The 57,152-nt window shown below is 71.2% G+C and carries 46 protein-coding genes and 5 pseudogenes; 29 read left to right on the top strand and 22 right to left on the bottom strand.

What is annotated here, in order from left to right; all coding sequences use genetic code 11:
• Positions 1-80 precede the first annotated feature (80 nt).
• Complete coding sequence (locus ABT063_RS34815) at positions 81-1,481, bottom strand: cytochrome P450 (protein ID WP_351064031.1); 1,401 nt, start codon at positions 1,479-1,481, stop codon at positions 81-83.
• Between the two features lie 513 nt (positions 1,482-1,994).
• On the opposite strand from ABT063_RS34815, the gene ABT063_RS34810 reads away from it, so the two are divergent.
• The 6 genes and pseudogenes from ABT063_RS34810 to ABT063_RS34785 all read left to right on the top strand — a co-directional run bounded on the left by ABT063_RS34810 (position 1,995) and on the right by ABT063_RS34785 (position 10,020).
• Positions 1,995-2,216 (top strand): hypothetical protein, encoded by a 222-nt coding sequence (locus ABT063_RS34810; RefSeq protein ID WP_502990939.1) that lies wholly within the window; start codon positions 1,995-1,997, stop codon positions 2,214-2,216.
• Between the two features lie 583 nt (positions 2,217-2,799).
• Positions 2,800-3,222 (top strand): hypothetical protein, encoded by a 423-nt coding sequence (locus tag ABT063_RS34805; protein ID WP_351064027.1) that lies wholly within the window; start codon positions 2,800-2,802, stop codon positions 3,220-3,222.
• A complete protein-coding gene (locus ABT063_RS34800; protein ID WP_351064025.1) occupies positions 3,212-3,868 on the top strand; it encodes a hypothetical protein in 657 nt (218 codons plus the stop codon). The genes ABT063_RS34805 and ABT063_RS34800 overlap by 11 nt, the downstream gene beginning before the upstream one ends.
• Positions 3,869-3,870: 2 nt before the next feature.
• Positions 3,871-8,633: pseudogene (locus ABT063_RS34795) on the top strand (putative T7SS-secreted protein).
• Positions 8,634-8,640: 7 nt separating this feature from the next.
• The gene (locus ABT063_RS34790; protein WP_351064023.1) at positions 8,641-9,396 is read left to right on the top strand and encodes a hypothetical protein; all 756 of its coding nucleotides are present in this window, start codon (positions 8,641-8,643) and stop codon (positions 9,394-9,396) included.
• Between the two features lie 54 nt (positions 9,397-9,450).
• A complete protein-coding gene (locus ABT063_RS34785) occupies positions 9,451-10,020 on the top strand; it encodes a hypothetical protein (RefSeq protein WP_351064021.1) in 570 nt (189 codons plus the stop codon).
• Positions 10,021-10,069: 49 nt separating this feature from the next.
• Here ABT063_RS34785 and ABT063_RS34780 read toward each other — a convergent pair whose 3' ends face one another.
• Positions 10,070-10,492, bottom strand: coding sequence for a YjbQ family protein (locus ABT063_RS34780; protein WP_351064020.1), 423 nt, complete (start codon positions 10,490-10,492; stop codon positions 10,070-10,072).
• Positions 10,493-10,615: 123 nt separating this feature from the next.
• On the opposite strand from ABT063_RS34780, the gene ABT063_RS34775 reads away from it, so the two are divergent.
• The 5 genes and pseudogenes from ABT063_RS34775 (at position 10,616) to ABT063_RS34755 (ending at position 13,880) form a co-directional block, all read left to right on the top strand.
• Entirely contained in the window at positions 10,616-10,699 is an 84-nt protein-coding gene (locus tag ABT063_RS34775; RefSeq protein ID WP_313884353.1) for a putative leader peptide, read from the top strand.
• A gap of 129 nt (positions 10,700-10,828) precedes the next feature.
• Positions 10,829-11,710, top strand: coding sequence for an ABC transporter permease (locus ABT063_RS34770; protein WP_351064019.1), 882 nt, complete (start codon positions 10,829-10,831; stop codon positions 11,708-11,710).
• Positions 11,683-12,087, top strand: a pseudogene (locus ABT063_RS34765) (ATP-binding cassette domain-containing protein); the annotation flags it as partial. The gene ABT063_RS34770 and the pseudogene ABT063_RS34765, both read left to right, overlap by 28 nt.
• A pseudogene (locus tag ABT063_RS34760) lies at positions 12,054-12,770 on the top strand (LLM class flavin-dependent oxidoreductase); the annotation flags it as partial. The pseudogenes ABT063_RS34765 and ABT063_RS34760, both read left to right, overlap by 34 nt.
• A gap of 42 nt (positions 12,771-12,812) precedes the next feature.
• Positions 12,813-13,880, top strand: coding sequence for an NAD(P)-binding domain-containing protein (locus ABT063_RS34755; RefSeq protein ID WP_351064017.1), 1,068 nt, complete (start codon positions 12,813-12,815; stop codon positions 13,878-13,880).
• A gap of 60 nt (positions 13,881-13,940) precedes the next feature.
• On the opposite strand, the gene mltG is transcribed toward ABT063_RS34755, so the two are convergent.
• Positions 13,941-14,792, bottom strand: a complete 852-nt coding sequence (gene mltG, locus ABT063_RS34750) for an endolytic transglycosylase MltG (RefSeq protein ID WP_351064015.1) — start codon at positions 14,790-14,792, stop codon at positions 13,941-13,943.
• A 43-nt stretch (positions 14,793-14,835) separates the two neighbouring features.
• Positions 14,836-16,647 carry an ABC transporter ATP-binding protein gene (locus tag ABT063_RS34745; RefSeq protein WP_351064014.1) on the bottom strand — a complete coding sequence of 604 codons (1,812 nt, stop codon included), beginning with the start codon at positions 16,645-16,647 and terminating at the stop codon, positions 14,836-14,838.
• Between the two features lie 93 nt (positions 16,648-16,740).
• Here ABT063_RS34745 and ABT063_RS34740 point away from each other — a divergent pair, with 93 nt between their 5' ends.
• On the top strand, positions 16,741-17,190 hold the full coding sequence (locus ABT063_RS34740; protein WP_351064012.1) for a MarR family winged helix-turn-helix transcriptional regulator: 450 nt from the start codon (positions 16,741-16,743) through the stop codon (positions 17,188-17,190).
• A gap of 75 nt (positions 17,191-17,265) precedes the next feature.
• On the opposite strand, the gene ABT063_RS34735 is transcribed toward ABT063_RS34740, so the two are convergent.
• The 3 genes and pseudogenes from ABT063_RS34735 to ABT063_RS34725 all read right to left on the bottom strand — a co-directional run bounded on the left by ABT063_RS34735 (position 17,266) and on the right by ABT063_RS34725 (position 21,227).
• The gene (locus ABT063_RS34735) at positions 17,266-18,687 is read right to left on the bottom strand and encodes a cation:dicarboxylate symporter family transporter (RefSeq protein WP_351064011.1); all 1,422 of its coding nucleotides are present in this window, start codon (positions 18,685-18,687) and stop codon (positions 17,266-17,268) included.
• Between the two features lie 170 nt (positions 18,688-18,857).
• A complete protein-coding gene (locus tag ABT063_RS34730; protein ID WP_351064009.1) occupies positions 18,858-20,477 on the bottom strand; it encodes a peptide-N4-asparagine amidase in 1,620 nt (539 codons plus the stop codon).
• A 48-nt stretch (positions 20,478-20,525) separates the two neighbouring features.
• Positions 20,526-21,227 (bottom strand): annotated as a pseudogene (locus ABT063_RS34725) (L,D-transpeptidase family protein).
• A gap of 169 nt (positions 21,228-21,396) precedes the next feature.
• Here ABT063_RS34725 and ABT063_RS34720 point away from each other — a divergent pair.
• The 4 genes from ABT063_RS34720 (at position 21,397) to ABT063_RS34705 (ending at position 26,648) form a co-directional block, all read left to right on the top strand.
• Positions 21,397-23,193, top strand: coding sequence for an ABC transporter transmembrane domain-containing protein (locus ABT063_RS34720; RefSeq protein WP_351064007.1), 1,797 nt, complete (start codon positions 21,397-21,399; stop codon positions 23,191-23,193).
• Positions 23,190-24,971 (top strand): ABC transporter ATP-binding protein, encoded by a 1,782-nt coding sequence (locus tag ABT063_RS34715; RefSeq protein ID WP_351064005.1) that lies wholly within the window; start codon positions 23,190-23,192, stop codon positions 24,969-24,971. Before ABT063_RS34720 ends, ABT063_RS34715 begins: the two co-directional genes overlap by 4 nt.
• An 882-nt stretch (positions 24,972-25,853) precedes the next feature.
• Positions 25,854-26,324, top strand: a complete 471-nt coding sequence (locus tag ABT063_RS34710; protein WP_351064004.1) for a DUF5709 domain-containing protein — start codon at positions 25,854-25,856, stop codon at positions 26,322-26,324.
• 54 nt (positions 26,325-26,378) lie between these two features.
• Positions 26,379-26,648 carry a type B 50S ribosomal protein L31 gene (locus ABT063_RS34705; RefSeq protein ID WP_351064003.1) on the top strand — a complete coding sequence of 90 codons (270 nt, stop codon included), beginning with the start codon at positions 26,379-26,381 and terminating at the stop codon, positions 26,646-26,648.
• Positions 26,649-26,767: 119 nt separating this feature from the next.
• Here ABT063_RS34705 and ABT063_RS34700 read toward each other — a convergent pair whose 3' ends face one another.
• Positions 26,768-27,562 carry a metal-dependent hydrolase gene (locus ABT063_RS34700; protein WP_351064002.1) on the bottom strand — a complete coding sequence of 265 codons (795 nt, stop codon included), beginning with the start codon at positions 27,560-27,562 and terminating at the stop codon, positions 26,768-26,770.
• A 145-nt stretch (positions 27,563-27,707) separates the two neighbouring features.
• Here ABT063_RS34700 and ABT063_RS34695 point away from each other — a divergent pair, with 145 nt between their 5' ends.
• Positions 27,708-30,221, top strand: a complete 2,514-nt coding sequence (locus ABT063_RS34695) for a DEAD/DEAH box helicase (RefSeq protein ID WP_351064001.1) — start codon at positions 27,708-27,710, stop codon at positions 30,219-30,221.
• A gap of 19 nt (positions 30,222-30,240) precedes the next feature.
• Positions 30,241-31,113 carry an acyl-CoA thioesterase gene (locus ABT063_RS34690; protein ID WP_351063999.1) on the top strand — a complete coding sequence of 291 codons (873 nt, stop codon included), beginning with the start codon at positions 30,241-30,243 and terminating at the stop codon, positions 31,111-31,113.
• On the opposite strand, the gene ABT063_RS34685 is transcribed toward ABT063_RS34690, so the two are convergent.
• From ABT063_RS34685 to ABT063_RS34675, 3 genes are all read right to left on the bottom strand, one after another.
• On the bottom strand, positions 31,097-31,318 hold the full coding sequence (locus ABT063_RS34685; RefSeq protein WP_351063998.1) for a lactonase family protein: 222 nt from the start codon (positions 31,316-31,318) through the stop codon (positions 31,097-31,099). The genes ABT063_RS34690 and ABT063_RS34685 overlap by 17 nt on opposite strands.
• Positions 31,319-31,368: 50 nt before the next feature.
• Positions 31,369-32,286: a DUF6397 family protein gene (locus ABT063_RS34680; RefSeq protein WP_351063997.1), complete on the bottom strand. Its 918-nt coding sequence runs from the start codon at positions 32,284-32,286 to the stop codon at positions 31,369-31,371.
• A 126-nt stretch (positions 32,287-32,412) separates the two neighbouring features.
• Positions 32,413-32,826 (bottom strand): roadblock/LC7 domain-containing protein, encoded by a 414-nt coding sequence (locus tag ABT063_RS34675; RefSeq protein WP_351063996.1) that lies wholly within the window; start codon positions 32,824-32,826, stop codon positions 32,413-32,415.
• A 94-nt stretch (positions 32,827-32,920) separates the two neighbouring features.
• Here ABT063_RS34675 and ABT063_RS34670 point away from each other — a divergent pair, with 94 nt between their 5' ends.
• Positions 32,921-33,349 carry a PPOX class F420-dependent oxidoreductase gene (locus ABT063_RS34670; RefSeq protein ID WP_351063995.1) on the top strand — a complete coding sequence of 143 codons (429 nt, stop codon included), beginning with the start codon at positions 32,921-32,923 and terminating at the stop codon, positions 33,347-33,349.
• Between the two features lie 30 nt (positions 33,350-33,379).
• Here ABT063_RS34670 and ABT063_RS34665 read toward each other — a convergent pair whose 3' ends face one another.
• The 5 genes from ABT063_RS34665 to ABT063_RS34645 all read right to left on the bottom strand — a co-directional run bounded on the left by ABT063_RS34665 (position 33,380) and on the right by ABT063_RS34645 (position 38,264).
• Positions 33,380-33,985: a GTP-binding protein gene (locus tag ABT063_RS34665; protein ID WP_351063993.1), complete on the bottom strand. Its 606-nt coding sequence runs from the start codon at positions 33,983-33,985 to the stop codon at positions 33,380-33,382.
• Positions 33,986-34,034: 49 nt separating this feature from the next.
• Positions 34,035-34,448, bottom strand: coding sequence for a DUF742 domain-containing protein (locus ABT063_RS34660; RefSeq protein WP_351063991.1), 414 nt, complete (start codon positions 34,446-34,448; stop codon positions 34,035-34,037).
• 22 nt (positions 34,449-34,470) lie between these two features.
• A complete protein-coding gene (locus ABT063_RS34655) occupies positions 34,471-34,908 on the bottom strand; it encodes a roadblock/LC7 domain-containing protein (RefSeq protein WP_351063989.1) in 438 nt (145 codons plus the stop codon).
• On the bottom strand, positions 34,905-37,427 hold the full coding sequence (locus tag ABT063_RS34650) for a sensor histidine kinase (protein WP_351063987.1): 2,523 nt from the start codon (positions 37,425-37,427) through the stop codon (positions 34,905-34,907). The genes ABT063_RS34655 and ABT063_RS34650 overlap by 4 nt, the downstream gene beginning before the upstream one ends.
• 63 nt (positions 37,428-37,490) lie before the next feature.
• Complete coding sequence (locus ABT063_RS34645) at positions 37,491-38,264, bottom strand: MHYT domain-containing protein (RefSeq protein ID WP_095749795.1); 774 nt, start codon at positions 38,262-38,264, stop codon at positions 37,491-37,493.
• A 152-nt stretch (positions 38,265-38,416) separates the two neighbouring features.
• On the opposite strand from ABT063_RS34645, the gene ABT063_RS34640 reads away from it, so the two are divergent.
• On the top strand, positions 38,417-39,016 hold the full coding sequence (locus ABT063_RS34640; RefSeq protein ID WP_351063985.1) for a class I SAM-dependent methyltransferase: 600 nt from the start codon (positions 38,417-38,419) through the stop codon (positions 39,014-39,016).
• Between the two features lie 115 nt (positions 39,017-39,131).
• Here ABT063_RS34640 and ABT063_RS34635 read toward each other — a convergent pair whose 3' ends face one another.
• The gene (locus ABT063_RS34635) at positions 39,132-40,016 is read right to left on the bottom strand and encodes an oxygenase MpaB family protein (RefSeq protein WP_351063984.1); all 885 of its coding nucleotides are present in this window, start codon (positions 40,014-40,016) and stop codon (positions 39,132-39,134) included.
• A 100-nt stretch (positions 40,017-40,116) separates the two neighbouring features.
• Here ABT063_RS34635 and ABT063_RS34630 point away from each other — a divergent pair, with 100 nt between their 5' ends.
• Together ABT063_RS34630 and ABT063_RS34625 are read left to right on the top strand one after the other, a co-directional pair.
• Complete coding sequence (locus ABT063_RS34630; RefSeq protein WP_351063983.1) at positions 40,117-40,413, top strand: hypothetical protein; 297 nt, start codon at positions 40,117-40,119, stop codon at positions 40,411-40,413.
• A 134-nt stretch (positions 40,414-40,547) separates the two neighbouring features.
• Positions 40,548-41,453 carry a hypothetical protein gene (locus ABT063_RS34625; protein ID WP_351063981.1) on the top strand — a complete coding sequence of 302 codons (906 nt, stop codon included), beginning with the start codon at positions 40,548-40,550 and terminating at the stop codon, positions 41,451-41,453.
• A gap of 330 nt (positions 41,454-41,783) precedes the next feature.
• On the opposite strand, the gene ABT063_RS34620 is transcribed toward ABT063_RS34625, so the two are convergent.
• A complete protein-coding gene (locus tag ABT063_RS34620) occupies positions 41,784-41,966 on the bottom strand; it encodes a tail-anchor membrane protein (protein ID WP_119105388.1) in 183 nt (60 codons plus the stop codon).
• Between the two features lie 115 nt (positions 41,967-42,081).
• Positions 42,082-43,137: an acyl-CoA desaturase gene (locus ABT063_RS34615; RefSeq protein WP_351063979.1), complete on the bottom strand. Its 1,056-nt coding sequence runs from the start codon at positions 43,135-43,137 to the stop codon at positions 42,082-42,084.
• Positions 43,138-43,386: 249 nt separating this feature from the next.
• Here ABT063_RS34615 and ABT063_RS34610 point away from each other — a divergent pair, with 249 nt between their 5' ends.
• The 3 genes from ABT063_RS34610 to ABT063_RS34600 all read left to right on the top strand — a co-directional run bounded on the left by ABT063_RS34610 (position 43,387) and on the right by ABT063_RS34600 (position 49,012).
• Positions 43,387-46,251 (top strand): SCO1167/SCO6262 family helicase, encoded by a 2,865-nt coding sequence (locus ABT063_RS34610; RefSeq protein ID WP_351063977.1) that lies wholly within the window; start codon positions 43,387-43,389, stop codon positions 46,249-46,251.
• A complete protein-coding gene (locus tag ABT063_RS34605; protein WP_351063975.1) occupies positions 46,248-47,525 on the top strand; it encodes an SWIM zinc finger family protein in 1,278 nt (425 codons plus the stop codon). The genes ABT063_RS34610 and ABT063_RS34605 overlap by 4 nt, the downstream gene beginning before the upstream one ends.
• A gap of 146 nt (positions 47,526-47,671) precedes the next feature.
• Positions 47,672-49,012 carry an esterase-like activity of phytase family protein gene (locus ABT063_RS34600; protein WP_351063973.1) on the top strand — a complete coding sequence of 447 codons (1,341 nt, stop codon included), beginning with the start codon at positions 47,672-47,674 and terminating at the stop codon, positions 49,010-49,012.
• A gap of 27 nt (positions 49,013-49,039) precedes the next feature.
• Here ABT063_RS34600 and ABT063_RS34595 read toward each other — a convergent pair whose 3' ends face one another.
• Both ABT063_RS34595 and xylA read right to left on the bottom strand, forming a co-directional pair.
• Positions 49,040-49,483, bottom strand: a complete 444-nt coding sequence (locus ABT063_RS34595) for a hypothetical protein (protein ID WP_351063972.1) — start codon at positions 49,481-49,483, stop codon at positions 49,040-49,042.
• Between the two features lie 196 nt (positions 49,484-49,679).
• Positions 49,680-50,846, bottom strand: coding sequence for a xylose isomerase (gene xylA, locus ABT063_RS34590; protein ID WP_351063971.1), 1,167 nt, complete (start codon positions 50,844-50,846; stop codon positions 49,680-49,682).
• 156 nt (positions 50,847-51,002) lie between these two features.
• Between xylA and xylB the strand changes: the two genes are divergently transcribed.
• From xylB to ABT063_RS34570, 4 genes and pseudogenes are all read left to right on the top strand, one after another.
• A complete protein-coding gene (gene xylB / locus ABT063_RS34585) occupies positions 51,003-52,448 on the top strand; it encodes a xylulokinase (RefSeq protein WP_351063970.1) in 1,446 nt (481 codons plus the stop codon).
• Positions 52,449-52,504: 56 nt separating this feature from the next.
• Complete coding sequence (locus tag ABT063_RS34580) at positions 52,505-53,713, top strand: ROK family protein (RefSeq protein ID WP_351063968.1); 1,209 nt, start codon at positions 52,505-52,507, stop codon at positions 53,711-53,713.
• 715 nt (positions 53,714-54,428) lie between these two features.
• A complete protein-coding gene (locus ABT063_RS34575) occupies positions 54,429-55,028 on the top strand; it encodes an N-acetylmuramoyl-L-alanine amidase (RefSeq protein WP_351063967.1) in 600 nt (199 codons plus the stop codon).
• Positions 55,029-55,135: 107 nt separating this feature from the next.
• Positions 55,136-56,086, top strand: a pseudogene (locus tag ABT063_RS34570) (winged helix-turn-helix domain-containing protein); the annotation flags it as partial.
• A 72-nt stretch (positions 56,087-56,158) separates the two neighbouring features.
• Here ABT063_RS34570 and ABT063_RS34565 read toward each other — a convergent pair.
• Positions 56,159-57,031, bottom strand: a complete 873-nt coding sequence (locus tag ABT063_RS34565; protein WP_351063966.1) for an IS3 family transposase — start codon at positions 57,029-57,031, stop codon at positions 56,159-56,161.
• Positions 57,032-57,152: the final 121 nt, after the last annotated feature.

Below are 57,152 nucleotides of genomic sequence, written 5' to 3'. Positions count from 1 at the left end.
GTTCATCACGGAACGCCGCCGCGTCGAAGCCGACCGGAGGAGAATGTTCGTCGGCATCCTCCGCGCCGACCAACCGCACGTCAGCGGCCGGCGCGGATCAGCCCCGTCAGATAGCGCCACAGCGATGAGCGCTGCCGGACGGACGGGTCCGGCAGCACCGTCCCGGCCGGCTCCGATGCCGGGTCGTGCGCCGACGGTCGCTCGGGCACCGAGGCGAGTTCGTACCGTACGGGCAGCGAGCGCAGGCCCCGCATGAAGGGCGAGGAGCGCCACGGCAGTTGGTCGACGGGGAGCGCGAGGTCCAGATGGGAGAACCGCTCGAACAGGCGGCCCACACCCACCGCCGCGACCGTCGACGCGAGCTCGCGCGCCGGGCACTGGCGGGGCCCCGCGCCCCAGGCCAGGTGCGCCCGGGTGCTGACCGTGGTGCTCGACGCCACGTTGTCGGCGAAGAGCGGGTCGGCGTGCGCCGCGGCGGAGGAGACCCACACCGGGTCGCCCGCCCGGATCGTGTAGTTCCCGAGCGGGGTGTCCTTGGCCGCGAAGCGCGGTACGAAGTTCACCAGCGGCGGCTTTCGCATGACCACCCGGTTCATGGTCTCCCTGACCATCCCCGCGGACAGGCTGGCACGCGCGCCGCCGTCACCCGAGATGACCTCGACCACCGTGTTGGATATGAGGATGCCGACGTGGTCGGACGTCATGCCCAGCAGCATGAACAGCTCACGGGCCAGCTCCTCGAGGGAGAGTTCGGGGTGCGCGGCCAGCAGGTACGAGGGAAAGTCGTCCCCCGGCGTCTTGAGCTTCATCGCCGCCAGGTCCGCCAGTGTGGCCAGCAGCCGCTCCAGGGCGGGCTCCGCGTCCGGACCCGCGTCCAGCACCCGCCACATGTCCATCAGCGCGTCGTCGCCCTGTGAACCGGGGAAGCCGAGCAGATGGCTGGCCACCATCAGCGGCAGCGGCCGGGAGAACTGAGCGGACAGGTCCGCCAGGCCCGTACCGCCGGCCTGCCCCACCAAGGTGATCAGTTCGTCGGCGTAGGCGGTGACGGCCGTCTTCAGCCTCTTCGCCTGGGGGTGGCGCGGGTCCTGGAACGGCTTGAGGGCCACGTCCCACGCCGTCCGCAACGACCGGTATCCGGGACCGCCCTGGATCAGCACATGGTTGACCTCCAGGGACGGCCCGAGCGGCCAGTCGGCCGGCACACGGCCCTCCGAGCGGGCCCGCCAGTTCTCCAGCCCCTTCGGCCACCCGTCGTCGTCCTGGAGCACCTGGAGCGCCTCCCGGTAGCCCAGGACCAGCCAGGCCGGTACGCCCAGCAGGTCGACCGGCGCGACCGGGCCGTGCCGCTGCCTCAGCCGCTCGTAGACGAGCGAAGGACGCGTCTCGTAGTCCCGGGTCAGCAGCGGTTCAGGAGCCATCGCCTCCAACCGGGTGTCGTCCAGGTCCACGGATCCGCCGTCGCCCCACTGGGATTCCATCGTCTTGCCGCCCCTCCCGACACTCCCCGCACCGACGTACCAGTCGGTAACTGGAAACGGTGGGGACCCTACCCCAGGCCGCGTCCCCGGGCGAAGACGGGTGCACCAGGCCGCCCGGGCGCGCGATCACATGCGTCGCCGCGGGCACGGGGGGCGCGGGCGTGGCGTCCGTCACGGTGTCGAGCATTCCGGGTCGTCGACGATCACCACGTTTGCCGGAATGATCACAATGTCGTTCCGGTCCTCCGCCTGCTCGAACCGTGTGGCGACGTAGCCCCGCTCGCCGTCCCCGACACACGTCGCGGCGAGATTTCCGAAGCCGTCCGGGAAGTTGTGGACCTCGGCCGCCGTGTCCTCGCCCCGCTCGTCGTCGCGACTCCTGCGAACACCCCACAGGAAGACAGCGCGGCGGCCTCGTCCGGTTCCGCCGGAGGCCTCCTGGCATGGGTTCGATCATGGCAAGTGGCAGCAACCCGCCCGTCACGCCGGTCCGGCAGGCGCATACTGGTGACAATGAGAAAGTCACCCATGCCCAAGCGCCATCTGCCGACCAGCCCCTTCCAGGCCCCGGTCGCGCCAACTCCCAAGCATTTCACCGTAGGAAGCCGTGTCACACACGATGTGTACGGCCTCGGCCGGGTGACCGGCGTCGAGGAGGGGATCGCGGTTCTCGTCGATTTCGGTTCGGTACAGACACGGATCCTGAGTCCGTACAGCAAGCTGACCAATCTCTGAGATCTGCTGCGCCTGCGCCGGTCGAGGCGCAGCAGGCGGTCGCCCGCTTCCGGCATCGGAAGCGGTTCGTCCGCACCCCGCTCTGCTTGGCATGCCCACAATGAAGGCGAGACGTCTCATCAACACGACCCCGCTGTTCTCCGACCCGGAGCCGGCCCCCCTCCGGGCCACGACGGAATCACCGCCTCCGCAAAGGAATCCCTTCCAGGCCCCGGCCCTGAAGGAGGACACCTCCCAGGCCCCCGCCGCCTCGACCGCGGCCACGCCCCCCGGCACCCGGAAGCAACCACGCGGCCCCCGCAGTTCGTAGCTGTCCGCGAATCACCTGCCCGCAAGGAAGCACAAGCGGACCTTTCGGTCGGGATTGTCATGATTCGCAACCACCAACCTCCGCTGGGACAACCCTCAGCACAGCCGTGAGCACGCTCGGCCGGAGGGCCTCGGACCAATCCTGCGGACGAGGCGCGGCTTACGGTCCCCTCCGCCCCCCGACTTACCACGAAGATCTCCACGAGAACCGACCCTGTCTGCCACGCGTCCTGATCTACGGTGCCATCGGTGACCTGTGATGAGGGAGCGGCCCGTGGAGCAGGCAAGGACAGCGCTCGCCGAGCGAATTGCCGAGCGGAGAAGGGGCATCGGTGACCCTCGTGCGCTGGTCGGTGAGATGCGGCGCTCGGTCCTTCTGGTGCCGGTGGCCGGCGGAGGTCTCTGGTCGGCGCGGTCGGGCGGGGTGCGGTGGATCTGCGGGTTCACCGACGAGGCCGCGCTGGCCCGGTTCGCCCTGCGTCACTCATCCGGTGATCAGCCCATGGACTACGCGGCGCTGCTGGGCGCCCGCATCGTCGACGAGGTCGTGCCGTCCCTGGACGAGCCCGCCGGTCTCGCCGTCGACATCGCCACCGAGGACGGGTCGATGTTCTTCCCGCCGGTCGTCGGCGTCGTTCCGGACGGCGTCGCCGTCGACTCCGGCGAACCACAGGAGGGGCGCGGCCGTGGGCGGTGACGGGGCTGACCTGCAGTTCGACAAGGCGTCTGTCGCGAAGTTCACGCAGGGCGTGGGCGCGACCATCGACCAGCTCGGTGAACTCGGCGGCGCCACCGGTTCGGTGATGGGCAAGGGCTTCTCGGAGCTGTCGATGACCGGGATGGAGGCCGGGCACCACGGCCTCTCGGTCGACTTCGAGGACTTCTGCGAGCGCTGGGAGTGGGGTGTGCGAGCCCTGGTGAGCGACGCCAGCGCGCTCGCGAACCGCCTCGGCCTGGCGGCGGGCACCCAGTGGGAGCACGACCAGTACGTCGAGGGCTCACTGAAGGTGGGCGTCAACTCCGTGATGGGCGGCAACCCGCACGCCACCGAGGAGGAGATCACCCAGCAGGACTGGGGCGAGGTGTTCACGCCGGACGCCCTGAACCCCGACTGGAGCGCCGAGTCGTTCGATCAGGCCGGTCAGGAGATGGAGCAGACGTGGAAGGACACCGGCCGCACCGTCCTCACCGAGGGCCAGGGAGGAGAGCGGTCGGAGGTACTCAAAGACACGCTCGGCATCTCGGACGACCAGTGGAACCAGGCGCTGGACGACACCTTCGGCCCGTCGCCGGAGGAGCGCGCCCAGCAGGCGCGGCAGCAGGGTGAGTCCGGGGGGAACTGACGGTGGGTATCGGCGACTTCGTCAGTGACATCACGCCCGACTCGGTCGAGAACGCGGTCGAGGACGGCGTCGAGTGGGCCGGAAACCGGGTCGAGGACGCCGGGAACTGGACCGCCGACCGGCTGGACGACGTCGGCTGGGAGTCCGGTGCGGACTGGGTGCGCGAGCAGTCCCGTTCGGTCGCCAACCGGATGGGCGCCGAGGTCGACGAGATGGACCTCGGGCAGACCGAGGACAAGACCAAGCTGATCTACGGCAGCCCCGCCGAGCTCGACGCCACCGCCAAGAAACTCCGGGCCTTCCAGACGGCCTTCGACGACACCGGCGACGGACTCAAAGGCCTCGACTCCTCCCGGCTCAAGGGCGAGACGGCCGACGCGCTGCGCACCGCGGTGAGCACCCAGCCGCCCAAGTGGTACGCCGCCGCCGATGCCTGCGCGAAGGCGCTCGGCGCGCTCGACGCGTTCGCCGACACCGTCACCTGGGCGCAGGGGCAGGCGCAGACGGCGATCGACAAGTGGAAGGAGGGTGTCAAGGCGTCCGAGGACGCCGCCGACGCCCACCGCAAGAAGGTCGACGACTACAACTCCGCCGTCGACCGCTACAACGCCCAGCCCGCCGACAAGCGCAACCCGTCCTCGCTCCCTCCCAGGCCCGCGGCGACGTTCGACGACCCCGGCAAGAAGCTGATGCAGGAGGCCCAGGACATCCTCGCCGAGGCCCGCAAGCAGCGGAACTCGGCGGCGGAGACCGCGCGCACGGCGGTCCGCGCAGCCCGCGACATGGCCCCGGAGAAGCCGTCGTACGCCGACCAGTTGAGCGACGGGCTCCAGGAAGCGCAGATCATGGGCGACCACGTCGGCGGCGGCATCATCAAGGGCACGGCGGGGATCCTCAACTTCGTCCGCAGTGTCAACCCCATGGACCCGTACAACCTCACGCACCCGGCCGAGTACGCCACGTCCCTGAACAGCCTGGCCGCGGGGCTGGTGGTCGCCGCCAACGACCCCGTCGGCACCGGCACCCAGATGGTCAAGGACTTCATGAAGGACCCGGCCGAGGGCCTCGGCCGGCTGATTCCGGACCTCGCGCTGACCGCCGCCACCGGTGGCGGCGGCGCCGCGGTCAAGGGCGTACGCATCGCCGAGGACGCCGCCGACGCCGCACGGGCGCGCAAGCTGATCGACGACGACCCGGACGGCACCCACAACACCCCTGACGGCGACCGCAACCAGGGCGGCGACCCGGTGGACCTCGCCACGGGCCGGATGTACCTGCCCCAGACCGACCTCGAGATGCCCGGCATCCTGCCGTTGGTCTTCACCCGCCGCACCGAGTCCGGTTGCACGGTCGGCCGCTTCCTCGGACCCGCCTGGACCTCCACCGTCGACGAGCGTCTGCAGATCGACGCCATCGGTGTCGTCCACGTCACCGCCGAAGGGCTCCTGATCCCGTACCCGCACCCGGTCCCGGGTGCGCCCACCACGCCGGACTCGGGCAGGTCCCGCACCCTGCTGGCCCGCGACGCCGACGGCGACTACACGGTCACCGACCCCGACAGCGGACTCACCTTCCACTTCACCGCCCCGTCCGGCAGCGAACCGGGAGGCGACGGTACGGCCTGGCTGTCGGGCATCACCGAACGCAACGGCCACACGATCACCGTCGACCGCGGCGAGGACGGCCTGCCGCTGGCCCTCGTCCACTCGGCGGGCCACCAGGTGAACCTGTCCGTCACCGACGGCCTGGTCACCGCCCTGTCCCTGGCCGGGGCGGGCGAGGGCGGCGCGGATCTGCCCCTGATGAGCTACGGCTACCAGGACGGCGACCTCACCACGGTCACCAAGCCGTCAGGCGCCGGCACCACCTTCCTCTACGACGACCGCCGCCGCGTCATCGCCTGGATCGACTCCAACGGAAGCCGCTACGACTACGTCTACGACGACCGCGACCGCGTCGTGGCGGAGGGCGGCGAGGCCGGCCACGTCCAGATCACCCTGGCCTACACCGAACCCGACCCCGAGACGGGCCACCGCACCACCACGCTCACCACCGCCGACGGGCACGCGACCCGCCACGTGTTCGGCCCCGGCTGCCGTCTCCTGGCCGTCACCGACCCGCTCGGCCGCACCACCCGGTTCACCTACGACGCGCGCGGCAGCCTCCTGACCCGCACCGACCCGTTGGGCCTCACCACCGCGTTCTCCTACGACGAGGACGGTCGGGCCGTCTCCGCCATCCGCCCCGACGGAAGCGAACTGCGTACCGTGCGCGGCCCGTTCGGCCTGCCGGTGGAGGTCGTCGGGCCGGACGGCGCCCGCATGGTCCATGAGTTCGACGAACGCGGCAACCGCACGGCGGTCACCGACCAGGCCGGCTCCACCACCCGCTACACCTACGATCACGCAGGCCGGCTCACCTCGGTCACCGACGTCCTCGGGGCCACGACACGCGTGGTGTGCGACGCGGCAGGGCTGCCCGTGGAGGTGACCGACCCGGCCGGCGCCATCACCCGCACGGAGCGGGACGCCCTCGGCAGGCCGGTCCGCATCACCGATCCGGTGGGCGGCGTCACCTGCCTGGAGTGGCACGCCACGGGCAGCTCGCCCGGCGCACCGGTCCCGACGGCGCCACGGAGTCATGGACCTACGACGGCGAGGGCAACTGCCTCACCCACACCGACCCGGCCGGTGGCGTCTCCCGCTTCGAGTACACCCACTTCGACCTGCCGGTCGCCCGCACGCGGCCCGACGGCGCCCGCTACGAGTTCGAGCACGACGCCGAGCTGCGTCTCACCCGCGTCACCAACCCGCAAGGGATGACCTGGACCTACGAGTACGACGCCGCCGGCGACGTCGCCTCCGAGACCGACTTCGACGGCCGCACCCTCACCTACCGGGTGGACGCCGCGGGCCGGCTCGCCGCCCGTGTCGACACGCTCGGCGGGACCATCTCGTTCGAGCGTGACCAGCTCGGCCAGGCGGTCCGCAAGGACGTCGACGGCCGTGTGACGACCTACGTCTACGACAGGGCAGGACGCCTGCTGGAGGCGGCCGGACCGGACAGCGAACTCCGCTACCAGTACGACCGACGGGGGAACGTCAAGACGGAACTGGTGGACGGCCGTCCCGTCTCCTACTCCTACGACGCCCTGGGCCGCCGCAGGAAGCGCACCACGCCCACCGGTCATGTCACCTCCTACGCCTACGGTGCCGACGGACGACCCCAGCGCCTGACCAGCGGCGGTCACCGGATCGACTTCACCCACGACGCCGCCGGCCGCGAGCTCGCCCGCGTCTTCGGCGACGCGATCACCATGTCCTCCGCCTGGGACGAGGCCGGACGGCTCTCCACGCAGCACATCACCGCCGGAGCACGCGCCGTCAACAGCCGCGCCTACACCTACCGCGCGGACGGACACCTGATCTCGGTCGCGGACCGGCTGTCGGGCACCCGCGCCTTCGATCTCGACCGGGCGGGCCGCGTCACCGCCGTCCACGCCCAGGGCTGGACGGAGCGCTACGCCTACGACGACGCCGGCAACCAGACCTCCGCGTCCTGGCCGTCCCGCCACCCCGGCAGCGAGGCCACCGGACCGCGCGCCTACACCGGCACCACCATCACCCGGGCCGGAGACGTCCGCTTCGAACACGACGCCCTCGGCCGGGTCGTCCTGCGCCAGAAGACCCGCCTCTCCCGCAAGCCCGACACCTGGCGCTACGAGTGGGACACGGAGAACCGCCTCACCTCCGTCACCACCCCCGACGGGACACGGTGGAGGTACCGCTACGACCCCCTGGGCCGCCGCAGCGCGAAACAGCGCCTGGCGGCCGACGGCGAGAGCGTGGTGGAGGAGATCCGCTTCACCTGGGACGGCCTCACTCTGTGCGAACAGACCAGCCACCGGCCGGACGTCCCGAACACGGTCGCCCTCACCTGGGACCACCGGGATGTCGTCCCCCTGGCCCAGACCGAGCGCATCCTCACGGCCGACGACCGCCAGGAGGAGATCGACCGGCGGTTCTTCGCCATCGCCACCGACCTGGTCGGCACGCCGACCGAGCTCATCGACGAGACGGGCGACATCGCCTGGCGCACCCGGAGCACGCTCTGGGGCACCACGGCCTGGTCCCGGGACAGCAGCGCGTACACCCCACTGCGTTTCCCCGGCCAGTACTACGACCCCGAGACCGGCCTCCACTACAACTACTTCCGCCACTACGACCCCGAGACCGGCCGCTACACCTCACCGGACCCGCTGGGCCTGGCTCCCTCGCCGAATCCGGTCGGGTACGTGGACAACCCGTACAGCGCGTGCGACCCGCTGGGCCTGATGCCCAAGTACACGAAGGAGGAGAAGGCCAGGAAGCGGGTCGACAAGATCGTGGACGGGGTCATCGAGAGGGCACAGGACGGCGGGTTCAGGAGGCACACCGACTACCACGGGGACTCGATGCACGGTATGAGCGACGAACGGGTTCTGGAGATCCTGAAGAACCCGGACGCGGTGTACCAATCGACGGGTACGTCCGGAAGACTGATGTTCCGGCAGGGCGAGGACATCGTCGTGACCGATGGGCCCGGCAGCACCCAGGGCCAGGCCGTCACGGCGTACGGACCCTCGGGCATCAAGGGCGAATCCGGGGCGGAGGCGCTCGGCGGCAAACCCACGGACCCCGGTGCACCGGTGACCCACGAGGACATCGTGGAGGGCAGGATTCCTGCCAAGGGTGGCTATATGGCTCCAGCGACGCAGATCAGATGAGGCAAGAATGACCATGAAGCTGACGTTCGATGGCGGCTGGCGCGCGACGGTGACGGACGATCCGCTGCACATCGCCCCCCGCTTCGGCCACTCCGTGGACATCGCGCCCTTCGCGAACGTGATGGAGCGTGAGCGGTTCCTCGCGGACACCTTCGGCAGCCGGGACTGGCTGTGGGACGCGCCTGACATCCTCCGGTTCGACAAGGCCGGCCGAGAGCTGGTCGGGGCAGAGTTCCACTGGCCGGAAGAGTCCGCCTCCGCCGAGGAAGTCGCCCGCCTTCCCCTCACGCCCGCGGTACGCCCGGGCGGGCTCCGTGCCGATGAGGCCCGGGACTTCCGGCATGAGAGGTGCACGGTGCTGTGCCGCGCCCCCGGGGACACCGTGCTGACCTGTCTACGCGACCTCGACGTCCTCCACAAGCCATTGGACGCCCGCATCGGCATCGCTCCCGACGTGGCACTCCTCGTCCAGCACGGCACCGTCGTCGGCTGGAGCCTCACCGACCCCGCGCGCTACCTGACCACGGCGTACACCGACCCCGACCCCAACCCACCCTCCCTGCCCACCCGTCGACTACTCACCGAATGCCTGGACCTCATCACCACGCCGGTGGTCGACGACGTGGTGGACGGCGAACCGGCCGCCCTGGCCCGCCTCCGGGCCGCTGACAAGGCCCTGCGCGAGCAGCGCGAGGACCGGCACCGGGCCGACGCCCTGCTCGAGCTGATCGCCACCTACGTGGAGGACTACGGGAACTGGTGAACGAGGACGAAGACCAAGGAACTGGGCGGCGGGCCTGGGTGCGGTGCGGTCTCGTTGACACTTTCGGCAGCCAGGAGCGGCTGGGGGGACGATCCCGACGAACTCCGGTTCGATCAGGCCGACCGGGAACTGGTCGGCGCCGGGTTCCGATTGCCCTATGAGTCCGCCTCTGCCGAGGGCTGTGCCCGCGTTCCTGCCACACCCCCTGTCCAGCCGGGCGGTCTTCGCGCGGACGAGACCCGGGACTTCCGCCTGGAGGTGACCACGGAGCTGTGCCGCGCCCCCGGGGACACCGTACTGACCTGCCTGCGCGACCTCGACGTCCTGGACGAACCGCTGGAGGCCCGCATCGGCATCGCCCCTGACGTGGCACTCCTCATCCAGCACGACACCATCGTCGGCTGGAGCCTCACCGACCCTGCCCGGTACTTGACCACAGGGTTCGCCGCCCCCGACCCCAACCCGCTGAAGAATCGGAACCCGGCCACCCTGGGCCGCCTCCGTGCACTCGACAGGGCCCTTCGCAACCAGCACGAGGACCGGCACCGCGCCGACGCCCTGCTCGCGCTCATCGGCAAGCTGGTCGAGGACTACGCCGACCGGCCGGCCGGGCAGAAGCCGTGAACCAGCTGGCCGTCCGCCTGATCGAGGACCACGAGAAATGTGATCCTGATCAGCCGAGGAAGGTGAGGCGTACCTTCCGCTCGGGGTTGTCCTTGTTGGTGTCCACGAGACACACCGACTGCCAAGTCCCCAGCTCCAGCCTCCCGCCGATGACCGGAAGCGTGGCGTGGGGTGGGACGATCGCCGGGAGGACGTGGTCGCGGCCGTGGCCGGGACTGCCGTGGCGGTGCTGCCAGCGGTCGTCGGCGGGGAGGAGGGTGTGCAGGGCGGCGAGGAGGTCGTCGTCGCTGCCCGCACCCGTTTCGATGATCGCGATGCCGGCCGTGGCATGCGGTACGAAGATGTTCAGGAGGCCGTCGCGCCCGGCGGCCGCCTCCCGCAGGAAGGCCTCGCAGTCGCCGGTGAGGTCGGCGATACGTTCCGCGGAACCGGTGGCCACGTTCAGGACTCGGGTGGTGAAAGCGTCTGACATGCTTCCATCCTGACCCACGCGCCGCCCTTCACACGCGATCCTTTCGCCCGGCGCCTGATACGAGGGTTCCACTCCGCGAGACGCCATTGACCATGGCCTCGCCATCTGGCTACGTTCGGGCTCATGTTGCGTTCAGCCCTGCTCACCACGCGCGGTCACATCGACCTGCTGCGGGTGGCCTCCGCCGCGTGTCGTCGCGGCCGCTGACGCCCTCTCACCTTCCTCCCGCCTGCTCTCGCGCCGTCGTACCCGCACGTCTGACTCATCCCTGAGCTGAGACGCGGCGGCGCCCAGGCGTTTCTCCTCACCGGCCGCTCTCCTGCCCGTGGAGCACTCATGAGCATCAGCCATGCCCCGCCTGGCTCTTCCGAACCCGATATTTCGGAAATATCCCAGCCTGCCGTCCGGTCGGCGCCCGGCCTCGAACCCCTCGTCCCCACCTCCTCCCGCCGCACCCGCGTCCCTCGCTGGCTGCGCCGCACCACCGGCCCGCTCCTGCTGCTGGCGTTGTGGCAACTCCTCAGCAGCACCGGCGCGTTGACCCCCGACGTGCTCGCCTCACCGGGCCGGATCGCCGAGGTCGGCCGGGATCTGATCGCCGACGGTTCGCTGCCCTCCGCCATGGGCACCTCGCTGCAGCGCGTGGCGGCCGGACTGCTGCTCGGCACCGTCGTCGGCACCGGACTCGCCCTCGTCTCGGGCCTGTTCCGGATCGGCGAGGACCTCGTGGACGCTCCCGTCCAGATGCTGCGGACCGTGCCCTTCGTGGGACTCATCCCGCTGTTCATCATCTGGTTCGGCATCGGTGAGGCCCCCAAGGTCGCCATCATCACGCTCGGCGTGACCTTCCCGCTCTACCTCAACGTGTACGCCGGCATCCGCGGCGTGGACGCCCAGCTGATCGAGGCCGGAGAGTCCCTCGGGCTCTCGCGGTGGGGGCTGGTACGGCACGTCGTCCTGCCGGGTGCGTTGCCCGGCGCGATGACCGGCCTCAGGTACTCCCTGGGCATCGCCTGGCTCGCGCTCGTCTTCGCCGAGCAGGTCAACGCGGACTCGGGCATCGGGTTCCTCATGGTCCAGGCGCGGGACTTCCTGCGGACCGACGTGATCGTGGTCTGCCTGATCGTCTACGCCTTCCTCGGCCTGCTGGCCGACTTCGTCGTCCGCTCTCTCGAAAGGCTGCTGCTGCAATGGCGACCGACGTTCACCGGCCGGTGAGCACCACACCGTCGGCCGTGCGGGTCGAGGGGCTGACCCGCTCCTTCGACGGCCGTGCCGTCATCGACGATCTTCAACTGGACGTCCGCCCGGGCGAGTTCGTCGCCCTGCTCGGCCGCAGCGGCTGCGGCAAGTCCACCCTGCTGCGCATCCTGGCCGGCCTCGACCGGGACATCGAGGGCACCGTCCTCGTGCCCCGCCGCAAGGCCGTCGCCTTCCAGGCACCGCGGCTGATGCCGTGGAAGAAGGTGTGGCGCAACGTGCTGCTCGGACTGCCGGGCAAGCCCGAGCGCACCGTCGCCGAGCGGGCCCTGAAAGAGGTCGGCCTGGACCACCGCTCCGACGCCTGGACGAGTTCCTGTCGGTCGTCCGAGGCGTGTGGCGCGGTGAGCCGTACGACTTCCACGGCACCCACTACCAGGTCGAGGGCGGACTGACCGCGCTGCCGCCGGACCCGGTGCCGCAGCTGTTCTTCGGCGGCTCGTCGGCGGCTGCCGGGCCGGTCGCGGCCCGGCACGCGGATGTGTATCTGACCTGGGGCGAGCCTCCCGCGCAGGTGAAGGAGAAGATCGACTGGATCCGGTCGCTCGCCGAGCGGGAGGGCCGCACGGTCCGCTTCGGGATCCGGTTGCACACGATCTCGCGCGACTCGTCGGCCGAGGCGTGGGCGACCGCGCACCGGCTGCTCGACGACCTCGACGCGGACACCGTCGCGGCCGCGCAGGCGGCGCTCGGGCGGAGCGAGTCGGTGGGCCAGCGGCGCATGCTGGCTCTGCACGGCGGCTCCCGCGACGAGCTGGAGATCTATCCGAACCTGTGGGCGGGCGTCGGTCTCGTCCGTGGCGGCGCGGGCACCGCCCTCGTGGGCAGCCATGCCGAGGTCGCCGACCGGATCGAGGAGTACCACGCGCTGGGCGTCGAGCATTTCGTGCTCTCCGGGTATCCGCACCTGGAGGAGGCGTACTGGTTCGGGGAGGGCGTGATCCCCGAGCTGGCGGCCCGCGGGCTGGTCGAGAAGGCGACGACCGGTGCGCCGATCCTCGTGGCCGGCGGGCGTTGACCGCTCGGGAAGATCCACGCACCCGGTGCGGTTAGTAGAAACATGAACAACATCCAGGTAGTCGTCATAGGCGCCGGCCAGGCGGGTCTGGCCGGCGCCTATCACCTGCGCCGCACCGGCTTCGAGCCGGAACGCGACTTCGTCGTGCTCGACCACTCCCCCGGCCCCGGCGGCGCCTGGCAGTACCGGTGGCCGTCGTTGAGGTACGGCAAGGTGCACGGCATGCACGCGCTGCCCGGCCTGGAACTCACGGACGCCGATCCGACGCGGCCGTCCTCGGAGGTCATCACCGAGTACTTCGACACCTACGAGCGCACCTTCGACCTGCGGGTACGGCGACCCGTCGATGTAAATGCCGTGCGCGAGGGGCCCGGCGGGCGGCTGCTGGTCGAGACCTCGGCCGGGGACTGGTCGACGCGGGCGCTGATCAACGCGACCGGCACCTGGGACCGGCCGTTCTGGCCGCGCTACCCCGGCCAGGAGGCCTTCAGAGGACGGCAGTTGCACACCGCGCAGTACCCGGGGCCCGAGGAGTTCGCCGGGCAGCGGGTCGTCGTGGTGGGCGGGGGCGCGTCCGGTACCCAGCACCTGCTGGAGATCGCCCCTTACGCGGCGGCCACCACGTGGGTGACCCGGCGGCCGCCCGTCTTCCGCGAGGGCTCCTTCGACGAGAACGCGGGCCGCGCGGCGGTCGCGCTCGTCGAGGAGCGGGTACGGCAGGGCCTGCCGCCGAAGAGCGTCGTCTCGGTGACGGGGCTGCCGCTCAACGACGCGATCCGGCAGGGGCTCAAGGACGGTGTCCTGGAACGGCTGCCGATGTTCGACCGGATCACACCCGACGGGGTGGAGTGGCGGGACGGGCGGCGCGTGGACGCCGACGTCATCCTGTGGGCGACCGGGTTCCGGGCCGCCATCGACCACCTGGCACCGCTCAGGCTGCGCGAGCCCGGCGGCGGCATCCGCGTCGACGGCACCCGCGCGGTCGCCGACCCCCGGATCCACCTCGTGGGCTACGGCCCGTCGGCGAGCACCATCGGCGCCAACCGGGCGGGGCGTGCGGCCGTACGCGACATCAGGAGGCTGCTGGCCGAGGAGGCGGTCGCCGCGTGATGTCCCCTCCCGGCCTGACCGCGACGCGAGGCGCACGGCACCGCGCGCCCCGACCGGCGGTCACGTCGTGGACTGCGGGCTCGCCTTCTGCCGGGCGTTGAACTCCGCGACATTGCGCCGGTGCTCCGCGTAGTCCGCCGTGAAGCGCGTGTCGCCCGGCTTGACCGTGACGAAGTACAGCCAGTCGCCCGGGGGCGGGTTGATCGCGGCGCGCATCGCGTCCTCGCCCGGGTTGTCGATCGGCGTGGGCGGCAGTCCCATGCGCTGGTACGAGTTGTAGGGGCTCTGGATCCGCGTGTCGGCGGCCGTGGTCTTCAGCGTGAAGCGGCCCAGCGCGTAGTTGATGGTGGAGTCCATCTGCAGCGGCATGCCGCGCTCCAGGCGGTTGACGATGACCCGGGCCACTTTCCCCATGTCGGCCTTGGTGGCGGCCTCGGCCTGGACGATGCTGGCGACGGTGACCGCCTGATAGACGTTCATCGCGTTGCGCTGGGCGCCGGCCGCGACCGGGGCGCCGTTGAACTTCCGGTTCGCGGTGTCGACCATGAACGACAGCAGGGACTCCGGCGTTGCCTTCTTGCCGTTGTGTTCGAGCGGATACGTGGCCGGGAAGAGGTAGCCCTCCGGGTTGCCCTCCGCGTCGTTCGGCAGCCTCAGGTTGGCCTTGCCGAGGGACTTCTCGGTGGTGCCGGCGGGCAGGGCGAGGGCCTTGTCGACGGCCTCGTACACCTGGCCGGCGCGCCAGCCCTCCGGGATCACCAGGGCCGCGGGCTTGTCCTCCCCGTCGCCGGCCAGGGTCAGCAGCGGCACCACCACGGCGGTGCCGGCCACGACGGCCCCGGTCGCGATGAGGGCGAGACGGCCCCGGCGCGTCAGTCGGATCGTGCTCCGTGGCGGAATGTTGATCTGCATGCGGGCACGGTAACCCGCTAAAGCCTACAAATCCGACATATCGTCATCTCGTCGGCTCCAGTTGGGCGTCCCGGCGGACCAGTGCCGCATACCGCCCGTCCCGCTCCAACAACTCCTCGTGCGAGCCGCGTTCGGCCACCCGTCCGGACTCCAGGACGACGATCTGGTCGGCACCCCGAATGGTGGACAGGCGGTGCGCGATGGTGAGGGTGGTGCGGTTGGCCGAGAGCGCGTCGATGGCCTCCTGGACGGCGCGTTCGGTGCGGGTGTCCAGGGCACTGGTCGCCTCGTCCAGGATCAGCACCGGCGGGTCGCGCAGGATGGTGCGGGCGATGGCCAGGCGCTGTTTCTCACCGCCGGAGAAGCGGTGGCCGCGCTCGCCCACGACGGTGTCGTAGCCGTCGGGCAGGGAGGCGATGTGGTCGTGGATCTGGGCCGCCCTCGCCGCCTGCTGGAGCTCTTCGTCGGTGGCGTCCGGCTTCGCGAAGCGCAGGTTGTCGGCGACCGAGGCGTGGAAGAGGTACGTCTCCTGGGAGACGACGCCGATCGCGCGGGCGAGGGTGTCGAAGTCGAGATCGCGGACGTCGACCCCGTCGAGGGTGACCCGGCCGCCCGTCACGTCGTACAGCCGCGGCACCAGATAGCCCAGCGTGGACTTGCCGGCGCCGGTCGGGCCGACGACCGCGAGGCTGCCGCCCGCGGGGACGGTGATGTCGATGCCGTCGAGGACGGGGCCCCGTTTGTCGTCGTCGCCGTCGTAGCGGAACTCGACGCCCTCGAAGCGGACCTCGCCCTTGACACGGTCGAGGTGGATGGGCCGCTCCCGCTCGGTGATGTCGATCGGCAGGTCGAGGTACTCGAAGATGCGCTGGAAGAGCGCGAGCGAGGCCTGGATCTGGACGCCGGTCGACAACAGGCTCACGGCCGGACGGAACAGGCCCTGCTGGAGCGAGACGAAGGCGACGATGGTGCCGATGGAGATCTGCGGACCGCCCGTCTGGAGGGCGAGGCCGGCGGTCCAGTAGATGACGGCGGGCATGGCGGCCATGACGATCGAGATGACGGCCATGCGCCAGCGGCCGGCCATGTTCGACCGCACTTCGAGGCCGACCAACTCCTCGGACTCCTCGGAGAAGGACCGGGTGAGCGAGTCGGAGCGGCCCATCGTGCGGCCGAGCAGGATGCCGCTGACGGAGAGCGACTCGGTGACGGTCGCGGCCATCGCGGCCATCTGCTTCTGGCGCTGAGTGGTGATCTTCTTGCGTTCGCTGCCCACCCGGCGGCTGATCCACACGAAGACCGGCAGCAGGACCAGGGAGACGACGGTCAGGCGCCAGTCGAGGGCGACCATCGCGATGATCGTGGCGACCACGCTGGTCAGGTTGGAGACCAGGGAGGTGGCGGTCGAGGTGACGGTGGCCTGCATGCCGCCGATGTCGTTGGCGATGCGGGACTGGACCTCGCCGGTGCGCGTGCGCGTGAAGAAGGCGAGGGACATGCGCTGCAGGCGGCCGTAGACCGCGGTGCGCAGGTCGTGCATGACGCGCTGGCCGACGGTTGTGGAGATCAGGGTCTGCAGGACGCCGAAGACGCTGGTGAGGACGGCGCTGAGGATCATGCCGAGCGCGAGCAGGCTCAGCAGGCCGGTGCGCCCCTCGGGGATGGCGACGTCCAGCGTCTCCTTCAGCATGAACGGAGTCGCCACGGTGACCAGGGACGAGGCGCCGACCAGCAGGCCGACGACCGCGAGCCGGCCGCGGTAGGGCTTGAAGAGCTTGAGGATACGGCGCACCTGCCGGGGTTGCTCGGGCGAGGTGCCGGGTGTGGGGGTCCAGGTGATGTCGTCGCGGGGCATGGCTCCTACGGAGGGTGAGAGGGTGAGGACTGACGGAGCTTAGCTCACTGTTACCTCCACTCACAATGAGCACGGTCCTGATATTGTTCCCGTATGACCAGCCCCGATTCCGATGGTGTGCTCGCCGAGCAGCTGCTGCGACTCACGCGCCGTGTGCACCGGATCCAGAAGCGCCATCTGGAGCGGCGTGGCCTCGGCGTGACCCCGGCGCAGTCCCGACTGCTGCGCACCCTCGCGCACTACGACGCGCCGCCCCGCATGGCCGACCTCGCGGAGCGGCTAGAGGTGGTCCCGCGTGCCGTGACGACACTGGTCGACGGACTGGAGGCGAGCGGGAAGGTACGGCGGGCACCCGATCCGACGAACCGGCGGGTGATCCGGATCGAGCTCACGGACGACGGGCACAAGGCGCTGCGGGAGCTGCGGGAGGCGCGGCGGTCGGCGGCGGAGGAGATTCTGGCGCCGCTGACAGGTGAGCAACGCGAGGCGCTGGGCGGATTGCTGGACACACTGATGGACGGGTCTGCCGCCCAGCGGTGCTGAGCACGCGAAACGGCCGCGGTCACCGCCCCGTACTGCCGGAGCGGTGACCGCGGCCTGCCTGTTCGGCGTGGGGCCTCAACTGGCCTCGGCGGCGGTCTCCTTGGTCGTCCGGGCCGGCACTGCGGCGGCCTCCTCGGACTCCGGCTTCTTGAGCTCCGGCTCCCGAGGGCCCGGCTTCTCCGGCTCCTCGTCCTCCGCTACGAACACGATCTCGCCGTCCAGCACCTTCTTCGCCTTGTCGGCGTCCAGCGCGCCCTCCCAGCGGGAGACGGCGAACACGGCGACGCAGTTGCCGAGCAGGTTCGTCACGACGCGCATCGAGTCCATGATGCGGTCCACGCCGAGGAGCAGGGCGACGGCGCCGGTCGGGATGGCACCCAGCGACGAGGCGGTCGCGGACAGGGCGAGGAAGGCCGAACCGGGAATGCCCGCCATGCCCTTGCTGGTCAGCATCAGCACCAGGATGACGGTGATCTGCTGGCTCAGGCTGAGGTCCACGCCCACGGCCTGGGCGATGAACAGCGTGCCGATGGACAGGTAGAGCGAGGCGCCGTCGAGGTTGAAGGAGTAGCCCGTGGGCAGCACCAGACCCACGGCGTCGTCGCGGGCACCCGCCCGGCGCAGCTTCTGCATCACGCGCGGCATGACGGACTCGGTGGAGGCGGTGCCGAGCGCGAGCAGCATCTCCTCGCGGATGTAGCGCACGAACTTCCAGAGGCTGAGCCCGGTGACCGTCTTGAGCGCGACGGCGAGCAGCGCGATGAAGAGCGCGGCGGCCGCGTAGCACAGGACGATGAGCTTGGCGTACGTCTCCATGACGCCGAGCCCGTACTGGCCGACCAGGTACGCCATCGCGCCGAACACCGCGATCGGGGCCAGCCGCATGATGAAGCCGACGATCGCGAAGATGACCTCCTGGGCCTGCTCGATGGCGGGCAGGACCTTCGGCACCTTGGTGTGGCCGAGGTGCAGCAGCGCCGCGCCCACCAGACAGGCCAGGATCAGCACCTGAAGCAGCTCGTTCTCGGCGAAGGCGCCGATGAAACTCTGCGGAAGGGCGTTCAGCACGAACTCGGTCGTCGAGGGCAGCGAGCCGCCACCCGTCTTCGCATCGACCGCCGAGGTGTCGAGCTGGGCGGGGTCGACGTTCATCCCCGAGCCGGGCTGGACGATGTTGGCGGCGAGGAGCCCGATGAGCAGGGCGAGCGTGCTCGCGACCTCGAACCAGATCAGCGCCTTGAGCCCGATCCTGCCGAACGCCTTCAGGTCGCCGGCCTTGGCGATGCCGACGACGACCACGCAGAACACCAAGGGGGAGATGATCGTCTTGATGAGCCGGGTGAAACCGTCGCCGAGCGGCTGGAGTTCCGCGGCCGCGTCGGGCCACAGCTTTCCGACGAGGATTCCGAGCACGAGTGCGCAGGCGACCTGCGCGAAGAGAGAGGTACGCAGCATGCGTGCGACGCGTCGCGGCAACGACGGTACGGACGGCGGCACGGGCACTCCTTGTGGGGACGGATGGCGGCAGAAGCCGGGGACAGGACTTCTGCGATACGGAAAGCGGATTCCGTGCCGATCACTTTGGAGGCACCGTTGATCTCACACAAGACCGCCGTGTTTCAGCCAGGTAAATCACGCCACCTGTGACGCATCGCACACAACTCGCCTCAGCAGCCGCCGTGATCCTCGGTGAGCACGCCCTGGACGGTGGTCAGGGACCGGTCGTAGCACCCGGCCGAGCCGCGGATCCGGTAGCGCTCGCTCGTCGTGCCGACCGCGTGCCGCTGGTCCCGGGGCACGTTCACGGTGTACGTCGCGTCGCCGCTGTAGGTGTCGTCGAGCCGCGACCAAGCGGTACGCCGGCCGCCGCGCGACTCGACGACCGCCGCGCGGTCACCGAGGGTCAGCACGGTCCGCAGCCGGTCGGCCGCGCCGAGCGTGGTCGTGCCGTCCATCGTGTACGTCCGCTGCGTGCGCGTCGTACGGGCCGGGCCGCGTCCGTCGACGGTGACCGACTCCTCGTCCGTCCAGGTGGCGTCGAGCGCGTCCACGTCCTCGCCGTCGGTCCAGCGATGGACGGAGGTGTTCCTCAACGCACGCGAGAGGGTGGTCGTCACCCGGCCGTGCGAGGTGTCGACGTATCCGGCGACCGTCAGCCGGTGATGACCCTCGGTGTCCACGCGGTGCTCCGAACCGGGTGTGTACGTCGAGGAGTTGGCGAGGTCCCCGTTCTGGTGCACGGTGAGCTGCCCGCCGACGTGGGCGCTCTTCGCGTCCTGCCAGACGAGGACGTTGACCGGAGCGCTCCAACCGCTCTGTCCCTCGGGCACGCCGACGACGGAGACCTCGACACGGTGCGGGCGGCCGTCGTTGAGGATTCCGGCGAAGGGTGTCAGGTCGTATTCGATCGGCTTGATGTCGAAGGCGCGCGGTCCAGGAACGACGTACCAGAGGAAGGGATTGGACCAGCCGCCGGTCCACACGGTCGGGAACGGCGCGGCGATGCCCGCGATTTGTCCGTCGACCTTGATCTGGACCTCACGGTAGGGGCCGCCGTCGGCCTGGCAGGAGTACGGGGCCGCGTCGGGCACCGTCAGGTACCAGTACTCCTCGCAGCCGCCGCCGGAGCCGGTGGCGTACACCTCGGCGACGATGCGCTCGCTGTTGCGCGGGGTGGTGAGGGTGGACCGGCCGCCGAGGGTCAGGACCCGGTCGGGCGTGGTGGCCGGCTTACCCGGGTGGGCGGCCGGTTTGCCCAGGTAGAACGTCAGGGTCACCTTGACGTCGATGATCCCCGTGTACGTGTCGTCGACGACGTTCCCGATGAGCATCTCGACGTCCCGACTGCCGCGGAAGGTGTCGCTGTAGCGCGTGACGTCCTTCTCCACGGACCACTCGATACCGTCGGGCGAGGGCTGGGGCGTCGACGTACGGAAGATCTCCACCCCGCCGACGTGCAGGTAGCCGAGCCGGTCGAACTGCCGTCCCTTGACCTTGCCGTCCAGGCGCAGCACAACCTTGCTCCAGCGGTCTCCGCAGCCCTCGGGCGGTGTATAGGTGCCCTTGTACGGGGTGAAGTCGCGGAACTGCGCCTCGGCGAGCGCGACTTGGCAGGAGTGTCCGGTGGGTTTGGTGACGGGCGGAGCCGCCGTGATGGGGTCGTGCCAGTCGGTACCGAACTCGGCCGGGACCGGGGTGTCTGCGGATTGAGCGGGGCTCGCCCCGAGGAGGGTGCTCGCCAGCAGGGTCGCTCCGGCGAGCATGGACATGAGGATCCGTCTCTTCATGGCCGGTGTTCTACGGCGAGTCGGGCGTCGCCCGCAATGAGGCCTCCCCTATGGGCGTGAGGCCTTCAGGTCCGCCCTGTCCCCCATCACCACCACGGGATGCCGATCCGGGTCGAGCGTGCGCAGCAGATACCGCATCGCCGGCTTGGACAGGCTGACGCAGGCCGACGTACCGCTGCCGTGGTCCATGTGCAGCCAGATCCCGCCGCCCTTGGCCGCGCCGTCGGGGCGGGTCGGGTCGTTCGGCGGGGTGCCCTGGACGCGGTTGTAGTCGATGGCGATGACGTAGTCGAAGTCGTGCCAGTAGGACTTGGCCCACCAGCGCGGGGCCGCGAAGGCGGCGGACTGCGGGTAGGGGAGCTTGGCCCCGGGATTCGGGAGCACACCTCCCGCGTCGCTGAGCGTGAACACGCCGACGGGACTGCGGTCGTCGTCCTCGTGGTGGTCGGTGGTCCAGCCCTTCCTGCCGTTGCGCGCCGACCAGCTGTGGGTACGGTCCCAGGTGGAGCCGTGCTTGGTCTAGAGCACGACCGTGGACCGAGGGGAGTCCTTGCCGTCGCCGTAGACCGCCACGACCTGGCGGGAGTCGGCGGGGATCCTCCGCCGCAGTCCTTCGCCGACATCCGGGATGCGCGTCGGGTCGGCGGTGGCCGGGCGGGTGTGGGCGGGCTTGCCCGCGGCTCTCGTCTCCGTGCCACCGGGATGCTCCGGGTCACCGTCATGCTCCCGACCCGACCCGACCCGCCACAGCCGGCCAGGGCGGTCAGGAGGCCCAGGACCGCCGTCATGAGTTCCGTCGGTTCTGCGCGGCGGGGCGGAAAACCGCTTGCTTTCGAGCACGCAACGACGCGAACCTGTCACGGTTTGTTGCCGCCGTTCGCGGTCCCTTCCACCCCTTGACACGAGCCACTGGGACGTCATGCAGATTCAAGACCTTCCGTATCCCGACCCAGGTGTGCCGGACGCGCGCTCGGGTCCCCGATTCCTGTGGTGGCTCTTCAAGAACCAGCTGGGCGGGCAGCTCAAGTCGCTGGCGTGGGGGCTGCTGCACTTCATGTCCGTCGCCACGCTGCCGTTCTGCGTCGGCCTCGCCATCCAGGCCGTCGTCGACCGCTCCGGTGCCCGGCTCGCCCTCGCGGGCGCGCTGCTGGCCCTGGCCTGCGTCGGCAACGCGCTCGGCGACACCTTCCTGCACCGCTCCGCGATCACCAACTGGATCACCGCCGCCGCCCGCGTCCAGCAGCTCCTGGCCCACAAGACCGCCCAGCTCGGCTCCGCGCTGACCCGGCGTGTCGCGGCCGGCGAGGTGGTGGCCGTCTCCACGGGTGACGTCGAGAAGATCGGCTGGTTCGTGGAGGCCTGGTCTCGGTTCACCGCGGCCGCGGTCACCATCGTGCTGGTCTGCGTCGGCCTGGTCGTCTACGAGCCGGCCCTGGGCGCGGTGGTGGCCGTGGGCCTGCCGGTCCTCGCGCTCGCGGTGCTGCCGTTGCTGCCCCGGGCGACCAGGCGCGCCGACTTCCAGCGGGAGAAGGCCGGACGTGCCACCGAACTGGCCTCGGACACCGTCGCCGGTCTGCGCGTCCTGCGCGGCATCGGCGGCGAGGAACTCTTCCTCGACCGCTACCGCCGCGCCTCCCAGGAGGTCCGCCACGCGGCCGTGCGCAGCGCCCGGATGTGGTCCCTCATCTCCGCGATCCAGGTGCTGCTGCCGGGACTGCTGCTGATCGCGGTCGTCTGGTACGGCGTCCATCTGGCCCGCCAGGGCCGGATCGGCGTCGGCGAACTGGTCACCGTCTACAGCTCGGTCATGATCCTCACTTATCCGCTGCGGCACTTCGAGGAGATCGCCATGGCGTACTCCTTCTCACGGCCTTCGGCCCAACGGGCCGCCCGGGTGCTGTCGCTGGAGCGCGCCACGGACACCCGCGGATCACGCGCCGCCGACCTGCCCTCCGGGGATCTGTACGACCCGGCCACCGGACTGCTGGCACCCGTCGGCCGACTCACCGCCGTGGTGTGCGGCGACCCGGACGCGGCGGGCCGGCTGGCGGAACGGCTGGGCGGGCACCCCTCGGAGGCCGGCACCTCGGCGCTGCTGGGCGGGGTGCCGCTGGACGAGCTGCCGCTCGGCACCGCGCGGACGGCCGTCCTCGTCCAGGACAAGGACCCGGTGCTGCTGTCCGGCTCGCTGCGCGACCTGCTCGACGTGCCCGCCTCGGGTGACGTCGGTGCGGGGGAGGCGCTGGAGGCCGCGCAGTGCGGGGACGTGCTGGCGGCACTCGTCCAGGGGTCGCTGGACGCCGAGGATCCGATGGAGGCCCGCATCACCGAACGCGGCCGCTCCCTCTCCGGCGGCCAGCGCCAGCGGCTCGCGCTGGCCCGGTCGCTGATCACGGACCCTGAGGTGCTCATCCTGGACGAGCCGACCTCGGCCGTCGACTCCCACACGGAGGCGCGGATCGCCGAGGGGGTGCGGGATCTGCGGGCGGGGCGCACGACCGTGGTGTTCACCTCTTCGCCGCTGCTGCTGGACCGGGCGGACCGGGTCGTCCTCGTCCATGAGGGCGAGGTCGCGGCGGTCGGCGTGCACCGCGAACTGCTGCACGAGGAGCCCCGGTACCGGGCCGTGGTCACACGGGAGGCCGACGAAGAGGCCGCCCTGAGCGGCGTGCTGGACGAACTGCACGAACTGGAAGAGATCGAGGAGACAGCATGATCGGCGTCGCGCCACCGGCGTACGACCCGGCGGCCCCGACCACGGCGAACACCCTGCCCGTCGGCGCCGCCACGACCGTACGCGCCTACGTGACCGAACTGTTCCGCCGGCACCGCCGTGCCTTCCTGCTCCTCGTCACCGTCAACACGGTCGCCGTGGTCGCTTCGATGGCGGGCCCGTGGCTGCTGGGCGGGCTCGTGGAGCGCGTGTCGGACGGAGCGCGTGAGCTCCATCTGGGACTGACGGCCGGGCTGTTCGTCCTCGCGCTGGTCGTGCAGGCCGCGTTCGTGCGGGAGGTGCGGCTGCGCGGCGCGATGCTCGGTGAGCGGATGCTGGCCGACCTGCGCGAGGACTTCCTCGTCCGGTCGGTCGGGCTGCCGCCGGGAGTCCTGGAGCGGGCCGGGACGGGCGACCTGCTGTCCCGGATCACGACCGACATCGACCGGCTCGCCAACGCGATGCGCGAAGCCGTGCCCCAGCTGGCGATCGGTGTGGTGTGGGCGGCCCTGCTGCTGGGCGGCCTCGTGATCACGGCTCCGCCGCTCGCGGCCGCCGTGCTGCTGGCCGTGCCGCTGCTGGTCATCGGCTGCCGCTGGTACTTCAAGCGGGCGCCGTCGGCCTACCGCTCGGAGGCCGCCGGGTACGCCGCCGTGGCCGCCGCGCTCGCGGAGACCGTGGACGCGGGGCGCACCGTCGAGGCCCACCGGCTCAGCGCCCGTCGCATCGCGCTGTCGGAGCGCCGGATCAAGGAATGGACAGCCTGGGAACGCTACACACTCTGGCTGCGGTCGGTGCTCTTCCCCGTCATCAACGTCACGCATGTGACGGTCCTCGCCTCGGTGCTGATGGTCGGCGGCGTGTTCGTCCTGCGGGGCTGGATCGGGGTCGGCCAGCTGACGACCGGTGCGCTGATCGCGCAGATGCTCGTCGATCCGGTCGGGCTCATCCTGCGCTGGTACGACGAGCTGCAGGTGGCCCAGGTGTCGTTGGCACGTCTGGTCGGCGTCCGGGACATCGAACCGGACGCCGGGGACGCCGCACTCACGCCCGACGGACGGGACGTGCACGCGGACCGGGTGCACTTCGGCTACCGCGAGGGCGTGGACGTGCTGCGCAAGGTGTCCCTCGAGGTGGCGCCCGGCACCAGGCTGGCGTTGGTCGGCCCCTCGGGAGCGGGCAAGTCCACCCTCGGCAGGCTGCTCGCCGGGATCTACGGGCCCCGGGCCGGCCGGATCACCCTGGGTGGCGCCGAACTCTCCCGGATGCCGGCGGAACGGGTCCGCTCGCACGTGGCCCTGGTCAACCAGGAGCACCACGTCTTCGTCGGCTCCCTGCGTGACAACCTTCTCCTGGCCCGCACCGACGCCACCGACGCCGAGCTGTGGGCGGCGCTCGGCGCGGTGGACGCGGACGGGTGGGCGCGTGCCCTCGACGACGGGCTGGACACCGAGGTCGGCTCCGGCGGGCTCACCGTCACGCCCGCCCAGGCCCAGCAGATCGCGCTGGCCCGCCTGGTCCTGGCCGATCCGCACACGCTGGTCCTGGACGAGGCGACCTCCCTGCTCGACCCACGCGCGGCACGCCACCTGGAACGCTCCCTGGCCCGCGTCCTCGACGGCCGCACGGTGGTCGCGATCGCCCATCGACTGCACACCGCCCACGACGCGGACGTCATCGCCGTCGTCGAGAACGGCAGGATCAGCGAGCTCGGCAGCCACGAAGAGCTGGTCGAGGCGAACGGCGCGTACGCGGCACTGTGGCGCTCGTGGCACGGCTGACCGGTGGGCTCCGCCAGGGGCGTCCGCCCGGGGCTGGGTGTGCGGGCGGGGCGCGGACGGCCGGGAGGGGCTGTCGCGACGTGGGCTGGCTGGGCGCGGCGTCGGTGGTGGGGCGGCCTCTTCGAGGGCGGCCCCACCGGACGTGGCCCTGTCGGGGGCGCTCCCATCGTGGGCGCTCCCGATGGCGTGCGTGCCGCGCGGTCGCGGCCCAGGCGAACTGAGCGGGGAATCGGGGGACGGCCGTGTGGGCGCCGGGCGGGCGCCGGGACTGGTGTGCGGGATGTGCGGTCGCCGCGCGGACCGGCGGGTGCCGGGGGCGGCGTGCGACCTGTTCGAGCGGCCCGCGGACGACCAGACGCCAGGATCAGCGTGCGACCTGCTCAACCGCCACGCGGACGACCAGACACCGCGGTCAGCGTACGACCTGCTCAACCGCCACGCGGACGACCAGACACCGCGGTCAGCGTACGACCTGCTCAACCGCCACGCGGACGACCAGACACCGCAGTCGGCGTACGACCTGTTCAACCGGCCCGCAGAAGACCAGACACCGCGGTCGGCGTGCGAACTGTTCGGTCGATGCTCGGGCAGCCGGGCGCCGGGATGGGCGTGCGGGTTGCGGCGTCGCGGCGTGTGTGGCCGGACCGGGCCCTGGTGCTCCCGGCTGTGCGGAGTCAGCTCCGGGAGGTGTGGTCCTCGGCCCGCGTCCGTGCCGTTGCGCGGTGCCGAAGAGGGGTGGAAGGCTGGATAGCGGCACCGGCTCGAGGAGCACCCGCGGAGCATGCGTCGGTTCGTCGTCAGGCGCCGCGCGTGCCCCCGGAGGACTGCGGCCGACCGCCGACCACGGGGAGGACGCGCCCGCCCCGCCACCTGGAGGTACCCGTGAACAACGCCGATGGATGGGGAGACGACGTCTACCAGCCCGACACATCCGAGCAGAGGGAAGACACGGGGCTGCTCGACGCGGAGGACACCCTGGAGAACGACGGTGTCGACGACCCCCTCGACCGGGGCTGGTCCCCTCCGGAACGCCCCTGGGCGGTGGAGCACACCGGCGTGACGGCCGCCGAGCGCCGAGAGGGCGAGACGCTGGACCAGCGGCTCGCCGAGGAACTGCCCGACCTCGCCGCCCCCGACGGCGACGGCATCGGCGACTCCGTGGGCACAGACGGCGAACCCGTGGACAACGAGGTCGGCGCCGTCCGCTCCGGCCGTCTCGTGGCGCCCGACGAGGGTGCACACGAGGACGAGGAGAGCGCGCTGATCGCCACGGACGTGGGCATCGACGGTGCCGCCGCCTCCGCCGAGGAGGCCGCGGTGCACATCGTCGACGAGGACGCCCTGTCCGGCTGATCCCACCGTCCCCGCGCCGTCGGCCGCCTCGCCGACGGCGGACAAGGAGCACCCATGCAGCAGGACAAGCACCCCGACTACCACCCGGTCGTCTTCCGCGACCGCGCCGCCGGTTACGCCTTCCTCACCCGGTCCACCGCGACCAGCGGCCAGACCATCGAGTGGGACGACGGCGAGAGCTACCCGGTCGTGGACGTGGAGATCTCCTCGGAGAGCCATCCCTTCTACACCGGCAAGGCGCGGACAGTGGACTCCGAGGGCCGCGTCGCCCGGTTCGAACGGCGCTACGGCGGCGGGGCGGGCCAGGGTTCCGGCGGGTCGTGAGCGCCCACGGAGGCGGGACGGCGAGGCGATGGCTGCCATGAGCCGCCTCCACAGATGCTTCGGGCGGACCCGCAGATGGGCGTGTGCGGGCGCCCGCCTCAGGCGAACCGGCACATACCTCAGATGACGTTGAGCGCCGCCGCGCAGCCCACTCCCCCCAGCAGCATGAACGCCGGCATCAGCACCTTGAGCTCGACCCAGCTGCCCGCCCGGAACCGCATCGCCTTGGGCGGGCCGATGGGATACCAGCGCTTGCGGCCCACCGGTATCGGCCACAGGATCGGGCAGCCGGAGACCGTCAGCGCGTCCCCGATGTCGTGCACGATCGCGCCCAGCACGATCGGCAGGCCCAGCCACAGGTACTCCTGGCCCGGCGCCGTGAACAGCCAGTCCGATCCGTTGCCCGGCTTGTCCAGCACACCGGCGAGGATCCACGAGCTGGTCGCGGCCAGCAGCCAGACCAGGACGTCGGCGCTGGAGCCACGGGTCGCCCGCCAGAGCAGACCCTCGATGGCCAGCACCATGTGCACGAACAGGAGCGCCAGCACGGCCCAGCGGCCACCGGTGATCGCCGCCACCGAGCCGCCCGCGCCGATCAGGACGGCCCACAGCCAGGTGTGCGTGAGCGTGCGGTGCCCGCCCGAGCGGCGCGGGTCGCCCTGTTTCTTCGTCGCCTTGTAGACGGCGTAGGAGAGCTTGTCGACGATCTCGCACAGCCCACGCGAGAGGGGTCCGAAGGCCCGCGAAATGGTGGCCGCCTTGTGGTCGAGGTCCGGGGCGAGTGCGGCTCCGGCGCAGATCAGCGCGCCGCACAGAACGACGGGCCAGGGCATCGGGTGCCCGGCCGCCGCGGCGGCCGCCCCGACGCCGAGCCAGGCGGCGGCGCCCGACAGTGAGTGTGCTGGTCCCATCATCGCCGTTGCCCGCCCCATTCCTCGTGCGCCGCTGTCCAGTTGACCGGGTGCGCTGACGTCCCGTCGGCGACACAGCGTAGCGTTCGCGATCTTCGTGCCGACAACCGATTCCCCCATAGGGCAGGAGGGCAGGCAAGATGGGTGGGTGACCCTCATCGATCAGCTGCCGCCGACCGCCGACCCCGACGCCCTCTACGAAGCCTTCGAGTCGTGGGCCGAGGAGCGCGGGATCACGCTCTATCCCCACCAGGAGGAGGCGCTGATCGAGGTGGTCTCCGGTGCGAACGTGATCGTGTCGACGCCCACCGGCTCCGGCAAGAGCATGATCGCCGCAGCCGCCCATTTCGCCGCGCTGGCCCGTGACGAGGTCACCTTCTACACCGCTCCGATCAAGGCGTTGGTCTCGGAGAAGTTCTTCGAGCTGTGCAAGATCTTCGGCACCGAGAACGTCGGGATGCTGACCGGAGACGCGTCCGTCAACGCCGACGCCCCCGTCATCTGCTGCACCGCCGAGGTGCTCGCGTCGATCGCCCTGCGCGACGGCAAGGGCGCGGACGTCGGCCAGGTGGTGATGGACGAGTTCCATTTCTACGCGGAGGCGGACCGCGGCTGGGCCTGGCAGATCCCGATCCTGGAGCTGCCCCAGGCACAGTTCGTCCTGATGTCGGCCACGCTCGGCGACGTCTCGATGTTCGAGAAGGACCTCACCCGGCGCACCGGCCGGCCGACGGCGGTGGTCCGCTCGGCGACCCGTCCCGTGCCGCTGTCCTACGCCTACCGGTTCACTCCGCTCACCGAGACGCTGACCGAGCTGCTGGAGACCAAGCAGGCGCCGGTCTACATCGTGCACTTCACGCAGGCCCAGGCCGTGGAGCGGGCGCAGGCGCTGATGAGCATCAACATGTGCACGCGCCAGGAGAAGGAACAGATCGCCGAGCTGATCGGCAACTTCCGCTTCACCACCAAGTTCGGCCGCAACCTCTCCCGGTACGTACGGCACGGCATCGGTGTCCATCACGCCGGCATGCTGCCCAAATACCGGCGTCTGGTGGAGAAGCTCGCGCAGGCCGGTCTGCTGAAGGTCATCTGCGGCACGGACACGCTCGGCGTGGGCGTCAACGTGCCGATCCGGACCGTGCTGTTCACCGCGCTGACCAAGTACGACGGCACCCGCGTCCGCACGCTGCGCGCCCGTGAGTTCCACCAGATCGCGGGCCGGGCCGGGCGCGCGGGCTTCGACACGGCGGGCTTCGTCGTCGCCCAGGCCCCCGAGCACGTCGTCGAGAACGAGAAGGCGCTCGCCAAGGCGGGCGACGACCCGAAGAAGCGCCGGAAGGTCGTCCGCAAGAAGGCGCCCGAGGGTTTCGTCGGGTGGACGGAGAACACCTTCGAGAAGCTCATCGCCTCCGAGCCGGAGCCGCTGACCTCCCGTTTCCGGGTGACGCACACGATGCTGCTGTCGGTGATCGCCCGGCCCGGCAACGCCTTCGAGGCGATGCGGCACCTCCTGGAGGACAACCACGAGCCGCGCAAGCAGCAGCTCAGGCACATCCGGCGGGCGATCGCCATCAACCGCTCGCTCCTGGACGGCGGCATCGTCGAGAAGCTCGACAAGCCGGACGCCGAGGGCCGCATCGTCCGCCTCACGGTCGACCTCCAGCAGGACTTCGCGCTGAACCAGCCGCTGTCCACCTTCGCGCTCGCCGCGTTCGAGCTCCTCGACCCCGAGTCGCCGTCCTACGCCCTGGACATGGTCTCCGTCGTCGAGTCCACACTGGACGACCCGCGGCAGATCCTCGCCGCCCAGCAGAACAAGGCGCGCGGCGAGGCCGTGGCCGCGATGAAGGCGGACGGTGTCGAGTACGAGGAGCGCATGGAGCGCCTCCAGGACATCACGTACCCGAAGCCCCTTGAGGAGCTGCTCTTCCACGCGTACAACACCTACCGCAAGAGCCACCCCTGGGTCGGCGACCATCCCCTGTCGCCGAAGTCCGTCATCCGTGACATGTACGAACGGGCGATGTCCTTCACGGAGTTGGTGTCCTACTACGAGCTGGCCCGCACCGAGGGCATCGTGCTGCGCTACCTCGCGAGCGCCTACAAGGCCCTGGACCACACCGTCCCGGACGACCTCAAGTCCGAGGATCTTCAGGACCTGATCGAGTGGCTGGGCGAGATGGTGCGTCAGGTCGACTCCAGCCTGCTGGACGAGTGGGAGCAGCTGGCCAACCCGGAGGAGATGACCGCGGAGGAGGCCCAGGAGAAGGCCGACGAGGTCAAGCCGGTCACCGCCAACGCGCGCGCCTTCCGCGTCCTCGTCCGCAACGCGATGTTCCGCCGCGTCGAGCTCGCCGCGCTCGACCAGGTCGACGAACTCGGCGAGCTGGACGCCGAGGCCGGCTGGGACGCCGAGGCCTGGGGCGAGGCGATGGACAAGTACTGGGACGAGTACGACGACCTCGGCACCGGCCCCGACGCCCGCGGCCCCAAGCTGCTCGTCATCGAGGAGGAGCCGCAGAACGGCCTGTGGCGCGTCCGCCAGATCTTCGACGACCCGAACGACGATCACGACTGGGGCATCAGCGCGGAGATCGACCTCGCCGCCTCCGACGCGGAGGGCCGCGCGATCGTCCGTGTCACCGACGTCGGCCAGCTGTGAGCACAGGAGAATCCCACCCATGACCACGAACCCGGCCGAGAGGCTCGTCGACCTGCTCGACCTGGAGCAGATCGAGGTCAACATCTTCCGCGGCCGCAGCCCGCAGGAGTCCCTGCAGCGGGTCTTCGGCGGCCAGGTGGCGGGCCAGGCACTGGTCGCCGCCGGGCGCACCACGGACGGCGAACGTCCGGTGCACTCGCTGCACGCGTACTTCCTGCGCCCGGGTCGACCGGGCGTGCCGATCGTGTACCAGGTCGAGCGGGTACGGGACGGCCGGTCGTTCACGACCCGCCGGGTCACCGCGGTGCAGCAGGGCCGCACGATCTTCAATCTCACCGCCTCCTTCCACAAACCTGAACAGGGGAGCTTCGAGCACCAGCTGCCGCCGGCCCGCAAGATCCCGGACCCGGACTCCCTGCCGACGGTCACGGAAGAGATCCGGGAGCATCTGGGCACGCTGCCGGAGCAGTTGGAGCGGATGGCCCGCCGTCAGCCCTTCGACATCCGCTATGTGGACCGGCTGCGCTGGACCGCCGAAGAGGTCAAGGACGCGGAGCCGCGCAGCGCGGTGTGGATGCGCGCGGTCGGGCCGCTGGGCGACGACCCGCTCGTGCACACCTGCGCGCTGACCTACGCCAGCGACATGACCCTCCTCGACGCCGTCCGCATCCCGGTCGAACCGCTGTGGGGGCCGCGCGGGTTCGACTTGGCGTCGCTGGACCACGCCATGTGGTTCCACCGGCCGTTCCGGGCCGACGAATGGCTCCTGTACGACCAGGAGTCGCCCGTCGCGGTCGGCGGTCGTGGGCTGGCACGCGGCCGGATCTACGACCGCGAGGGGCAACTGGTCGTGTCCGTCGTGCAGGAGGGGTTGTTCAGGAAGCTGGGCTGACCTCGCCGGTGGCGTCGTAGCGGTGGCAGGTGACGGTCGAGGACAGCTCGTCGGCGCTGTACACCAGGTCACCGCCGGGGGCGAAGGCGAGGTGGCGGGGTCCGGAGCCCGCGCGCATCGGATTCACCGCGACCCGCTCCAGGGTGCCGGCGAGGGTGTCCAGCCGGTAGGTGAACACCGCGTCCGCCCCGAGGTCGGTGGCCACGTCGAAGCCGTACGTCGCCGCGCCGGTGCCGGTCGTCCAGGAGGGGTTGTTCAGAGCGCTGTAGTTCCAAGCTCTGCGGTGCGGTGGCTTCTGCGTCGCAGGCAGCCCATGAGCCCGCGCGACGACGGCTCCGGCTCCTCCGGCACCGGTGCGGCCGGGAGCGCCGCGACGCGGGCCTGTTTCGGGGCGGGGCGGGGTGCTGCCCGGTGCTCGCGTGCTTCCTCCATGGCCACTACCAGGTCGGCCCGCAGCCAGGCGATCTCGTCCGGAGCGTCCGCCGTCATGATCGTCTCCGCGATGTGGGCGGCGGTCGAACCCGGTGCGCCATGTGTGGGCGGCCCTGGCCGGAACCGGTTCAGATGGGCGCGCTCATAGGGGTCACGGACGAGTTCCGCGATCTGAAGGGGATCGAGGAAGGCGGCCACGGTCCCGGCACGCTCCCACGGGTCTTCGGTCTGCCTCAGCAGGAACCCCAGATGCCGTCCGCGCCAGTTGCGAGGGCGCAGGTCCAGTCCCGCGCCCAACTGGTCGCGCATTCCCTCGGGCATACGCTCCTTCAGCAGCGGGGCGTTCTTCTCGTCGGCCGCGAACTGCCGTAGCTCGTCGGCCAGATACAGCCAGACCACTGTGCGGTAGCGGCTGAGATAGAACTTCACCGGTGCCACCATCCCCAGGCGTGCCAGGCGAGTGAACCTGCCGACGGGCACATCCATGACGGCCGCGCCCTCTTTGGTGCCCACGGCCTTCACGCGGGCCCGCAGGGAGTCGGGAAATCCGTCGCTCGACCTCACCCGGTCGATCTCGGAGCGAGCCACGCGGCGGCCCCCGCCTCCTTCGTCGGGCAGGGTCCTGAGGTGTCCGAGGTCTACGGCGAGGTCGAACTCGCTTCGCTTCAGCCCGAGTTCGCGCGCGGCCCGGCTGGGCGCGCAGGAGAGTTGCTGCGGTTTCGTGAAGGTCTCAACTGACATGGTCGGTCTCCCCCGTGGAGTCGATGCTCACGCTGTGTGCGCTCGCCGTGACAAAAACCGTAGCCGGTTCGGCGAATTCCGTGGCGAGCCTGTGGATAACTCCACGAGAGAGGGAGAAAGAGCAGGTCAGATGTCTTTTGCCGGGCTTCGCTCGGGCTGTCGGGCGTCGACGCCGAGGTGCTCGCCGACCCGGTTGACGAGCAATGTCATCTCGTAGGCGATCTGGCCGATGTCGGCCTCCGCGCCGCTCAGCACGCACAGACAGCTGCCGGTGCCCGCCGCGGTGACGAACAGCACCGCGTCGTCGAACTCGACCATTGTCTGACGGACCCGGCCCGCGCCGAAGTGCCGCCCCGATCCCTTGGCCAGACTGTGCAGTCCGGAGGAGACAGCGGCCAAGTGCTCCGCGTCCTCCCGGCGCAGTCCCGTACTCGCCCCCGTCACCAGTCCGTCGTTGGACAGGACCAGAGCGTGCCGTACGTGTTCCACGCGCTCGGTCAAATCGTCCAACAGCCAGTCAAGTCCCTGGTTCTGCGCCATGTTTCCCGTCTCCCCGTGTGACGTCTCCCCCTCTCCGGAGGATCTCCACGCCAGCCTTCCCCACGACCGGCGTCCGAGCAAGGAGGATGGGAACATGGCACAGAAGATGACCGACACCGAATGGCGGGAGTTCGTTTCGTACGGCACCCGCACCGGAAAGCTCTCGACCGTGCGGGCCGACGGGAGTCCGCATGTGACGCCGATCTGGTTCCTGCTCGACGGGGACGACATCGTGTTCAACACCGGCAAGAACAGTGTGAAGGGGCGCAGTCTGGCCCGGGACGGCCGGGTGGCTTTGTGCGTGGACGACGACCGGCCGCCCTTCGACTTCGTCGTGCTCCAGGGCCGTGCCCGGGTCTCGGAGGACCTCGACGAGGTCAGGCACTGGGCCGGCCGGATAGGGGCGCGGTACATGGGCGAGGAGCGGGCCGAGGAGTTCGGCGCCCGCAACGGCGTTCCGGGTGAACTCCTCGTCCGCGTCTCGATCGACAAGGTCCTGGCGCAGAAGGCCGTCGCCGACTGAGAAAGCCTGCCGGCCCGAGTGCTCGGGTCGTCAGCCCACCGAGTCGAGCAGCCGGGCGGTGTGCATCCGCCCGGCGTACTCGACCAGTCGGATCAGCACCTCCTTCCCCGAATCGCGGTCACGGGCGTCGCAGAGCACCACGGGCGTGCCCTGGTCGAGATCGAGGGCGCGCGCGACGTCGTGCGCGCCGTATGTCCGGGCGCCCGCGAAGCAGTTGACGGCCACCACGAACGGGATGTGCCGGTGCTCGAAGTAGTCCACGGCGGGGAAGCAGTCCTCCAGACGCCGGGTGTCGGCGAGGACCACGGCGCCGAGGGCGCCCTGCGACAACTCGTCCCACAGGAACCAGAAGCGGTCCTGGCCCGGGGTGCCGAAGAGGTACAAGGAGAGGCCGGACCGGATGGTGATGCGCCCGAAGTCCATGGCGACCGTGGTGGTGACCTTCTGGTCCACGCCGTCGGTGTCGTCCACCGACTGTCCGGCCTCACTCAGCAGTTCCTCGGTGCGCAGCGGCCGGATCTCACTGACCGCGCCCACCAGGGTGGTCTTGCCCACGCCGAATCCGCCGGCGACCAGAATCTTCAACGCAAGGGCGGCCGTCTCGTCGCCCTGGGCGTCGGAGTCATCGGAGACCATCGATCACTTCTCTCTGGAGTGCCGGCAAACGGTGGTGGTGAACTTTCATCTACAGCGCTCTCAGTCCCTCGATCACCTCGCGCAGAATCCGTTCGTCAGGCAGTTGCGCGGGCGGCACGGGGCGGCTGACGGTGACGCAGCCGAGTTCCAGGAGGTCGCCGAGGAGCACCCTGACCACGCCCACGGGAAGGTCGGCGTCGGCGGCGAGTTCCGCGACCGACTGCGTCTCCGTGCGGCACAGGTCGATGAGGGCACGGTGTTCCGGCCCGAGCGCGGTGTCGTCGTCGATGCCGGGTGCGCCCGTGTCCAGCGTGACGAGGGCGATCAGGTCGAAACGCACCCCGGTGGGGCCGGGTCTGGTGCGTCCGCCCGTCATGGCGTACGGCCGGACGAGCGGCCCGGCCTCGCCGTCGTACCACTGGCTGCCCTGCTCGCGCGGGGCGCCCGTCATGTCCTCGGTCATCTGCGTGGACCGCCTTCTCGCCTCATCCGGCGGCGGGTGGCCGAGCGCCGACGCGCGGCGGCGTGTACAGGTGCTCGCCGACGCGCTTGACCAGCCGTGCCATCTCGTAGGCGACCAGGCCTATGTCGGCGGTCACGGCGGTGAGGACGGCCAGGCAGGAGCCGTCGCCCGCGGCGACGACGAACAGGAAGCCGTCGTCCATCTCCACCATGGTCTGGCGCACACCCCCGGCGCCGAAGTGCCGCCCCGCGCCCTTGGCCAGGCTGTGGAAGCCGGAGGCGACCGCGGCGAGGTGTTCGGCGTCCTCGCGGTGGAGGTCGGTAGACGCGCCCACAGCGAGGCCGTCGTTGGACAGCACCACGGCGTGCCGTACTTCGCTGACGCGCAGTACCAGGTCGTCCAGCAGCCAGTCGAGTTCGCCGGGCCGCTGCGCGGCCCTCATGCTCGGGTCCTGGATCATGCGGGGTCTCCTTCGCTGCTGTCGCTGCCCGCTGGGAAATCCGGGGTGACACCACGGCCCGGCTGCCTGCCGCCTCCGCGCGCCCAGCCGTCGCGGTACGCCGCCATGCGGTCCCGTACGAGTTCGGGGGTGCGCCGGTCGTCTCCAGGGGCGGCGGTCGCCTGTGCCGGTTCCTCGGGGCGCCGCTCGCGCAGTTGGGGCGCGAGATTCGCCTGCCGTACCCGGCGGGGGAGGTCGTCGGAGTCCTCGGGAGGGTCGTCCGGGGGACGGTGCAGACGCAAGGCGGTGACTCCGGGAGGTGGGGTTTCGGTCGTGGTCCGGGCCGCGGCCGGCGCGGGGGCCACCAGGGCGGGCCGGTCGGCCGACGCCGGGACGGAGTCCTGGAGCTGGGCGACGGGCACACGCGCGTACTCGCGCTCCGCCTGCCGTTCCGCTTCCACCGCGTTGTGGGGGGACCGTTTCGCCCCGCTGGTGTGCAGCAGGGCCGTGGGCAGCAGGACGACCGCGGTGGTGCCGCCGTAGGGCGAGGTGCGCAGGTGCACCTTGATGCCGTGCCGGGCGGCGAGCCTGCTGACCACGAACAGGCCGAGCCGGTCGCTGTCGAACAGGTCGAGCGCCTCGGACTGCTCGATGCGCCGGTTGGCCTCGGCGAGGGTCTCCTTGCCCATCCCCAGGCCGCGGTCCTCGACCTCGACGGCGTAGCCGTTGCCGACCGGCTCGCCGGTGATCCGCACGCGTGTGTGGGGCGGCGAGAACTGGGCGGCGTTCTCGATGATCTCGGCCAGCAGGTGGGTGAGGTCGGCGACGGCCACGCCGATGACGGACGCGTCGGGGAGCTGTCGTACCTCCACGCGCGCGTAGTCCTCGACCTCGGAGACGGCCGCGCGGACCACGTTCGTCAGGGAGACCGGCATCCGCCAGGCGCGGCCGGGTGCCGCTCCGGAGAGGATGATCAGGCTCTCGGCGTGGCGGCGCATCCGGGTGGTGAGGTGGTCGAGCCGGAAGAGGTCGCTCAGTTCGTTCGGGTCGTCCGAGCGGCGTTCCATGCTGTCGAGGAGGCTCAGCTGGCGGTGGACGAGGATCTGGCTGCGGCGGGCGAGATTGACGAAGACTCCGGAGATGCCGCTGGCGAGCTCGGCACGCTCGGCGGCGGCCCTGAGCGCGGCGCGGTGCACGGTGCTCAGGGCCTCGGCGACCTGCCCGGTCTCGTCCTCCGCGGGCGGCCCGGGCGGGGCCTCTGCCTGGACGTCGATCTCCTCGCCCGCGCGCAGTTTCCGCATGGCCTCGGGGAGTTTGCGGCGGGCGATGTCCAGGGCGCTGTTGCGCAGGCTCACCAACTCGACGACCAGTCCGCGTCCGATGCGTACGGAGATGACGAGCGACGCGGCGACGGCCAGGAGCCCGAGGAGGACGGCGGCACCAGCGGGGGTGAGCAGTCCGCGGGTGAACGGGTCGGCCCGGTCGGCGACACCGTGCCCTGCGTCCTCTTCGATCGTCCGCATGCCGTCCTGCACGCGCGCGTGGGCGCCCGTCCAGGTGGCTTCCGGCGCCGCGTCGATCGCGCGGGCACCCGGGCCGGCGGCGAGGACCTTGTCCTCGGTGGCTGCCACGGTGGCGTAGGCGCGGCCGTCGGCGAGGCCGCGCCAGGCGGCACGTTCGGAGCCCCGTAGATCGGCCACGGCGGACTCGGTGAGGGCACGGCGCGTGTCGACGGCACCGGTGAACAGCCGCAGCCGCTCGCCAGAGAGGCCGCCGGCCAGGCGCGCACTGGCCAGGACGGCGTCCTCCTGGGCCAACGCCTCTCCCGCGCGGGAGAATTCGAGCAGCACGCGCGCGTCGGAGCCGAGTTCGGCGTCCTGGATTCCGGTGAGGGCGCCGCCCACGCCGTAGGCGCTCGCGATGGTCCTCGTGTATTGGCCGTAGGTCTCGTCCCAGCGGACGCGGCGGTCGAGTACGGCGGTGCGCAGCGAATGCAGTCGCTCGGCGCCGGTGACGAACGCTTCGAGCCGCTGGGCCACTCCTGCGGGCAGTTCCTCGCTGTCGGCGATGGTGTTGTCGTCGCCGAGCCGCAGTTTGGCGAGGGCCCGGTCGGTGCGTTCCGCGAGCTTCTTCAGGTCGCCGCTCCGCCCGGCCGACGGGTCGGTCGCGTGGCGGACGGCGGCCGCCCGCTCCGTCTGAAGGGCGGCCACGGCCTGAGCGACGGGGGTCCGGATCGTGGAGTCGACGCGCTGCAACTGCCGCAGCCGCGAGACGTCCTGGGCAGTGGTGACGGTGGCGTACGCCCACAGGGCGAGCAGGGAGACGACCGGGACCATCAGCAGGCAGACGATCTTGGCTCGCACGGTCCGCGGCCGGATGTGCCAGCGTCCCGCACGCGCGAGTGTGTCGTCCGGTATCGCGCCGACGGGGTCGTCCGGGCCTTCGTCGGCCGGCGGTCCGGCGTGTGCGCGGCGGCCGCGCACGGGGGGCGGGGGCGGCGTCTCGGCGCCGGCTGTGGGGGTCCTACGCGGTGTACGCATGGCCTCCTCGCTCGGGAGTCGTTCAGGGGCGCGCCCGTCCGGGCGGTGCTGGTTCCGGGGCCGCTAGTGGGCCGTGCTCTCGACCGGCCGCTGGGCCGAGGCGGATGCCCGACGCTCCCCCGTCGTCGGCGACAGGGCGACGAAGGCCGAGGTCAGGAAGAGATAGGACCCGAGGCCGACGGCGAGGGGGAAGATGAACTGCATCGCCGTGGCCCCGGGCAGGGCCGCCCCGGAAGGCGTGACGTGCACACTCACCGCGAACATGCCGGTGTAGTGCATGCTGCTCACCGCCGCGCCCATGATGAGGGAGGCCATGGTGACCGCGACGGGTGACTTGATGTTGAGCGCCGCCCACAGGGCCGCTGTCGCCGCGACGACGGCGATCAGGACGGAGAGTCCGACGAGCGCGGGGTCGTAGCCGACGTCGCCGTGCAGGCGCACCGCCGCCATGCCCAGGTAGTGCATGCTCGCGACGCCGAGGCCGGTGGTGAGTCCGCCGAGGAAGAGCGCGCGGGTGCGGTCACGGCTGTAGCCGACGGCGAAGACGCCGGCGCAGACGACGATCATGGCGACGAGGAGGCTCGCGATCGTCAGCGGCACGTCGTAGCGGATGTCGGTGCCGCTGACGCTGAAGCCGAGCATGGCCACGAAGTGCATGGTCCAGATGCCGGTGCCGATCGCCGAGGCCGCGGTGACGAGCCAGTTGCGGCGCGAGCGTCCGGTGGCGCCGAGCGCGCGGACGGTGCAGCGCAGCCCGAGGGCGGCGCCTATGCAGGCCATCACGTACGACAGCACGGGGGTCAGCCACCCCAGGGCGGCGTGGTCCAGGTGTCCCATGGCTCCGGGACGCTAGTCGGGGCATGGGCGCACAAAGGGGGCGCATTTCGAAAGGTGTTGGAATATGACGCAGATATGTACCTGAACGATCGCGGCACGCTCGAACGTGTGCACCGGGGCATCGTCCCTACCGGTGAGGGATCATGCGGAACATGAGCGACGACCACACACGTGTCCAGGAGTTCTTCACCGCCCGCGCCGCCGACTGGGACAGCCGTTTCCCCGACGACGGCCCCGCCTATGCCGCCGCGGTCGCGGACCTCGGGCTGCGCGAGGGGGACCGCGTGCTCGACGCGGGCTGCGGCACCGGACGCGCCCTGACGCCGCTGCGGGCGGCCGTGGGGCCCTCGGGAGTGGTCCTTGGGGTCGATCTGACCCCGGCCATGCTGCAGGCCGCCGTACGGGCCGGACGGGACCGGGACGGGCGGTTGCTGCTCGCCGACGTCGCCGCGTTGCCGCTGCGCTCGGAGTCGCTCGACGCGGTGTTCGGCGCGGGGCTCATCTCGCATCTGCCCCATCCGGCCGAGGACCTGCGCGAGCTGGCGCGCGTGGTACGGCCCGGCGGGGTGCTGGCGCTGTTCCACCCGATCGGCAGGGCCGCACTCGCCGCGCGCCAGGGCCGGCAGATCACCCCGGAAGATCTGCGCGCGGAGCACAACCTGCGTCCGCTGTTGGCCGGTTCAGGGTGGCGGATGACGTCGTACGTCGACGAGGACGACCGGTTCCTGGCAGTGGCCGTCCGCGAGGGCTGACGCCCTCGGTCATGCACGACATCATCGAGGGCTGCCGATCGACCGCGGGCACCTGAAGGGCGCGTTCAGCGGTGAACTCGAGCGGAGAGGAGCCCTGGGGAGCCGAGGGGACCGCTCACGAGCCTGTGTGGCGCACGGGACAGCCCCGTACGCCGGGGACCGGGCGGGTGCCCAGTTCGTCCAGCCGGTAGCCGTTCGGGTAGCCCTTGATCTCCCAGTTCTGCCGCGCGTAGTGGGGTGTGCGCCGCGGCGGGAGCAGCCGGACGGCGCGTCCGCGCATCCGGACCGCACGGCGCACGAGTGCGCGGGTGAGAGGGCTCGGAGGCGGGTACCGGAAGGCCCGCAGGAGTGGTTCGTCGAGCAGGGCGAGCGTGGAGGTGCGCAGGAGCGGCGCGAGCGGGGCCGGATACCAGGAGGCCATCAGGGCGAGCGTGGAGTCCGACACCCGCCGTGCTTCCTCGGTCCAGGCGAAATGGGCCTCTTCGTAGGTGTCGAGGCAGGTCTCGAACTCCTCGTAGGTCTCAGGTAAGTCCTTGATGCCCATATGCCGCCCCAGAGTGCGGTGGTGGACGGCGGAGGCGACGATCTCGTGGCGGGACAGCCTGCGCCAGCCGTAGGCGTCGATCCACCGCTTGGGCATCACGACGAATGTGCACAGCACGTACCGCATGTCGTCGTTGCTGATGTCGTAGCTGTGGTGCATCTGGTTGATGCGGCGGATCGCCGTGCGCCCCTGTTCGCTGCCGAAGCCGTGTTCGACGACGGCGTCGAGGAGCAGCGAGGTGTCGTCGTACCGCTTCTGGGCCCGCTCCGTGAGCTCGGCCGTCTCAGCCAGCAACCGGCCGATGCCGGGCACGGCGTACGTGCGGTACAGGGCCAGCTCCAGGGAGCGGGTGAAGTCCCAGGGGAACTCGTACGCCACACTGAGCCGGTGGATCTCCAGGGCGTCCTTCTCCGGGTCCATCCGCCGAATCTGTTCGAGCCGCTCGAAGCGTGTCACCGCGCTGTCCCCCTTCTGTCGCCGAAGCTCCAACTCTACGTTGAGGAGCAGAAGATGACCGTTCAGTGAGGGCAACCACGCAGGGGGGAAGGTGGTCAGCATGTTCGGCAGGGTCCGCAAGTCCGGTACCAGGTTCCTCAACGCCTTGCGCGCGGAGACGAACACCGGCCGGGGAGCACGCTCCCACAACCTGTTCGAAGCCGCCGCCGCGTATGTCTCGGCCTGTGCGGAGGACGACCAGGAGCGGATCGACGAGGCCGCGGGCTGGGTGTCGCCGGAGGCGCTGTCGTTCGGGGTGAACGAGCTGGCGTGCCGGGCCGTCATCGCGCTCGCGCGGGAACGCGACGAGTCGCCACGGACGGTGGCACGTACGCTGCTCGGGCTGCCGGCGGCCTGACATACCGGCGACAGGTGGTCGATTCGCCCCGTCCGGCCGGAAACTGCAGCTCCGGGTATGCCGGGGAGTCGTGACAAGCGCCTTCCGGTCGCACTAGGGTGCGCGCCGTTGGACGAACCGATGGGGAGGCTGGGATGGCCGGGACGGACGAGGACGCCGTCGCCGCCGCGGACGATGCGCTCTATGTACTGACGGCAGCGCTGCTGACGCCGGCGAAGTTCCCGAGCGTACTGGGCGACGACTATCCGGCGGCGTGCGCTGCGCTCGGTCTCGCACCGCTGGCCGACGGGTACGGTCTGGTGCTCGGACAGGACGGCTACGGCGCCCGGTGGACGGTCGTCATCGACGACGTGTCACTGGTGGCCGTCGCCATCGCGTCCTGGGACTGCGGCATGGAGCACGATCTGTCGCCCGATGAACGCACAGTCGTCGCCGCGCTGCCCGGCTGGCCCCTCGAGGTCGCCGTCGCTGCCCCTGGCGTGCCCGCGCCGCACGATCCCGACCCCGAGGTCGCGGACCGTCCCGCGCTGACGCCGCCGGACACCAGCACGTGGGGCCCGGCCCAGCGACGTCTGGGAGCCGACGAGATCGCGCTCCAGTGGGCGATGTGGCGGGAGCAGATCGACGACGCGGCCTTCGTGCGACCGGCCGGCGGGGATTCCGAAGCCTCCGAGAGCGGCGAGGCCTCTCGGAACGGCGAGTCCGCCGAGAACGGTGAGCCCTCCGGAGACGTCGGAGACGGTCAGGAGGCCGAGCAGAGCGGGCCCAATCGCCGAACCGGCATCCGGCGCGTCCTCGCGGAGGCGCGTGCGTACGTCGACACGCCGCCGCCCCTCGGCCGTGTCCGGTCGACCTTCGCGCCGGGGGACGCCCGGACGCTGCGCGCCGACGGTCCCGGTTGGTCGCTCGTGGCCAGGACCGACGACATCGCGTTCGTGCTGCTCGACGAAGAGCCCGGTGAGGTGCTGCCGGTGGGCCGAGGACCGGAGCTGCCGGGTCTCCTGGACGCGCTCGACAAGATGGCAGTACGCCCCAGTTGAGCCAGCCGGGCCGCATCCCGCACGCGGGGGTGCGGCAAAGGTCAACGCCTCCTGTTTCAGGGTCGATGATGAGCGCGCCCCATGGCGGCGTCCCAGCCGAGGCGCGCGGCGTCGGCGTGCAGGCCGGCCGTCTCGAGGGTGTCGGCCGACGCGTCCAGGACAGCGGGCGTTGCCCGGCCTCGCGGACCGTGCCGCGGCCGCGCAGATGCGCGGCCGCAGTAGGGCCGCGGCGTCCGGCCGCCCGCGGACCATGCCGTCGGCAGGCCCGCGAGCGGCGATGTCGTCGGCTCCCGCGCACTCGACGGCCCCGGAAGAGCCGACACGGGTACGTCAGCGGCCGATCTCCTTGCGCGTGACACGGCGCAGCCTGCGCCGCTGTGAGGGATCCAGCGTGAGGTAGGCGGCGGCCGGGACTCCCAGGACTATCAGGAGCGCGGCCCACCAGGGCAGCCAGATCAGCAGGATGAGCCCGGCCGCCACACCTCCTGCGGCGATCTTCGCGTTCTTCGACATGTGCGTCGCCTCCTTCGCGGCCACTGCCGCTCTCTGTTCAGAAAACGGGTCCGCGCTTCCCGCGGTTCCGAACCGCGACCCTGAGACATCCCTGAGACATCCCCGGCCGTCGCCCCTACTCGGCCCTGAGGGGCTCCCCCACCTCGTACATGTGGCGGAGCGCCTGCCGATAGGAGTCGACGAGCCCGGCCTCCACATAGGCAATACCCAATTCCCGGCAGTGGGCGCGCACCAGGGGCTGGGCCAGTCGCAGATGGGGGCGGGGCATGCTGGGGAAGAGGTGGTGCTCGATCTGGTAGTTGAGGCCGCCGAGGAACCAGTCGGTGACGGCGCCGCCGCGGATGTTGCGCGAGGTGAGCACCTGTCGGCGCAGGTGGCCCCAGGGTTCGCCGCTCGGGTCCGGCATCTCCATGCCCTTGTGGTTGGGCGCGAAGGCCAGTCCCAGATGCAGGCCGAAGAGGGTCTGGTGGAGGGCTGCGAACGCCAGGGCCTTGCCGGGAGACATGGACGTGAGCAGTAGCGTGGTGTAGCCGGCGAGGTGGCTCACCAGGAGCACGGCCTCCACCGATCGCTCCCTGGGCGACTGCCGGCGCAGGTCCCGGAAGCTCTGGATCTTGAGGGCGACGCCTTCGAGGAGGGTGAGCGGGAAGAACAACCAGGCCTGGTTGCGGGTGAGCCAGCGCCGGAAGCCCGTGCGGTCCTTCGCTTGTTCGCCGGTGAAGACGAGGACGTCGGCGGCCACGTCGGGGTCCTTGTCGATGTGGTTGGGGTTGGCGTGGTGACGGTTGTGCTTGTGGTTCCACCAGGAGTAGCTCATCCCCAGCAGCAGGTTGCCGTGGATGAGTCCGATGACACGCCCTGCCGCCTTGTTGGCGGTGATCTGCCCGTGGCCCGCGTCATGGCCCATGAAGGCCGTACGCGCGCAGAGCACGGCGAGCAGCGGCGCCAGCAGGAGCGTCCACCAGGAATCGCCGACCATGACGATGCCCGTGAGGAGACCGGCGAGGGCGAGTGCGTTGACCGCGATACCTCGTGTGTACCAGGCGTACCGGCGTTCCAGGAGGTCCTGGCTCTTGACCGTGCGCAGGAGCGGCGTGAACTCGCTTCCGCCGGGCGAGGAGCCGGGCGCCTGGCGAGGGAGGGCGGCGACGCCCGCGGTGGTCTGGGGCATGTCTGGACTCCGACTCTCTCAGGTAACGGGCTGACCTGAGGAAACGTACGATTCGGTGACCTGCCGCGACCATGAGGGCACCCCCCGTGCACGTCCGGGGGTCAGCACCGCACGGTCAGGGGGTTGAGGACACCCCTGTCCATGAAGTGACCCACGCCATGCCCCAACCATGACGGGTCGACCGTCGGAGTGCTGTATCCTCGGCGACTTCGACTCCCTGTAGTCAAATTTGAGGAGTACAGCATCGCTGTGCAGAGGTTTCCCGCTGCGCCATCGTCAGAGCTCTCCGAACTGGCCGATTGGTGCGCCGTGTTCGTGCCCGGTGACCCGGCTCGCACCGGCGGCGTAGCCTTCTGGCGGCCCGATGGCGCAGCCCCACCCGCCGTCGAGGCGGGGTCCGTCGAGGACCTGACCGTCGCCCTGCCCAGCGGCGACGGTGTCGAGCGGGTGAGCGTGCCGGCCGTCCTGCTGCCGGTGCGCGCCGCCCTGCCGGTGCTCACGCGCGCGCGTGCCGGCACACACGGACACCGAGCAGCCGTGTTCTGGGGCGCGGCGTCCGTACTGGCCCTGCGTATCGTCGCGCGCGGACTGCTGTTGCCCGGCCTGTCCCCGAGCGATCACGACGCGTGGCGCACGGGTCCCCTGGGAACGGCGGACGTCGAGCGCATCCGCCGGCTCGCCGCCGCGATGCCGCCCGAGGCGCACGCCGTGCCCGTGGACGGCGCCGGGCCGCTTCGGTTGCCCGACCCGGAGCGGCTGCTGCGTGCCTTCCTGGACGCGGTCGCCGACTCGCTGCCCCGCTCCCCCGCGGCTTCGCTGGTGACGGGCGGACCGGCCTACGCGGCACAGGAGCCGCAGCACCTGCCCGAGCAGCACGCGTGGGCCGCCGATGTCGCCGCGGGCCACGACGCGGGCGTACGGCTCTCGCTGCGCGTCGAGGTACCCGGCCTGGCCGCCGAGGCGCAGGACGACACGGCGCTGCCCTTCCGGGCCGTGCTGCAGGTGCACAGCGTGAGCGATCCGAGCCTGCTCGCGGACGCCGTGACGGTGTGGGCGGCAACCGGCGCCACGGGCAGTGCCTTCGGGCCACGCGCACGGATGGACGCCCTGCTCGCGCTCCGCCGGGCGGCCCGAGCCTGGCCACCGCTCACGCCACTGCTGTCGGCGACCGTGCCGGACGCCGTCGACCTCGCCGACGAGGAGGTCACCGAACTCCTCGGAGAGGGCGCCCGAACACTCGCCGGCGTCGGAGTCGAGGTGCACTGGCCCAAGGAACTGGCCCGCACCCTCACCAGCCGCGCGGTGGTCGGTCCGCCGGACGACACGCCGGGGCCGGACCGCCTCGCCTCGGACACGCCGGCGTTCCTGTCCGCCGACGCGCTGCTGTCCTTCAACTGGTCGTTCGCACTGGGCGACCAGCGGCTCACGCGGGAGGAACTGGACCGGCTCGCCGAGGCCAACCGCCCGGTCGTGCGGCTGCGCGACCAGTGGGTCCTGGTCGATCCGCACGAGGTACGCCGGGCTCACGCCCAGCAGGACCACAAGGTGACACCCGTCGACGCGCTCGGCGCGGCTCTGACGGGCTCCACGGAGATCGACGGCCGCCGGGTCGAGGTACACCCCACGGGGTGGCTGGCGGCCCTGCGGGAGCGGCTCGCGGACCCCGAGGGGCAGGAGCCGGTGGAGCAGCCCACCACGCTCGCGGCCACACTGCGGGACTATCAGCGGCGGGGCCTGAGCTGGCTCGCCCGGATGACGTCCCTGGGGCTTGGCTGCTGTCTCGCCGACGACATGGGACTCGGCAAGACGATCACACTCATCGCGCTGCACCTGCACCGGCAGACCGATGCGGCGTCCGCCGGTCCCACACTCGTGGTGTGCCCCACGTCCTTGATGGGCAACTGGCAGCGCGAGATCGAGAGGTTCGCACCCGGAACTCCCGTGCGTCGCTTCCACGGCACGCACCGCGGCCTGGAGGACCTGGCCGACGGGGAGTTCGTGCTCACCACGTACGGCACCATGCGCCTGGACGCGCGCCGACTGGCGGAGGTGCCGTGGGGCATGGTCGTGGCGGACGAGGCCCAGCACGTGAAGAACCCGTACTCGGCGACCGCTCGCGAGCTGCGCTCGATCGGCGCACGCGCGCGCGTGGCGCTCACCGGCACCCCGGTGGAGAACAACCTGTCCGAGCTGTGGGCGATTCTCGACTGGACCACCCCGGGGCTGCTGGGCCGGCTCGGCACCTTCCGCACGCGCTATGCGCAGGCCGTCGAGGGCGGTCAGGATCCGGCCGCCGCGGAACGGCTCGCCCGGCTCGTACGCCCCTTCCTGCTGCGGCGTCGCAAGTCGGATCCGGGGATCGCCCCGGAGCTGCCGCCCAAGACCGAGACCGACCGTGCCGTGTCGCTCACCAAGGAGCAGACGGGTCTGTACGAGGCCGTGGTGCGCGAGACGCTCGCGGAGATCTCCGGCGCCGACAGCATGGCGCGGCGCGGGCTGATCGTGAAGCTCCTGACGGGCCTGAAGCAGATCTGCAACCACCCGGCGCAGTTCCTCAAGGAGGAGGAGCCCAGGATCGCGGGCCGGTCCGGGAAGTTGGAGCTCCTGGACGAACTCCTGGACACCATCCTCTCCGAGGGGGCGGGTGTCCTGGTCTTCACTCAGTACGTGCGCATGGCCCGGCTCATCGAGCGGCACTTGTCGGATCGCGGCGTGCCCTCGCAGTTCCTGCACGGCGGAACGCCCGTCGCCGGACGCGAGGCGATGGTGGCGCGTTTCCAGGCGGGTGAAGTCCCGGTCTTCCTGCTGTCGTTGAAGGCGGCGGGCACCGGTCTGAACCTCACCCGGGCCGAGCACGTCGTGCACTACGACCGCTGGTGGAACCCCGCCGTCGAGGCCCAGGCCACCGACCGCGCGTACCGCATCGGGCAGACCCGGCCCGTGCAGGTGCACCGGCTGATCACCGAGGGAACCATCGAGGACCGCATCGCCGACATGCTGAGCCGCAAGCGACAGCTGGCGGACGCGGTGCTGGGCTCCGGCGGGGCGGCGCTCACGGAACTGACGGACGCCGAGCTGGCCGATCTGGTCGAACTGCGAGGGGGCGGACGATGACCGCATACGACAGTGACACGGAACGCACGTTCGCGGCGTTGCCGCCCGCGCGCGGGCGGGGCTTCGCGCAGTCGTGGTGGGGCCGGGCCTGGCTGAAGGCGCTGGAGGACACGGCACTGGACGGGAAGCAGGTGAAGACCGGCCGCGGGCTGGCCCGCGCGGGAGCGGTGGGCGCGGTGTCCGTGCGCCCGGGACGCATCACGGCCGTCGTCCGGGACCGCGACGGCACGGCGCACCGGGCCGATGTCCTGCTGGCGGAGCTGTCCGGCGAACAGTGGGACCGCTTTGTCGACATGACCGTCGAGCGGGCCGGACACGTCGCGGCGCTGCTGGACCGCGAGATGCCGCCGCACCTGGTCGAGGACGCGGCGGCCGCGGGGATCGAACTGCTGCCCGGCATGGGCGATCTGGAGCCGGAGTGCGGCTGCGGAGCGTGGGACCACTGCGGTCACACGGCGGCCCTCTGCCATCAGGTGGCGCGGCTGCTGGACCAGGATCCCTTCGTGCTGCTGCTGATGCGCGGACGCGCCGAACGGGCCCTGCTGGGCGCCCTTCAGGACCGCAGCGCCCCGCCCGCCGAGGAAGAGGAAGCAGCCGAGCCGTCGTCGGGCGTGGATGCCGCGGAGGCGTACGCGGCCGGGGATGTCCTGCCGCCGCTGCCCGCTCTGCCCGAGCTCCCCGAGGAGCCCGGCGTGCCGCCTGCCCTGGACGCCGAGGCCCCGCCCGCCCCCTCGGTCGACCCGGCCGCCCTGGAGTTCCTGGCCGCCCGGACCGCCGTCGAAGCGCACCGCCTGCTGGCGGAGGCTCTGTCGGCCTCACCGGAAGCGCACGCGCCGCAGCCGGAGTTGACGGCTGCCCAGGACGCCGTACGCCTTGCCGCCGGCGGCCCCAGGAGCGACGTGGCGGACCGGCTGGCCGACGGCTCCGGGCGCGGCCGGGAGCAGCTGGCGCTGGCCGTGCGTGCCTGGCGCCAGGGGGGTGTGGCCGCGCTGTCGGTGCTCGAGGAGGAGTGGGCCGTCGAGGGCGAAACGCTCGCACGCGCGCGTGCCGCCCTGGGCTCCGCCTGGGACGAGGACGAACGGCCGACCCTGCGGGCGAGCGGCAATCGGTGGACGGTCGTCGGCGCGTCGAGCCAGCTGCGCCTGGGGCAGGACGGCCGTTGGTGGCCGTACCGCAAGGAAGGCAGCCGCTGGGTGCCCGCGGGCGACGCGGCACAGGACCCCGCGACGGCGCTGGCCTCCACAGCACCCACTCCCGAGGAGGAGGCCTACTGAGGGCAGCCCTCACAGGGGCGGCTTTGTGGTGTGCGGCATCCGCTCGACGAGCGGATGCCGCCCCGCGTTCATCCGACAGCCGTACGGTGTTCCGTGCGGGGCCCAAATCTGGCCACTGTCACCGAACTTGCCCCTCAGGAGGCCCGATGTCCCCGCGTGCCACCGGCCGCCACCGCGTCCACCGTTCCGTCGCGGCGGGCCTGCCCCTCGCTGTGATGGCCGCCCTGGCGGCGGCCGACCCGGCCGTAGGCGCACCGTCCGGTCAGGCCCACGTCGTGCGCACCGCGACGCTCGGCGACATCCCGCTCGGCGCGTTCAGCAACGCGCTGCTGCCCAGGACGGTGGACGACGACCGGGGCGTGGCTCTCGGCGGCATCGGCAGCGACATCTATCCGACGGGCCGCAAGGGCGAGTTCTGGACGGTCACCGATCGCGGACCCAACGGGCAGATCAAGGTGGACGGCATGAAGCGCCGCACGTTCCCGGTGCCGGGCTTCGACCCGGCGATCGTGAAGATCCGTGTGTCCGGCGACACCGTGAAGGTGCTGGACGCGATCCCGGTCACCACCTCCTCCGGCAGGCCCGTCACGGGCCTGCCGAACCAGGAGGGACGCGACGAGGCGCCGTACTCCTATGACGCGCGGAAGCCTCTGCCGTACAACGCGAACGGATTGGACACCGAGGGCATCGTGGGGGCCGCGGACGGGAGTTTCTGGCTCGCGGACGAGTACGGGCCCTCCCTCGTCCACGTCTCCGCGCGCGGGAAGGTCCTCACGCGCTATGTGCCCAAGGGGCTGCGTCTCACCGGGGCGGACTATCCGGTGGCGGAGGCGCTGCCGTCCGTCCTGCTGCACCGCAAGGTCAATCGCGGTTTCGAAGGGCTCGCCCTGCTGCCGGGCGGAGACCTGATGATGGCCGTGCAGAGTCCGCTGTCCCTGCCCGACGCGGACGCTGCAGACGCTTCCCGTACCACCCGTCTGCTGCGCTTCTCGCCGCAGAGGAAGGCCGTCACCGCCGAGTACGCGTACCGCTTCGACCCCGTGAACGTGGTCGATCCGAGCGAGGACGACACCTCCGAGCTCAAGATCTCCTCGGTGGTCGCCGTGGGCCATGACCGGCTGCTGGTCGAGGAGCGCACCGACAAGGCCGCGAGGCTGCAACTCGTGCGCCTGGACCGCCGCGCGAACATCCTGGGCGGTTCCTGGGACGACGACACGACGTCTCCGTCGCTGGAGCAGCTCGACGATCCGGCGGCCTCGGGGGTCCCGGTGCTCGCCAAGCGACTGGTCGTCGACCTGGGCACGGTCGCCGGCGTGCCCGGGAAGATCGAGGGCGTCGCGCGCGTGGACCACGACACGCTCGCTCTGATCAACGACAACGACTTCGGGATGACGGACGGCACCGGCGCTTTCGACGCGCAGGGCCGCCTGGTCGACAGCGGGGTGGAGACGACGGTGACCTATGTGCGGCTGCCGCACGGTAGGTGAGTGAGACAGCCGCCTCGCCGTGAGTCCCTAAAGGGACGGGATCAGCGATTCGAGGTCGCTCGGAAAGCCGCTCGGCAGCTCGCTCGGGAACTCCGACGGCAGCTCGCTCGGGAACCGCGAGGGCAGTTCGCTGGGCAACTCCGTCGGCAGGCCGAAGGGCGGCGAGGGAGAGCGGCCCGTGCTCCCGCTGCTCTCCGGGGACGGCTTCTCATCCGGTGAGTCGTCGCTCCCCGACGCCATCAGGAACACGGCGACGACCGCCGCGGCGGCCACGAGCACAACCAGCAGGACGAAGAGCGGACTGCGCCGCCGCCCCGGGCCGCGGTTCCCGCCCGGGCCGTCAGGCGGCTCGGGCGGGTCCGGCGGCTGGGTCGGCGGCCACCCGCTGTACGAAGGAGGTGGTCCGAAGCCGCCGCCCGGAGGCGGCGTGTCACCCGGTGGCCCGGGCGGCTGAGGCGGTACGGGCGGCATGGCCATACCGTCCAGAGTCACCTCGAACCGGTCATGTCGCGACCCCCGTACGGAAGTTGATACGGGCTCACGCCATGGACCGCATGATTCCGGGACATTCCGCGCGGGGGCAACTCAAAGAGACCGCTCAACGAGATCACTCGAAGTGATCGCTCACAGGCGATCGCCCACAGACCGGCGGCACGCGCGCGTGCACTCAGCCGCGCGCCCCCAGCAGGTGGTCCATCGCCAGCTGGTCGAGGCGCTCGAAGGCCATCCCGCGCGCGGCGACCGCCTCCACGTCGAACTCCTCGAAGGCGGTGCGGTCCGCGAGCAGCGCCTTCAGGCCGTCGGCCGCGGTCGGCTGCGCCAGTTCGTCCAGACGCGAGGCGCGCAGGGCCTCCTGGACCTCCGGGTCGGCGCGGAAGGCGGCCGAACGCTCCTTCAGAATGAGGTAGTTGCGCATGCAACCCGCGGCCGACGCCCACACGCCGTCGAGGTCCTCGGTCCGCGGCGGCTTGAAGTCGAAGTGGCGGGGTCCGTCGTAACCGGCGCTCTCCAGGAGGTCGACCAGCCAGAAGGCGGCGCGCAGGTCGCCGGCCCCGAAGCGCAGGTCCTGGTCGTACTTGATGCCGGACTGGCCGTTGAGGTCGATGTGGAAGAGCTTGCCCGCCCACAGGGCCTGCGCGATGCCGTGCGGGAAGTTCAGGCCTGCCATCTGCTCGTGGCCGACCTCGGGGTTGACGCCGTAGAGTTCCGGACGCTCCAGGCGCTCGATGAACGCCAGCGCGTGGCCGACGGTGGGGAGCAGGATGTCGCCGCGCGGCTCGTTGGGCTTGGGCTCGATGGCGAAGCGCAGGTCGTAGCCCTGGGAGGTCACGTACTCGCCGAGGAGGTCGAAGGCTTCCTTCATGCGGTCCAGGGCGACGCGTACGTCCTTGGCGGCGCCGGACTCGGCGCCCTCGCGGCCGCCCCAGGCGACGTACGTCTGGGCGCCCAGCTCGACCGCCAGGTCGATGTTGCGGATCGTCTTGCGCAGGGCGTAGCGGCGTACGTCGCGGTCGTTGGCGGTGAACGCGCCGTCCTTGAAGACGGGGTGCGTGAAGAGGTTGGTGGTGGCCATCGGCACCTTCATGCCGGTGGCGTCGAGAGCCTCACGGAAGCGCTTGATGTGGGACTCGCGCTCGGTGTCCGAGGACCCGAAGGGGATCAGGTCGTCGTCGTGGAAGGTCACGCCGTGGGCGCCGAGCTCGGCCAGGCGCTGCACCGTCTCGACCGGGTCGAGGGCACGACGGGTGGCGTCACCGAAGGGGTCCCGTCCCTGCCAGCCGACGGTCCACAGTCCGAAGGTGAACTTGTCCTCGGGGGTGGGCTGGTAGTTCATGCCGCGGCTCCTTGCTTACGACTATTTCGTCATGGCAATTTACAAATTAGTATGCGGAGGCATCTCTGGGAAGAGACAAGATGTCTCCGGGCAAAGATGTCTCAGCACAGAGATGTCTCCGGGCAGGGACGAGAGCCGCACAAAAGGGAGAGCCCGATGTCAGCAGCCGAGGGTCCGCTCGTCGTCGGTGTGGACACATCCACACAGTCCACCAAGGTCCTGGTCGTCGACGCGTCGACCGGACGGGTGGTGGCGAGCGGACAGGCCCCGCACACCGTGACCTCCGGGGCCGGTCGCGAGAGCGACCCGCGTCAGTGGTGGGACGCCCTGTGCGAGGCACTGCGCCAGTGCGGGGACGCGGCGCGCGAGGCCGCCGCGGTGTCGATCGGCGGACAGCAGCACGGTCTCGTCACGCTGGACGCCCAGGGCGTGCCGGTACGCCCGGCCCTGCTGTGGAACGACGTGCGCTCCGCACCCCAGGCCCACCGGCTGACCGAGGAGCTGGGCGGCGCCAAGTTCTGGGCCGAACGCACCGGCTCCGTCCCGGCCGCCTCCTTCACGGTCACGAAGTGGGCGTGGCTGGCCGAGAACGAGCCGGAGGCCGTCCGCGCGACCAAGGCGGTACGCCTCCCCCACGACTACCTCACCGAGCGCCTCACCGGGCAGGGCACAACCGACCGCGGTGACGCGTCCGGCACCGGATGGTGGGCGTCGGGGACGGAGGCGTACGACACGGATATCCTCGCGCACGTGGGGCTCGATCCCGCCCTGCTGCCCCGCGTGGTCCGGCCCGGCGAGGTGGCCGGTACGGTGCACGACAGCCACGATCTGCCGTTCTCCAAGGGCACCCTGGTCGCCCCGGGCACCGGTGACAACGCCGCCGCCGCGCTGGGCCTGGGGTTGCGCCCCGGTACGCCGGTGATGAGCCTGGGCACCTCGGGCACGGTGTACGCCGTGTCGAAGCGGCGCCCCACCGACCCGACCGGCACCGTGGCGGGCTTCGCCGACGCCCACGGCGACTGGCTGCCGCTGGCCTGCACCCTGAACTGCACGCTCGCCGTCGACCGCGTCGCGACCCTGCTGGGACTGGACCGTGAGGCGGTGGAGCCCACCACCGACGTCACCCTCCTTCCCTACCTCGACGGCGAGCGCACCCCGAACCTGCCGAACGCGTCGGGACTGCTGCACGGTCTGCGCCACGACACGACCGGCGGCCAGCTCCTGCAGGCCGCGTACGACGGTGCCGTCCAGTCACTGCTCGGTGCGCTCGACCTGGTCCTCGACGAGGACGCCGACCGCCGGGCGCCGCTGCTGCTGATCGGCGGCGGTGCCCGGGGCACGGCCTGGCAGCAGACCGTACGGCGGCTGTCGGGACGTCCCGTCCAGGTGCCCGAGGCCAAGGAACTGGTCGCACTCGGCGCCGCGGCCCAGGCGGCCGGCCTGCTGACCGGCGAGGATCCGGGCGCGGTCGCCCGGCGCTGGAACACGGCCGCCGGACCGGTGCTGGAGGCGGTGGAGCGGGACGAGGCGACGCTGGCCAGGATCGCCGGGGTACTCTCCGACGCGGCCCCGCTGCTGGAGCGCGGGCCGGAAGCCCACTGACGGGCGTCTTCCCACGGAGGCCCACCGGCCGACACCGAATGAGGACGGACGGAGGCATGACCGCACCGCTGCACGAGGCTCACCCGGCCGGCCCGGGGCGTGCGCTGCCCGACACCCAGCAGGGCATGCGCCGCCGCAACCTGGCCCGGGTGATGCATACCGTCAGCGCCGAGGGCCCGCTGTCCCGAGCCGCCGTCGCCTCGCGGATCGGTCTGACCCGCGCGGCGGTGTCGACCCTCGTCGACGAGCTCATCCGCTCGGGGCTCCTGGAGGAGCTGGGCCCCGAGCGGCCCGGCCGGGTGGGCCGGCCCGGGTCGGCGCTCGCCGTCAGCCGGCGCGGTCCCGCCGGGATCGGCGCCGAGATCGGCGTCGACCACCTCGCGGTCTGTGCGGTCGATCTCCGCGGGGAGGTGCGGTTCAGAGCCGTGCGGTACGGCCCGAACCGGGGCCGTCCTCCCGGGCCGGTGATCGCGGAGCTCACCGCGCTGGTGCGCCGGATCGTCGCCGACGCGGAGGGCGAGGGCCTGTGGCCCGCGGGCCTGGCCGTGGCCGTCCCCGGGCTGGTGGCGCGCGACGCCCGCACCGTCGTACGGGCCCCGAACCTCCACTGGCACGACACGGACCTCGGCGCCCTGCTACCCACCGATTTCCCGCTGACCGTGGGCAATGAGGCCAACTTCGGCGCTCTCGCGGAACTCTGGCTCGGCGAGGGCACCCCCCGTGACTTCCTGCATGTGTCGGCGGAGATCGGCATCGGCGCGGCCGTCGTGGTGGACGGGCGGCTGCTGCACGGTACGCGTGGTTTCGCGGGTGAGTTGGGGCATGTGCCGGTCCGCCCCGACGGGCCCGAGTGCCCGTGCGGCGGGCGCGGCTGCCTGGAGCAGTACGCCGGTGAGGAAGCGGTGCTGCGCGCGGCCGGTCTGGAGCCGGGCGAGGACCGCGTCGGCCTGCTCGCGGGGCGCGCCGCGGACGACGACGCGGCCGTACGGCGGGCCCTGCACGACGCGGGAGAGGCGCTCGGCATCGCGCTGACAGGTGCGGTCAACCTGCTGGATCCGGAGGGCGTCGTGCTCGGCGGCGCGCTGGCCGGGCTCGCACCCTGGCTGCTGCCGTCCCTGCGCGACGAGTTGGCCCGACGCACGGCGGGGCCGTCCTGCCCCGTGTCCGTGTCACGGCTCGGCCCCGAGGGGCCGCTGCTGGGGGCCGCGCACTCGGTGGTGCGGGCCGTCCTCGACGATCCGGCGGGTGTGGCCGAACGGACCTGATCCCGGGTCGCGTTCACCGCCGCCTTCACCCGTCCGGGTGAGCGAGTTTTCCACAGTTCCGCCGTCGTCCACCGAAGCATGGCGTGATCTTCTGCCCAACCCGCAAGCGCCGTACCGTGATTCACGCGAGGCGCACCCGCCGTCGTGGCGATGGTGCGTGTAAAGGTGGACGAGGGGGTTCACATGTCGGGGGAAACGGCTGACGGGCTGTGGCGCGACGCCATCGGCCTGCGCGAGGTTCTGTTCAAGAGCGCGATGGCAAGGCGCCGGCGGCCTCGGCGTCCATTCCATCGGGCGCGGCCTTTCCGGGCGGCACTCTGCCGCGTCAAACCGGTGCGGCACCTGCTCCTGTCCGTCCTCGGCATCGTCGCGTTCGTCCCCGCCCCGCTGTCCGCCGCCGGACTGCCCGTCCTCGACTTCCTCTCCGAGCTGACCGCGCCGGTGTCGTACGCCGGACCGATCGTCGGGGACTGGATGGCTGCGGCAGTCATGGTCCTGCTGGTGCTGATACGGCGGCACCCCGGGCGCACATCCGAAACCGCCCGTGTCCATCTCGACGAACCGGGTGCCCGCGCGCGAGACGCACCGCGCGGTACACGCGCGGCTGCGGGAGACGGCGGCGGCGCTGCGAGGCTGACCAGCACTCGTCAGGGCGTTGAGGGCGCCCCCCTGCGCGCACAGACATCACCACCGAAGCGTCGAAAGGCACTCGTCCATGGACCGCGCAAGACCGTTCCCCAGCAGGCGACGGCTGCTGAGGGGCGCCGCCCTCGCCGCCGTCCCGTACGCGCTGCTCCCCCGCGCACGCGCCGGAGCGGAGCCCCAGGCGGTCGACCACCCCTTGGCCGAATGGCAGCCGGCGACGCCGTCCAACTACACGGCGTCCAACCGCCCCATGACATATCCGCTCGACTACGTGATCATCCACGTCACGCAGGAGACGTACGCCGGCACGCTGTCCATCTTCCAGAACCCGAAGAAGAAGGTGTCCGCGCACTACCTCGTCCGGTCGGCCGACGGACACGTCGCGCAGTGCGTCCGCGAGGCCGACGTCGCCTGGCACGCGGGGAACTGGGACCACAACACCCGCGGCATCGGCATCGAGCACGAAGGGTGGGTGGACCAGCCGGCCTACTTCACCGACGCACTGTACGAGCGGTCGGCCACACTGACGGCGGCGATCTGTACGAAGTACGGCATCCCGAAGGACCGTGCGCACATCATCGGGCACCACGAAGTGCCGGGCACGGACCACACCGATCCCGGCCCCAACTGGGACTGGGCGCGCTACATAAGGCTGGTCAACTTCGTCTGACCGCGGCGGCAGGACCGTCGTTCGGGTGAGCGTGGTCGAAACGGTTGTCGGCGCGCGCACCCGGCGTGACGATGAGCCCAAGCGCACCACCGTTCAGGGAGGCCGAGTTGACCGATCCATGGGTGGCCCTGGAGCCGGGGGCCGACCCTGCCGAGCGTGTGCGGATGCTGCGTCGCGCGCACGAGACGTTCACCGAGGCGGGCACCGTGCCGCGTCCGGTCCGTTCGGTGGTGGCCGAATCGTGGCGGCGTTCCGCGCGGGCCGGTGTCGGCCCCGACGGCACTGCGAGCGTGGAGCTCGCGGACGGTGACCTCGGCGCCTACCGGGCCGAGCATCCGCTGGCGCGGGTGATGCCGTTGTTCCGTGAACTGCTGGGCACCTTCGCGGCCGACGGCGAACATCTCCTCGCGGTGTGCGACGAGCACGGCAGACTGCTGTGGGTCGAGGGGCATGCGACCACCCGCCGGAAGGCGGGGCGGATGAACTTCGTGCCGGGTGCGCGGTGGGCGGAGTCCGCGGTCAGGACGAACGCGCCGGGCACGGCCGTAGCCGTCGACCGGCCGGTGCAGGTGTTCGCTGCCGAGCACTTCATCCGGCGGGTGCAGCCCTGGACGTGTGCGGCGGCCCCGGTGCACGATCCGCGCTCCGGGCGGGTGCTCGGCGCCGTGGACATCACCGGCGGGGACGGGCTCGCCCATCCGCACAGCCTGGGTTTCGTGCAGGCCGTGGCGCGCGCCGCCGAGTCACAGCTGGCGTTGCTCCCGCCCGTCGGCCCGGCCGCCGACACACCCGAGCTGATCGCGCTGGGCCGCGACGAGGCGCAGTTGCTGACCGGCGGTCGCCGGATCAGGCTCAGCCGTCGGCACAGCGAGCTGCTGGTGCTGCTGGCCCGCCATCCGGAGGGGCTGACCGGCGACGAGCTGCTGTGTGCGCTGTACGAGGACGAGTCGGTGACGCCGGTGACGCTGCGCGCCGAACTGGCCCGGCTGCGCAGGATTCTCGGCCCCGGCCTGCTGGCCTCACGTCCCTACCGGCTCACCGTCCCGGTCGATTCCGATCCTTTTCGACCACAGCGTTGCTCCGGTCTCATTGAGCTTGTGCCGCTTTGACGGACACCATCGGTGTGGTGGTCAGGCTGCGAGTGCGGTCTCGTATTCGGCGGGACTGCGGTAGCCGAGGCTGCTGTGCAGTCGATGCAAGTTGTACCAGCCCTCGATGAAGTCGAAGATCGCGGTGCGGGCGACGGCCCGGCTGGGCCAGGTTCTCGTGTCGAGCAACTCCCGTTTGATGGTGGCAAAGAACGACTCGGCGAGGGCGTTGTCCCAGCACTGCCCGGTGCGGCCGACGGACAGGCGGACGCCGAACTCGGTTGCCAGAGCGGCGAATTGCTGACTGGTGTACTGACAGCCGCGATCGGAGTGAAAGATCACCTGCGGGGCGGGGCGACGCCGACGGCAGGCGGATGTGAGAGCGTCCGCGACCAGTTTGGTCCGCAGGTGGTCGGCGGTGGACCAGCCGACCACGCGGCGGGAGGCGATGTCGATGACGGTGGCCAGATAGAGCCAGCCCTCCTCGGTCGGGATGTAGGTGATGTCACCGCACCAGCGGGTGTCGAGGCCGTCCGGGTCGGGAGTGAAGTCCCGGACGACGAGGTCGGGCCGGGCGAGGGCCCGCGGGTCGGGGATCGTGGTCAACTGCCGCCGTCTGCGGTGCCGGCCCTGTAGCCCGGCGTCGCGCATCAGCCGGGCGACGCGGCGCCGTCCGCACTCCTCGCCTTGTCGTTGCAGGACGGCGTGGACTCGCGGAGCTCCGTAGGTCCCGCGGGACCGCTCGTGCACTGCGGCGATTCTCTCGGTCAGCTCGGCGTCGCGAACCGCTCGCAGACCGGGCCTGCCACTGCGGCGGGCGTAGAAGGCGGCTCGGGAGACCTGCAGCAGTTCACACGCGCGCTTGACGTTGTGACCGTCTCGCTTCTCCGCCTCGATGAACGGGTGCACCGTCACCGGGTCTCCTTCACGAAGAAAGCCGTCTTAGATTCAACCGGTCGGAGCAACAGTGCTGGTTGAGGACGGTTTGCGTGGCGAGACTGGGTCGGCCTGGGATGTCGGACGAGACGAAGGCCGA

It is taken from the genome of Streptomyces sp. NPDC002838, from assembly GCF_040295365.1.
GTDB lineage: Bacteria > Actinomycetota > Actinomycetes > Streptomycetales > Streptomycetaceae > Streptomyces.
This window is presented reverse-complemented; position numbering and strand designations above follow the sequence as displayed.

Coding starts and splice junctions, on each gene's coding strand:
- ABT063_RS34815 (WP_351064031.1), bottom strand. CDS start 1,481: ATGGAATCCCAGTGGGGCGACGGCGGATCCGTGGACCTGGACGACACC.
- ABT063_RS34810 (WP_502990939.1), top strand. CDS start 1,995: ATGAGAAAGTCACCCATGCCCAAGCGCCATCTGCCGACCAGCCCCTTC.
- ABT063_RS34790 (WP_351064023.1), top strand. CDS start 8,641: ATGACCATGAAGCTGACGTTCGATGGCGGCTGGCGCGCGACGGTGACG.
- ABT063_RS34780 (WP_351064020.1), bottom strand. CDS start 10,492: ATGTCAGACGCTTTCACCACCCGAGTCCTGAACGTGGCCACCGGTTCC.
- ABT063_RS34775 (WP_313884353.1), top strand. CDS start 10,616: ATGTTGCGTTCAGCCCTGCTCACCACGCGCGGTCACATCGACCTGCTG.
- ABT063_RS34770 (WP_351064019.1), top strand. CDS start 10,829: ATGAGCATCAGCCATGCCCCGCCTGGCTCTTCCGAACCCGATATTTCG.
- ABT063_RS34755 (WP_351064017.1), top strand. CDS start 12,813: ATGAACAACATCCAGGTAGTCGTCATAGGCGCCGGCCAGGCGGGTCTG.
- mltG (WP_351064015.1), bottom strand. CDS start 14,792: ATGCAGATCAACATTCCGCCACGGAGCACGATCCGACTGACGCGCCGG.
- ABT063_RS34745 (WP_351064014.1), bottom strand. CDS start 16,647: ATGCCCCGCGACGACATCACCTGGACCCCCACACCCGGCACCTCGCCC.
- ABT063_RS34740 (WP_351064012.1), top strand. CDS start 16,741: ATGACCAGCCCCGATTCCGATGGTGTGCTCGCCGAGCAGCTGCTGCGA.
- ABT063_RS34730 (WP_351064009.1), bottom strand. CDS start 20,477: ATGAAGAGACGGATCCTCATGTCCATGCTCGCCGGAGCGACCCTGCTG.
- ABT063_RS34720 (WP_351064007.1), top strand. CDS start 21,397: ATGCAGATTCAAGACCTTCCGTATCCCGACCCAGGTGTGCCGGACGCG.
- ABT063_RS34715 (WP_351064005.1), top strand. CDS start 23,190: ATGATCGGCGTCGCGCCACCGGCGTACGACCCGGCGGCCCCGACCACG.
- ABT063_RS34705 (WP_351064003.1), top strand. CDS start 26,379: ATGCAGCAGGACAAGCACCCCGACTACCACCCGGTCGTCTTCCGCGAC.
- ABT063_RS34700 (WP_351064002.1), bottom strand. CDS start 27,562: ATGATGGGACCAGCACACTCACTGTCGGGCGCCGCCGCCTGGCTCGGC.
- ABT063_RS34690 (WP_351063999.1), top strand. CDS start 30,241: ATGACCACGAACCCGGCCGAGAGGCTCGTCGACCTGCTCGACCTGGAG.
- ABT063_RS34680 (WP_351063997.1), bottom strand. CDS start 32,286: ATGTCAGTTGAGACCTTCACGAAACCGCAGCAACTCTCCTGCGCGCCC.
- ABT063_RS34675 (WP_351063996.1), bottom strand. CDS start 32,826: ATGGCGCAGAACCAGGGACTTGACTGGCTGTTGGACGATTTGACCGAG.
- ABT063_RS34670 (WP_351063995.1), top strand. CDS start 32,921: ATGGCACAGAAGATGACCGACACCGAATGGCGGGAGTTCGTTTCGTAC.
- ABT063_RS34665 (WP_351063993.1), bottom strand. CDS start 33,985: ATGGTCTCCGATGACTCCGACGCCCAGGGCGACGAGACGGCCGCCCTT.
- ABT063_RS34660 (WP_351063991.1), bottom strand. CDS start 34,448: ATGACCGAGGACATGACGGGCGCCCCGCGCGAGCAGGGCAGCCAGTGG.
- ABT063_RS34655 (WP_351063989.1), bottom strand. CDS start 34,908: ATGATCCAGGACCCGAGCATGAGGGCCGCGCAGCGGCCCGGCGAACTC.
- ABT063_RS34650 (WP_351063987.1), bottom strand. CDS start 37,427: ATGCGTACACCGCGTAGGACCCCCACAGCCGGCGCCGAGACGCCGCCC.
- ABT063_RS34645 (WP_095749795.1), bottom strand. CDS start 38,264: ATGGGACACCTGGACCACGCCGCCCTGGGGTGGCTGACCCCCGTGCTG.
- ABT063_RS34640 (WP_351063985.1), top strand. CDS start 38,417: ATGAGCGACGACCACACACGTGTCCAGGAGTTCTTCACCGCCCGCGCC.
- ABT063_RS34630 (WP_351063983.1), top strand. CDS start 40,117: ATGTTCGGCAGGGTCCGCAAGTCCGGTACCAGGTTCCTCAACGCCTTG.
- ABT063_RS34625 (WP_351063981.1), top strand. CDS start 40,548: ATGGCCGGGACGGACGAGGACGCCGTCGCCGCCGCGGACGATGCGCTC.
- ABT063_RS34620 (WP_119105388.1), bottom strand. CDS start 41,966: ATGTCGAAGAACGCGAAGATCGCCGCAGGAGGTGTGGCGGCCGGGCTC.
- ABT063_RS34615 (WP_351063979.1), bottom strand. CDS start 43,137: ATGCCCCAGACCACCGCGGGCGTCGCCGCCCTCCCTCGCCAGGCGCCC.
- ABT063_RS34605 (WP_351063975.1), top strand. CDS start 46,248: ATGACCGCATACGACAGTGACACGGAACGCACGTTCGCGGCGTTGCCG.
- ABT063_RS34600 (WP_351063973.1), top strand. CDS start 47,672: ATGTCCCCGCGTGCCACCGGCCGCCACCGCGTCCACCGTTCCGTCGCG.
- ABT063_RS34595 (WP_351063972.1), bottom strand. CDS start 49,483: ATGCCGCCCGTACCGCCTCAGCCGCCCGGGCCACCGGGTGACACGCCG.
- xylA (WP_351063971.1), bottom strand. CDS start 50,846: ATGAACTACCAGCCCACCCCCGAGGACAAGTTCACCTTCGGACTGTGG.
- xylB (WP_351063970.1), top strand. CDS start 51,003: ATGTCAGCAGCCGAGGGTCCGCTCGTCGTCGGTGTGGACACATCCACA.
- ABT063_RS34580 (WP_351063968.1), top strand. CDS start 52,505: ATGACCGCACCGCTGCACGAGGCTCACCCGGCCGGCCCGGGGCGTGCG.
- ABT063_RS34575 (WP_351063967.1), top strand. CDS start 54,429: ATGGACCGCGCAAGACCGTTCCCCAGCAGGCGACGGCTGCTGAGGGGC.